Here is a 57,671-nt window from a genome sequence, read left to right on the forward strand (position 1 = left end):
CAAATTATACCCATATGTTTCACTTGGTTTGACCAAGCTTAGGGAATTATTTAAAGAGGTTGACGAGTGAAAACTCTTGTCTGTCTTTGGCTTCTTTGTAATGTAATTAATTATACCACCGGCGGCACCATTTCCATACATTGCAGAGGCACCGTTGATGACTTCAATATGGTCAATTGCGCTAGCGTCAATCGTCTTCATATCTCTTCCGCCATTTCTTAAAGGAGTAGATTGAGGAATCCCATCAATAAGTACCAAAAAATTCCGACCACGTATTTTAGCGATGAAGTTGTTTTGGCTTTCCTCACTTGGAGAGATACTTGGCACTTTCTGCATTAAGATATTAGGTAAGTTGTCATTTATCAGACGCTGATCTTCTAAGGTCTTACCTCCGATATAGGTAATTGACGATGGTACTTCGTCGATGCTTTCAGCCAATCTGCTCGCCGTCACGACAACTTCATTCAAATGATTACTTGTTTGTTCCATGACAAAGTCCGGAAGCTCCAGAATTTCCCCTTCCAGTGCGATCTGCGATCTGATTTCTTGAAAACCAATATGCTTTACGGTCATGGAGTGAATTCCTTTAGGAATCTTTGAAAAAATAAAATTCCCCTCATTATCAGTCTTGGTACTATTTATCCCGTCAATATTGATATACACATTGGACAAACCTTTCCCCACTGAATTTTTCACTTTGCCCTTAATTATCCCTGGTTCTTGACCATGACCATTTTTCTTAAGAGTCATCGGTTTTTCCATGGAAAAACTTATTGCTGGAATTATAGAAAAACTTAAAACCAATAGACTACTAGCCAATATTGTATTCTGGGTAATAAACCAAGATCTTGTTGTTTTTTTCACGTATTTAAGGTGTTAAAAAAATCATTTGCCCTGTCTGCATATTGATGTCTTTCTATTTCCAAACCTTGCTATCCTGGAAATACTGCTCTGCAAAAAGACATAATTACTATTTAGACTAATTATTATTAGCGGCAAATATAGTAAAGTTGGGAAATACTTAAAGCTAAAAATTTAGAATAATAAGCGATCGAATAACTCCATCGATTATTCCATTAGGATGCAGAATGATAATAGCAGCAATAAATCTTAATGTACATTATGTTTTATGCTTGTTGTACTCCATTTTTTGCTGCTTCAACAGTCCCTAACTTTATCAAACAAAAGAAAACAGGTTCCTCTAGGTCAGATTTCATGAATACCGGAACCATTGACATTATAAAAAATTAGTATTAACATTTTAAATCTTAAAGTCATGGCACTTACAACAAGAATCAACGCGGACGATGTAGCGTTTTTATTGATCGATCATCAAAGTGGTCTATTCCAGACAGTAAAAGATATTGAAGTACCTACATTGAGAAGTAATGTAGTCGCTCTTTCACAGGTCGCCGCTATTGAAAACATTCCTGTTATTACAACTGCTTCAGAACCAAAGGGTCCGAATGGTCCATTGATGACAGAAATCCACGAAAATGCCCCACATGCACAATATGTCGGACGTACTGGTGAAGTAAATGCATGGGACACTCCTGCATTTGTTGAAGCTGTTAAAGCTACTGGTAAGAAAAAATTGGTTATTGCAGGTGTATTAACAAGTGTTTGTGTGGCGTTTCCTGCCATTTCAGCAATTTCGGAAGGTTATGAAGTTTTTGCGGTCATTGATGCTTCAGGCGATATGAGTCCATTATCAACACAAGTAACAATTTCTCGATTACAGTTGGCAGGCGTTATTCCCATTACGACCACAGCTGTAATTAGTGAAATATTAAAAAGTTGGAAACATACGGACGCTGCGAAATATGCACATGCACTTTCCTTGGTGATGCCTAATTATCAAGCTTTAATAGAAAGCTATTATAAAGCACAGGAAGTCGCACTAGAAAGCAAATAAGTATTTTTATTTTGTTTAACCATCTGCGGGATCGCTTTTACATAAGCTTATTCCGTAGATTACCTTCCGTTTAAAAAAAGCGTATCATCCGTTTTCATCACTTTTACCCTTTTCCTAAAGGAATAAAGGTCTTTTCCGTTTGGCAGTCTGGATAAGAAAATAAAAAAGTCCCAATTTCTCAAAAAGGGACTTTCTTAGTATATAATCAAATTACTTTTTTGTTTTTGACACTTGAGTTATCAGTGTATATTGCTGAGATGAACCATCAGCAGGAGGATTTCTGACCTCTTCGACCTTTACTTTGATCACATATTCATATCCTGATTCGTAGTTAAATCCCTGGATATTTCCATAAAAATATTCCCAGTTATCTGATTCTTCCGCCTTGACCTGCATGCACTTCATTGGGCTTACACCTTCGCAATCAACCAACTGCGGTCCCACAATCATTATTTTCTCATTGCTTTCAGCAGAATTTTTGCTACACTGGATAAAAAAGAATAAAATGAAGACGGCAAGAAGCCCCTTGAGTAATTGGTTTATACGTTTCATAAAAGAAATTTTAATAATAACTAATATAACCATTATATATATTCTTTACTATACCTATTTTACGCGCATCAGTATTGCTTATAACAACAATATTCAATATCTTCAAACCTGATGATTCTTCTTAAAGCGTTTGAGTTCACTTAACACAGCTTCTTTTTAGTAGTTTTTCCTATCGCGTTATAAAATTACGAAACGATTCGCTGATAATATTGTTCTTCAATAAACAATCGTATTTAATATGGAAGATCTATTATATTTGGCAGGTATCGGTATGGTGATCATGTGGTCTGTCACTTTTTTAGGCGGATTCATAACTGAAGATTTTATTCATATACTTTTATTTTTTGCGATGATAGTGTTTATATTTCGTGCAATTAAGGGTTTTAACAACTCTAAGGTGCATCAACCTCAACAGTAAATCAAAGCTATTAATAAACCAATCGACCGGCAATAAAGATGACGATCCCAAGCCAATTAAATCAAAATCAATGGTACGATATGCATAAACAGAAGAGCGACTTCGACTCCTGTCAAAGAATTTTGGAGGCTTTATGTGGCCACACGAAAATGAGATATGGCATGATACGCAAGAAAGATGGCCGGAAATGGGGAAATTGGTGTGTTTACGATTATCATTCTCAGAAGATCGTCAATAAAAATAGTGAACACTACGTTAAAATATATCAGGAAATAAGGAAAGGTTTCTCCCCTATTTACATTGATGATACCGAGCAGTGTTCTGTCGACGAATGGACACAAGTTCTTCACGAATTCGGTTTAAAAAGCTATATCTCTTACCCAATTATTAACAAAAATAATTCTATTGTTGGGCACTTGAGTTTCATGAACGCTGAACCAGTACACTTCGACCCAATTAAATTAGAGACGCTGCTACCTGTTTGCAGTGATTTGATTGCAATAGATTTCAAAACCATTATTGAACGTAGAAATACGAGGAAAAAATTGGAGCAGGAACTTAATTATTCCAAAAACAGAGAACTTGTTTTATCGTCCTTGGCTCACGACTTAAATAATCCCGTCAGCATCGTAAAAGTGATATCACAATATCTTGGCGAAAACATTAAAGATGAAAGCCAAAAAAACTTAATAAAGAAAATACAAGAGGCTTCATCACGCGTCAAAGGAGTGATAGATGATATTTTAGATTTCAGTAGTATCCGTCTTCAAAACAAGCTAATTAGAATTAATGATCATTATCGCATGGATGCATTGATCAAGCAAATTTTATCTGAATTTGAAGTATTACATAACAGAGCACTAATTGCCAACATCAACCTTCCAGTTGATGTACCTTGTGATCATCAGAAAATGGGGCGTGCATTCACTAATTTAATTGGAAATGCGATAAAACATGGTAATCCTTTTCAAAATATCGAAATAAATGCATTCATTCAAAAAGAAAATTTCATTTTTAGTGTTACAAATGAGGTCTCCTATCCTCAATATTCGGATCTTAAAGATCTATTTAAACCTTTTGTAAAAGGAGTCAATAGTAATGGGCTCGGATTAGGATTGTTTATTGTGAGTGAAATAGTAAAAATTCATAAGGGAAAAATAGCCGTAAATTTAAAGGACAATAAAATAACTTTTAACCTGATGATCCCAATAGATTCAACTACAGTTGTTCAATAGTAAAGTATAAACCAAGATTTCGTATTAAATTTTCGGCTGTTACCATCGTATTTTCTTTTATTACTACCTATTATTTATGTTCGCCTGTCTCCCTTGCTGCAAGTTCATCATGTGCAGTAAGATCAAGACGTAAAGGCGTAATAGAAACCAAATTGTGTTCTACTGCCCAGCGATCAGTACCTTTTTCAGCCGGTTCTAATGGCACCACTGTGATCCAATAGTTTTTCCTTCCCATAGGATCCTCTCCGGGCACCACACGGCCATCATATAAACGTACTGATTGTCTTGTCCAGGAAAGCCCCTCCGGGTTGGCTGGAAAATTCACATTATAGAGAGCAGGGCCTTTATTTTTCAGTAAAATCTTCAGCACATCGGTTGTCCACGGATACAATCCTTCAAAATCCGGCTCGGTCTTTCCTACGGGTGTGCTCAATGCTATACCGGTAATACCGAGCAGTGTCGCCTGCTTTGCCGCAGCCAAAGTTCCGGAATGCCACATGGAATTGCCTAAATTTGGTCCCATGTTAATACCCGAAAGTACAACCTGCGTATCGGGAAACATATGTAGACCCAACGCCACACAGTCTGCTGGAGTGCCATTTACCCTAAACGCTTCAATATCCTCAAAAGTTATCGGTGCACGTCGGTAGCTTAAGGGCCGGGAATGCGTAATAGCATGTCCCATAGAAGATTGCTCCACATCGGGCGCAACAATCTTTACCGTCCCAAACTCCTTTGCTGCATTTGCCAGTGCCGCAATCCCCGGTGAATAAATGCCATCATCATTGGTAATAAGTATATTCATAACTGTCCTTTTCTATGAAAACCAATCTCAAGCAGGCTTTGTTCAGCTTTTATGAAAGAACATGGCAAAAACATAAGGTTAGTACATAATCCTGCTGCTGGGGATGACTCAAACGGAGACAAAGATGAACTATGCCAATTGATTGAAGATCTTGGCCACAATTGCATTGTAGTAACCAAAAAAGATGCTGTCAAAAAAATCGACCCGCAGACAGACATCATTGCCCTTGCTGGCGGTGATGGGACTATAAGAATGGTAATTATGGCGCTATTGGAAAAAAAACTACGATTTAAAAGGCCAATCGCCATACTCCCACAAGGCACTGCAAACAATATTGCTATTTCTCTTGGTATTCCTTTGAACATTGAAAAAGCTATCGATCTCTGGAAAAATTGCCAACTTAAAAAATTCGATGTAGGAATGGTTATGGGGCTAGAAAGAAAGCCGTTGTATTTTATTGAATCCATTGGCTTTGGTGTATTTCCTTTACTGATGAAGAAAATGGATAAAAAAAATACAGAAGAGCTGAGCGCAGAAGATGAAATCAAAACCGCACTAAGGCAGCTTCGCAAACTGGTAGAAACATTCCGAGCTACCACACTAAGACTCACAGTGGCTGGAAATAATTATGAAAAAGATTGCATACTTGTTGAGATCATGAATATATCAAGTATGGGACCGCGGCTAGTTCTTGCTGCTGACGCTGACCCTGGAGATGGACAATTTGATATCATCATTGTCACTGTCGATCAACGCCAGGAACTTATTAGCTATATCGATGGACTATTGAATGGAACCAACGTCGAATTTAAAATAAAACCTATCCGGGCTAGTCGATTGGCGATGGAATGGGAAGGCAACGAAATACACATCGATGATGAGCACAAGAGTTACTTCGGCCAACAATTGAAGCTTACCTCGCTCGAAGGTATAGTTGAAATTGTCACTGGCAATAAATAAAATATGATTTGAACCAACGATAATGGATCAAAAAATGTTCTTTTTTAAAAAACTCGTTAAAATGAACAGATCTAAAAACACCAAAGAAACGCATGTTGGCATGCTTGTTCTTATCATCGCAGCCATTCCAAACCCAGATCCACGGGAGCCAAGCCCAGACTTATCCGAAGCTCAACAAGAGGGCACTTCCAAAGAAGATAGAGATCCCAATACCAATCAATCGGGTATTAAAGATGATCGTACCCATGACAGGGAGGAAGCGCAAGCCGAGCAGAAAGAAAAAGATGATGAAGATAAACCTGATCTTTCGGGTGATATCAATGTCTAGATAGGGCCACATCTTCTGCTAGCTGTATAGGTGTTGCGCCGACCTTAAAATAGCAAGATTGCTCAGCTAACACTGGAAGAAGCTTCCCATTTTTAATTTTTTTGTGGTGGAAAGAAAAATAGTTTTGGATTTATTTTGAAATAGATCCAAACCGCCTTTCCCATTTTAATCAATTCTTTTGATGGAAGGTTCCTCGAGCGAAACGCTAACAGTAAGGAAAGGGAAAAGCTGACCATAAAATTAAAGAATCCTATGATACCAATCCCTAAAATGCCCCAAATCCATATATCAGTAGATAGCTCCATCCCATGACCAAATAGTCCCAATGCCAGATTCCCACTGGCGAATGTAATGTGCCTTATATCTAGATTTAAACCTAAAAAAAGTCCAACGGAAGCTGTCGTTCCCATAAAGATCCCAAACCAAATATTGGATACGATACCAGCCCATTTTTTTTCATAAAACGAAGCTAGTTTGTTTGTTTTTGCCTGGCCGAATATTTTTTTCAATAGGGGATGTTCTTGAATGCGGTAGTACACAGAGTTGTGTTTGTCTCGGTTTGAAATACTGCCGGCAATAATCCCGGAAAGAAATAGAAAAATACCGGCGATAGACGCATGCAAGATCAGCGGTGTTTTTATTGGATTAAGATCATTGACCAGATGTAACCACTTGGCGCTCGCAATATTGACCTGAAACAATTGTTGAATTACCCAGACAAGAAAAAGGCTCATCGGAAAAGCCATCACAACATTACCAATAAAGGCAATAAACTGAGACCGAAATAATCGGGCAAACAATTCAGCAAATTTCCAATAACGATGTTTGCTGTCCCCCTGTTCGGAAATCCCTTGCTCAATAGCGTTCACCAATGCAGAAGCTGTCATCGCAGGCTGTTTGGTTGCCAAAGTTGCACCAAGAAGATAAATAAACGTAAAGCCAATCGCATAATTCATGCTGTAAAGAAATGCATGACCAAATTCACTGCTGTGTATCTTACCTAACAATAATTTAACGATGCACATAACGCCGACAATGAGGCCTCCTCCACAGGCTGAACGGAACATTTTCCAATATTCCTGTTTACTTGAGGTAATATAATGCTCACCGGTCTGCGCAGTATGATGCGTAATTTCGTAGGCCAAGAGCTGTGTACTCTGTCCAACCAATTTGCGAATATTGCTTTTCCGGGAATTATAACCAATAAGTGTAGTGCCCAGCGCAATCGTCTTTTGCCTCTTTTCATCTGCATGATCGATGACTAAAAACGACAAGATTTCTCGGATCCTTTCCAGTTGTTGCCGCATACGTAAGAGCGATTGATTCACTTTGATGGAAATTCCAAAACGATGTGAATTATCGAAAGCCGTTTCAATATACGATTCGCATTGCTTATGAAGTACCAAGATTTGTTTATAAGAAAGATCATCCGAGGAAATAAACTTATATTCTGATTGTAAAATACGATCATTCAATTCGGTAAACTCCCGCATAATAGCAATAAATGGGCTATCAAAATTTTGAAACTCGGGTACCATCTTGTTTACGTCTGTTTCCATTGCACGCCCGGTAATACGTTGAACCAACAGTTCCAACCCATACAATATTTCGGTCATTCCAAAACCCGTTTTGTCATCGTAAATCGTTTCAAATTGACATACACGAAACAGCTCATCGAACTGATGTTGCGGAATCGCGGCAACCCAGTCCGCATCCCCAGGTTTGTAAAAAACCTGATTTAACAGATATTGTAAAGTAGACTTAGGTGGTTGAAAAGGCAAATACCGCTCGGTGATTCTTTTTTTTAGTTCATAAAAAAAATCTGCGTAACTAATTATACCGGTATCAGAAATCAATTGATCAAAATCTTTTTCAGCCAAGACTCTTTTGAGATAAAGTTGAAAACATTGGAGTTCTTCGGGTGCTGCTGTAAGAAAGCCCAATAAAAATTGAATATCAACCTGATAAAGTACATGAACATGCTTTGGCCGGATGATGTCCACGAGTAAAACCAAAAAATCAACGTTTACATAAGCAGGATCCCTTAATTCACCTTTAAATCGTCCAAACAAACTTTTTACCTGCTGCTCTTTATCCTGTTCTTTTCTCATAAATTATAAAATCCCTACTCTAGATACCAAATTTGCATACATTTTGTTTTCCTACTCACAAAGATTGGCTCGCTGAATTGTGTCAAATAGCCACTTGAATCAATGATTTTGGTCATTTAGCTTCCACTTGAAGTTTTATACTTTTACAGGTAAGAAATTATAAATCAACGATTAACTTGATATAAGAGACGAAAATGAAAAATAACAATAAAATGAAGCCTGCAAAATTATGTTACGAACATATCGGCGGAAAACTCGGCCAACTTTTACTAGAGGCTCTGATTATAAAAGGCTGGTTAGCAAAAGTAGATCCTAGTGATAAAAATTTCTATATTACTGAATTTGGAGCATCTCAATTGACGGCATTTGGTATTGACCTATCGCAAATTAAATCCTGAACAAAATGAGTTTAATATTGGATTACGACAATTTCTTTCTACCCGTAGAAAATCTCGAGAAGGCAAAGGAATTTTATGGAAATCTACTTGGCCTAGAAACTAAATTCGATTTTTCGGATAAGGGAATGACGGCTTTCAAGATAGGTGACAATGAACCTGCAATCATTCTTAGTACATTACAACATACCAAACCGACGATTTGGTTTACCGTTGCCGATGTCAGGACAACATATGAACGGCTTAAGGAAAAAGGGATCGTATTTTTAAGCGAGCCATTTGAGATCATGACAGGTTTAGCAGTTGAATTTAACGATCCATCCGGAAACAAACTTGGAATAACAGATTATTCCAAATCAAATAAAGTGTAAAGTTCGGAGGTACCCGCTGAAGCAATGTATAGTTTAGTGTAATATATCGTATCTTGCTATCCAATTTTAAACCAAACATCAATGTTATGCGAAGAATCCTTTACTCCATATTAGCTACCGGCCTTATTTTTGCAGGATGCGCAGGAATGAAAAGCCAGGGAGATAATACTGGCTGGAAATCATTATTTGACGGAAAAGACATCAATGATTGGTTTGTTAAAATTCATCATCATGATGTCGGTGTGAACTACGGAAATACGTTTAGAGTCGAAGATGGAATAATTAAGGTCAGATATGATCAGTATGATGATTTTAATGATCAATTTGGCCATTTATATTATAAAACACCCTTTTCTTATTATCATTTAAAGTTTGAATATCGATTTGTAGGCGCGCTCCATAAAGGTGCCCCCTCCTATACGCTTCGTAACAGCGGCGTGATGTTTCATTCGCAGGACCCCAGAACAATGTTGAAAGAACAGGACTGGCCTATTTCTGTCGAAATGCAACTTTTAGGAGGATTGAGCGATGGTCAACCCCGTCCTACAGGAAATATGTGTTCCCCTGGAACCAATGTGGTCTATCAGGGCAAAATAGCTTCCTCACATTGTTTAAATTCTACTTCGAAGACCTATGATGGTGATCAATGGGTTAAAGGGGAATTGATTGTATTGGGAGATTCGTTAATCAAACACATCATTAACGGAGATACCGTACTAGAATATTCAAAACCTCAGATTGGAGGTGGAACGGCCAATGGGTATGACCCCAAAATGAAGATCGATGGTAAGTTGCTCAGCAGTGGATTTATCGCTTTACAGAGTGAAGGTCAACCCGTAGATTTTAAGAATATATGGATTAAGGAGCTGCCTACACCAAATAAATAAGGAGCTAAAAGAAGGTGTAATTAATAATCTCAAATTGTCATAAGGAACTTAAACAGTTACTGTTCTCGTGGTGCATAGCGCGCAAAAAAGAAATTGTCTAATGGCGAAAGCTCAACAATGATTTAGTATTTTTAAAATAATAAACACTTAAAACAAAGATGGTAACATCAGATTTAACTATGGACAAAATAACAAAAGAAGATATTATCGAAGCTGAGAACCAGCTTTTTGCGGCTCAGCTAGCAAGTGATGTAGATGCTCTTGACCTCCTTCTGTACGATAGTCTGGTAGCAATTGCGCCAGACGGCCAAATGCTAACAAAAGAAATGGATCTAAATGCGCATAGGTCAAAGGCAATGGTTATTGAACAAGCCGCAACAGAAATCAATGCGATCAAGCTCGTGGGAGATACCGCACTTTCAGTCGTTACGATGACGGCCAAAGGTCAGGTTATGGGGGCACCACTCGAAGGAAAATTCCGGTATTTTAGAACCTGGAAACGCATTGACAACTCATTAAAGGTTATTGGGGCAAGTTTTATGCAATTACCCTCATAAATAATTGGTAATAACTAATTAAAAAAAGAATATGTTAGCACTTGTCTGCATTACAAAAATTAAAAAACGTGCTTTTTTTGTAGCTTGTATTTTTTCTTGTTTTCTTATCTCTTGTCGAAATATTGGCCAACCCGTCAATAAACAAAAATCGGGTTCCTATTTTATTGATTCGAAAGGGCAGATCGCTTATTGTCAGAATGGAAATTGGTTTAGCTTGGGTATTTCACAAATGCAGGCTGACGCCAAATCGTTTGAAGTCCTGTCAGAAGATATCGCCAAAGATAAAAATGCGGTCTATTTTCGTGGGATGCCCCAAAAACTTGTAGACAAAAGTTCCTTTTATGTTGACCAGCAGATTCCAAAAGATCGTTTTCACGTTTATTATATCGATCAGGTCCTGGGCTTCCATATTATCGAAGGCGCAGATCCGAAGACATATGAGCCGGTTGCGGGTCATATAAACTGGGCACGCGACAAGGATCATTACTTCTATTCGAATGATCCCATAAAAGTCGACAGGAACACCTTTTCGTTCATCAACGATTACTTTCTAAAGGATAAAGACTCCGTATATATTTCACCTAATATCGGTACTTTTAAGGCAATTTTAGCCAATACTGGAAACGTTGAAGCGATTAACAAATATTACATAAAAATTTATGACACGATTTATTATCCGCCATTTCAACAGGGGTTAGCTGTTGTAAAGAGGCCATTTAACACCATTCACAAAATTCGTGTGCTTGATCAGGACCATATCAATATCGACAATAAAACTATCCTATTCAGAGGAAAAGATTTTAAATATGCGCATGTTGATGCCCCCTCTTTTAAATTATATCCTATTGATGAAGAAATTGACTCTTACGGAAGCAACTCCTATTCAAAAGACAAAAGTCACGTGTTCTATAATCAGGAAATAATCCCAGGTGCCTATGTAAAAACATTTATACCCTTGGGCAATGATTTTGGAAAAGACACAAAAAATGTGTTTTATAAAAACCAGTTGCTTGAAGAAGTAGATGCAAGAAGCTTTAAGAAGGAAGGCGATTTTTATAAGGACAAACTTGGCAATAAGTTTAGTAGCCTTACAGGAAAAAAGGTATAAAATCCATCATGGAAGCAATTAGTCAGACGTTAAGCGCTATACATCAAACAACATTCTCTTCCTTCCTTGGGTTCGCCACAATCCGACCAATATAACAATTTCTTTTTCCATTACTTACAAATTTGTTAGTAACACACAAATAGCTGCTTGACACCCAGAAGCAAGTATTTGCCTTTACATTTGCTCGTATAATTAATCATACACAACAGTTTTTATTTATGAAAAAATACGCATATATAGGCGCTTTGGGTTTTCTCGCAGTAATCACAACAGAGTTTGGCATTATTGGCATCTTACCGCAACTAGCCGATCATTATCATATCAGTATCGATAAAGCAGGTTATTTATTGAGTGCTTTTGCTTTGATCATTGCGATAACTGGGCCATTTATGACATTACTGGCTTCGGGATTCGACCGCAAGAAAGTCATGTTAACTGCCATCGCTATTTTCTTAGTCACAGCGATTGTCTCTTCATTATCCCCTCCTTTTTGGTTACTGCTTATTGTAAGAATTCTTCCGGCCTTTCTCCAACCTGTCTATATTGCAACAGCATTGTCTGTCGCCATTTTAAAAGGGGGGAAACAAAATGAAAATGAACTTATGAGTATTGTTTTCAGTGGTGTTGCGATAGCCATGGTAACAACCGTCCCCTTCGCCACCTACATTGCCAGTCTTTCTTCTTGGACATATTCTTTCACAATACAGGCAGTTGTCAGTATAATCGCGCTATTAGCGATCTATCTTACCATTCCTCCGTTGCCCGTGAAAGAAAAAAAAACCTATGGAAGTCAAATGAAAATATTAACCAAGCCCATCTTTTTGGTCAGCACCGCCATGAATTTCTTTATGGTATCAGCTTGGTTTTCTACCTATAGTTACTTAGCCGAGTATTTAAACAAAGCAAAGAATATGGACAGTACCATGGTTAGTTATATGTTATTTGTATTTGGTATTATCGGAGTCATTGCTAACTGGGTTGCAGGGAAAATGCTCAACCGAAATATTACGTTTACCACGGCCTTTTTCTTATCGGGTACACTTATTATCCCCTTACTACTGTATTTTTCCGATGACAATCTATTCGCCACGTTCTGTACGATTGCCTTGTGGGGATTTCTTTATTCTCCTAGCTTCTTAAACGCATCTACCTATATGATTTCCTCTGCACCCGAGGCGCTAGAATTTGCCAATAGTCTAGCGACTTCATTTGGCAATCTTGGGGTAACCTTGGGAACTACCGTAGGTGGCTGGATTATCGTTTCGAAAGGTGTAGAATTTTCGCCATGGCTTACGATGGGCTTTGGTTTTCTTGCTTTTTTGATGATCGCCCTACGACAGTTTCTAGAAAAACGTAGCGCAATAAAGCAAATAACGGTCGCGCAGTGTACATCGCAATAATATATTTTGCCCGTATCGTAAATAGCGAATGCACGGTCAATTTAGATCTAGTTAGCGTGAATAATCATTCCAGCGCGAACTAGATCTAACGCTTTCTCCTTAAAGACCATCGATAAGATACCAGCTCAGAATAATACCTATGACAAAAATTAACACAGCCACAATCGTGATGCTATTTGAAGTTTGAGTAAAGTTTTCCGCTTCAATCTGTTTGTTCGTTTTACGATATTTAAAGAAAGCGACAATAACTGTCAATGCACCTATGACTACAATGGAAACGCCAACAGCGCCAGAATGTTCATGCTGTGAGCCTGCAACTACATCTTTTTTTAAAATGAGCTCAATCTGACGAATAAATAATGAAAATTTAACAACTACAAAACCGAATCCCATAATCCCTAGGCTCGTCCGGATCCAAGCAAGGAAAGTTCGTTCATTAGCAAGATGGTCATTTACCTTTTGGGGGGTATTTTTATTCATTCGAAATAAATTTTGATCAACAAATACGTTAAAAGAATTGTAAAATTTATACCTAGCCTTAAGCAACCTGTTATGGCTGTGACTATGCTTTAGCACATATCGTTCACAGGTTAGTCAATTTTTTAAGGTTCAGCAATCATTTTGTTTGTTTTTCAATAAAACGCTGCAGAACGTTGAAAAGTTTGATTAATATTTTAATGATATTTTTTATAGCTTTGTTTAGGATGAAAAAGCTGCTGGCTATATGCTTCTTGACGATTTACATCGCGTCGGCAACCGAAATTTCACAATTATTGAGATTTCCGTTGTTGATTGAGCATTATTTTGAGCACAAAGTAAAAAATCCAAGCCTCTCTGTCGTCGATTTTCTGAACGTACACTACAGTGGGTACCACCTAGAGAATCACCCACATGACGATGACTATGAGAAAGATCAAAAACTTCCTTTTATGATGCATACAACCTCATACAACGCTGTTTTTGTGTGCCCCCAAATTGCTGCTATCAAAATTAAAAATAGATCCTTACCCGAAAAAAATAACAATACCGCTGTTTGGAATGATCAGTTTATAGAGGATACATTCATAACTTCCATTTGGCAGCCGCCCAAATTCTGTTAATACATCATACTTCTTATTATTTCGGTTGAAGACTTCCACCCGACCATAACTTTCACGTCAGTAAAAGTTTAAGTTTTGTCATGTCACAATTGCATCCTTTTTTATCGCTGCGATTCTATGCTTGGCTGAAGTCTCCCGCTATTATTTTACGATTTAACAGAATCTATTTATTATGCTTACGAAAATCATTGAGTTCTCTGTAAAGAACAAACTCATTGTAGCACTACTGATGTTGGCATTAATCGGGATAGGCACATATCAGGTGACCAAACTTCCTATTGATGCTGTACCTGATATTACCAACAATCAGGTGCAGGTCATCACTATTGCCCCTTCTTTTGGTGCAACGGATATTGAACGATTAATCACCTTTCCAATCGAACAGGCCAACAGTAATATTTCTGGATTACAGGAAATCCGGAGTTTTTCGCGATTTGGGCTATCCCTTGTAACCATTGTCTTCGATGGCAACATTGATGTCTATTGGGCCCGGCAACAAGTCGCTGAACGTCTGCAACAGGTACAGCAAGAAATTCCTCCAGGCATAGGTTCTCCCCAGCTGGGCCCTATTTCTACAGGTCTTGGAGAAATTTATCAATATGTCGTTCGACCCCAGTCGGGATACGAGCACAAGTATAATGTAACCGAACTGCGTACTATCCAAGATTGGATTGTCAGAAGGCAGCTGCTAGGCGTCAAAGGCGTAGCTGAAGTCAGTAGTTTCGGAGGAAAGCTGAAACAATATGAGATCGCTGTCAGCCCTGACAGACTCAATGCCTATGGGATTACAATCAACGATGTCTTTGACGCACTAAATGCCAATAACCAAAACACCGGCGGCGCATACATTGAGAAAGGACCAACAGTCCTTTATATCCGAAGCGAAGGACTGGTCGGTAACATTGACGACATCCAAAATATTGCGATTGCGGGTAAGCAAAACGACCTGCCGATTTTCATTCGGGACATTGCTCAAGTACAACCTGGCTATGCAACCCGCTATGGCGCGATGACCTACAACGACAATGGTGAAGTTGCTGGAGCCGTCGTGATGATGTTAAAAGGCGCCAATAGCAGCCAAGTCATTGCAGATGTAAAGGCCAAGGTAGAGGAAATCCGAAAAACATTGCCTAAAGGTGTCCTTATTGAACCTTTTCTTGATCGTACCAAAATGGTCAATAATGCCATCAGTACGGTACAGACAAATCTCTTGGAAGGAGCATTAATTGTCGTCTTTGTACTAGTACTCTTCCTAGGCAATATACGGGCTGGATTGCTCGTAGCCTCCGTCATTCCCTTAGCCATGCTATTTGCAATCTGCATGATGAACCTCTTTGGAGTGAGTGGTAACCTGATGAGTCTCGGTGCACTCGATTTCGGATTAATCATTGATGGGGCTGTCATTATTGTCGAGTCTGTGATGCATCAGCTTATGCAGCAGCAACGATTCAAAGAATTGCTCAAGGTGCCCGCTTCTGAAATGGATGATATGGTGACAGCATCTGCCGGTCGTATGATGAACAGTGCTGTTTTTGGACAGATCATTATCCTGATCGTTTACCTCCCCATCTTAACATTGGAAGGAATCGAAGGCAAAATGTTCAAACCCATGGCCGAAACAGTCGCGTTTGCTTTATTAGGCGCGTTCCTGTTATCGCTCACCTATATACCGATGATGAGTTCAATATTACTCCGTGCGAGAAATAGCAAACCTTCGCTTTCGGATCGGCTGATGAAAAGACTTGAAAAATTTTATGTCCATGTATTACTCAAAGTACTCCGACTTCCAAAGACTATTCTTGCATTGGTTATCTCGCTTTTTATACTTGCCGTAGTTACACTAAGTCACCTCGGCGGGGAATTTATTCCTTCACTAGAGGAGGGAGATTTTGCGGTCGACACGCGGGTTCTTCCAGGCAGTAACCTGACTACGACTATTGAAAGCACTCAAAAGGCTGCCCATATTCTGAAAAGCAGATTTCCTGAGGTCGAAAAAGTAGTCACCAAAATTGGCAGCGGCGAGGTGCCAACCGATCCTATGCCAATGGAAGCATCAGACATGATGGTTATCCTAAAAGACAAAAAAGAATGGACTTCGGCCCATACATTTCCAGAACTTGCTTCAAAAATGAGTATGGCCTTGACGGATGTACCCGGTATTACGGCCGGCTTTCAGTACCCCGTCCAAATGCGGTTCAACGAACTGATGACGGGGGCGCGGCAAGATGTTGTCCTCAAAATATTTGGAGACAACCTCGATTCTCTGGCCTTACATGCTCAGCAAATAGGTAAAATCATTGAAACGGTCCAAGGAGCCCAAAATCTTTACGTCGAACCTATTGGCGGACTTCCACAAGTCGTCATAACCTATAACCGTCCAATGATCGCCCAGCATCGACTCTCCATTGCTGACGTAAATAGAACCATAAATGCTGCTTTTGCTGGACAGAGTACAGGTCTGGTATTCGAAGGAGAGAAACGCTTTGACATGGTCGTCCGCCTAGCCGCCAAGGACCGAAAGAATATTACCGATATCCGTAACCTTTTAATCCCCACGCCTACGGGCAACCAAATTCCACTTTCCCAATTGGCACGTGTGGCCATTGAGCAAGGGCCAAATCAGATCCAACGTGAAAACGCACAACGCCGGATTGTCGTCGGATTTAATATCAAAGACCGCGACGTACAAAGTATCGTCCATGAACTACAAGCTAAAATTGATAAGGAAATCAAACTTCCAACAGGATACTCCATCAAATATGGCGGTTCTTTTGAAAATCTCAATAATGCCAAACAACGCCTCCTGATTGCTGTCCCTATTGCTTTAGCCTTAATCTTTATACTTCTATTCCTTGCGTTTAAATCTGTTAAAGAAAGTTTATTGATCTATAGTGCTATCCCATTATCGATTATAGGTGGGGTTTTCCTGTTGGCACTAAGGGGAATGCCTTTTAGTATCAGTGCCGGGGTTGGATTTATAGCCTTATTTGGCGTGGCTGTCCTCAATGGTATCGTATTGATCTCCGAATTTAACAGGCTTCAAAAAAGTGGCATCCGCAATATTGTACGCATTGTTGTCGATGGCGGAGAAAATCGTTTGCGCCCCGTTTTGATGACCGCATCGGTTGCCTCACTGGGCTTTATCCCCATGGCACTGAGCAATGGCGCTGGAGCTGAGGTACAACGCCCATTGGCAACTGTTGTCATTGGTGGCCTGCTTATAGCAACGTTATTAACATTATTCGTTCTCCCTTTGCTTTATGTAACTATAGAACGGGGATTTAAACTCAATAAATTAAAAGGACGACATGTTGCACCTCTTTTGATTGCATTTATTTTTTTAACAACAAACAATTCAACAGCACAGACTGTTGTTACTTTGGATCAATCTATTGAACTCGCTCTCCAAAACAACCATAACATAAAAATTGAAAAACTAAGAGCTGCCTATGCCAAAGCGCTAATAGGGTCATCCACTGCCGATATTCCGCAGATGGATATCAGTTTGGATTATGGCCAGATCAATAGCGCCTATCAGGATACAAAGGTCAGTATCAGTCAACGTTTTGGTTTTCCTGCGGTCTACAAAAGGCAACGGGCCCGCTATACCGAAGAATGGAAAAGAAGTCAACTACAAGTCTCTCTCAAAGAGTTTGAGCTTAAAAAGGCTGTCAGTCTTACCTATTACAACATACTGTATTGGCAACAAAAGGAACAGCTTTTGACTAAAGCACTGTCATTGTATAGCAGCTTTCTCGACAAAACCATTCTACGTCAAAAAGCAGGTGAAAGTGATGCCCTTGAAAGTGTAACCGCGAAGAATCAAAAAGCAGCTATCACGATCCAATTAAGACAGGTACGTGATGAGATAAAGGTACTTCAATTGCAATTCCAGTGGCTGCTAAATACGGAAGAGACCTACACCCTAAGTTCTATGGAAAAGATCGAATTTCGTCAGTTATCAATAACCGATCATCCTTTGCTCAAGGTATTGGAACAAGAAAAAATAGTCTCGGAACAAGCAACAAGGGTTGAAAAATCTAAATTGCTCCCCGAGTTGCTATTAGGCTATAATCTAAATAGTTTTAAAGGTACCGGTCCAGATAACAGGACCTACGACGCAAGTCCGCGATTCCATTCTGTACAGTTAGGTGTTGCCGTACCGTTATTTTCCAAAGGACAGAGAGCTCGGATCGAGACTGCACGTCTAGCGGAAACCATCGCCAGCGACGAATTGCAAAATGCACAATTTGAGCTTAAAAAAAGAGTACAAGAGCTTTCTCAACGCTATCAGACCAGTCTTGATATTGTCGATCAATATGAAACCGAAGGACTCAAGAATGCTGAAATAGTCTTTGAAACCGTACAGAAAAAATTCTCAAACGGCGCCATAGATTATCTCGAATTTGTCACTTTGGTCAACCAAGCAATCTCACTGAAAAGTAATTATACGGATGCGTTGTGGCAGCTCAATGAAAATGCCATTCTGCTTCATTACATTATGATAAATCGATAAAAATGAAAACGAAAAATCTTTTATCCCACTATATGGTTTATGTGTTGGCTGTACTCTGTATTTCTTGTCATCGAAATACGGAAAGTGCAGCCTCCACGCCACCAGGCCCCAAAGACGAAAACCTGGTTTCCCTAACAGATGCCCAGTTGCGAAATGTGCATTTAGAAATAGTAACGCTTGCGGACGAACCGATAACCAACATCTTAAAAGTCAATGGAAAAATAGATGTTCCGCCTCAAAACTTCGTGTCGGTAAGCATTCCTTTAGGAGGATACTTAAAAAGTACCAAGCTGCTTCCTGGTATGAAGGTTTCAAAAGGAGATGTTATAGCAGTTGTGGAAAATCCACAGTTTGTGCAGCTTCAGCAAGATTATCTCTCGGCCCAATCAAAGTTACATTTTGCCCAGCTTGACTTCAGACGTCAAAAGGAACTCAACCAGAATCAGGCGAGTAGCGATAAAGTAATGCAGCAAGCTCAGGCCGAAATGAACAGTCAACAGATTATAATGAATGCCATTGCAAAACAGCTAGAGCTCATACATATTCAGCCCAGTACAGTTTCTGCTGAAAATATTCGAAAAAGTGCTCCCGTATACAGCACTATAGATGGCTATGTGAGCAAGGTTAATGTCAACATCGGGAAATATGTGAATCCTTCAGATATCCTCTTCGAATTGATCAATCCAACGGATATCCATCTGAACCTCAAAGTCTATGAAAAGGATCTTGAACAGCTTCGCCCTGGACAGCTTCTATTGGCGTACTCCAATGCTAACCCAAGTAAAAAGTACAATGGAAAAATCCATTTGATCGGCAAAGATGTCGATCCCTCCGGCATGACAGATGTGCATTGTCATTTGGACAAATATGATCAGAATATGATACCTGGTGTATACATGAATGCTGAAATACAAACAACGGCTACGTTGGGGCACGCTCTGCCTGAAGAAAGTATCGTAGACTTTGAAGGAAAAAATTATGTATTCATATCGGAAGGAAACAGCAATTATCGCCTGGCGGAAATAGCAGTTGAGGAGCCTCAAAAAGGGCTAGTGAAGGTATTGAATTACCGCGATTTTGAAGGGAAGAAAATCGTTAGCAAAAATGCCTACACGCTCCTAATGCAACTAAAGAACACATCAGAAGAATAAAACATACGTCATTGGAGAAAGACCTTTCCTGCATTTAGGAAAGGTCATAACCTCCCCCTCGGCTCCTACTCTATTTTTTATACTGGATCTTAAAGCAAAGGATCGAGAGATTCTTTTATAGTACGTTCTAGGTCCACCCCAGATCCTCCGGTATCCATGATAAAACCATTTCGATCAATGATATAAACCTTTGGTAATCCCTGCACCCGATAGTTAATTGCTGTTTTGCTATTCAGCGCTTGCTGATCGCCCACATTGGTCCAGGATATGCCGTCTTCGACCGCTGCTTTCTTCCAAATCTCCCTATTTGTGTCTAGGTTAAAAGATAGGATCTCTAGACCTCGTTTTTTATATTTAGCATACAACATCGGTAGCTTCTTATTACTTTTTCTACAAGGCACACACCAAGCAGCCCAAAAATCGAGAACAACAATCTTTCCCCGAAAATCAGTCAAATTCACATCATTATTATTAAGGTCTTTGACAATAAAAGCTGGAGCCAGATCCCCTCTTCTAAGTTCCTTTGCTTGGAGAAATTCCTTTAAGAACCGTCCTGTTCTACTTTTTTTCATATTCTGAGAGAACCTATCAAAAGCCAACTGCAAGGAATCTCTTGTCAATGATGTCCTTAAGAAATAGAGTTCCTGCATAAGTGGATAAGACGGTGTTTTATCAAAAATATTGTGGACTCTCAACTGTCTGATGGACCGATAATAATGGTCCGATGCTATTTTCAACTCCACCAGTTGGACCGAATCGGTTTCAATTTCAATTTTTCGGTCAAGCTCAGCTGCTCCTTTCCACATGGGATCCAGTTGCCTATTGATTGGGATGGCATCAGCCTGTGATCTGGAATTCAGCACCGCTATATCCGAAAAATGTAAACTATCGCCTAATATCTTCATGCGAGCCGGTTCAATCCAGATGACTGCCCTCAAATTGGGCTTTGCCGTTAGTACATATAAAGAAGGCTCCTCTAGAGTTCCTTTTATGGCACATTTTCCATCCTTAAGTATGACGTCATAGGACCGACCACCTTCCTGGAAGCTATTCAATTGAAGCTTTGCGCCATTGGAAAGTCCCGAGATATCAAATTGTATTTCGAAAGGCTTTCCTTTTTCTTGCTGAGCCAAGCAAGCTAGCGGTAAGAAAAATAAAAAAGGAAATATCTTTTTTAGTATCATCATATGCATAATTGGTTTACCTATCAAAAACTAATATCCTTCCTCTCCGACCCACTTAAACGGGTATTTCTAACAAAACCTGCCCCTTTAAAACGATATTGCAAACCAACTATTTCAGTTGGTGCATTTTTAATCATCGTAGTGTATGTAGGTTTATCATTGATCCAAAATTTAACCTGCTGATTTTTACAAACTATTTTAAGCTTGGTCCACTTGGAAAGATCGCAGCCAAATCCACTGAGGTCATCTTGTTTGCTATCCGTATAAAAGCCACCAGCTGTAAGAGCTATGTCACCGATACAGGCTGTATTTACTAAAGGTACAATGATGATATCGTTTTTAGCCTGTAAGAGTACTTCCACACGCTGGCAATTATTACCATTATTGCTCGCTCCTGTTTTGATGTCTGTTTCAAAACTAAAGTTGTCGGTCATAACTCCTGTCATATCCTTTTGATTGTAAAGTCTTACCAGTGGAGCATCAGGGAGGAGGTCGACGTTATAGCTATTCAACAATTCCTGAGTAATGGCAGTTTCATGGGGTAACACGATTTCAGTTTTTTTGAAATACAAAGGCTCCTTTCCCGAGGCTGCTTCTACTAATCCTAGCCAGCCATTGGTTTTAATCTGTATATCATGTTCTCGAACAATTTTATTCCCAATAATCAGTTTAGCTCTAAAGTAACCTGGATAATAATAAATCGCAGAATGGTGTTTGCCCTTTCTATCCACCTGTATCTTACGGCTGGTGTCCCAACTTTGTGCAATAAATACCGAATCGTTTTCATTTGCAGCAGAAGCATCGTAATTAAAAACGACCGAATTTGGCAAGCCTTCTGTCAGCATTGTCTTCGACGAGAAGTGGAAGGCACTATTATTAATAGGCTTCTTATTTGGAATAAACCTATTACCGAAAAGTCCGACCAAGACAAGGACGAAAACAGATGAAATAGCGATAATAAATATAGGACCGTGCTGTTTTCTTTTCTTCACCTTTGGTTCAAAAGCGGATTTATGCAATGCCTGCTCCTGCGGTATATATTTCTGTGCATAAGCATTCCGAAAAGCCCGCCAGTCCTCATGATCAACGTAGCGCGCCAATGTATTTAATGTCGTGAGGGCTGGTTTGCTCTGGTAATCAATCCTACCAAAAATCCGCTTCAACGTAGAAACACTAAGTATTACTCCCGTTTTCTCCTGTATCTTGTCCGAAAGTTTTTCAAAATCAGCTGTACTCCAATGAGCTGTTTCCCCCCATTCAAGTTGATTTTCAATGGAATTCTTAAGATGCAGAAACAATTCGGGATCACTCAACTTAACCATAATTTATTATATATCAACATTTTAAAAACAAACAATCTGCTTGAACAAACTTGAATAAACTTGCCGCAAGGTTGAGCGAGTTGAAATAAGGTCTATCCGTTAAATTTATCAAAAATTTAATTAACATGAAAAAGATATTTTTGACACTAGCCTTCATATGGGTCATTCTATTACAAAGTTATACTCAAGAAAAAAATAGCAAAGCATCAATAAGCAAGAGCATTCCATTAAACGCAGAACAATGGTCCTTCCAGCACGGAAAAGTTGATTTTCTAAACTTTAAAGGTCGTAAAGCAATGAAAATCGCTCCAGCATCTGGTCCAGTCGTGATTAAAGACTTAATTTTTAAAGACGGAACCATCGAGTATGATGTGATACCTTCAAAAACAGAGTTCGCCAGCGCCATTTATTTTCATCGAAAAAATGAAAAAGAACAGGAGATTGTCTATCTCCGAGTTCCTAAAATGGCTCATCCATTCGCTAATGAAGGCATTCAGTACTGTCCCATCTTAGACGGTGTCAACATGTGGGACATCTATCCCCAATATCAGGCACCTGCGGCTGCTAAAACAGAAGAATGGAATCATATTAAACTCGTCATATCAGGTGTGCAAATGCAGGTTTTTGTCAATAACAGCTTGAGATTGACCGTACCAAAACTCGAGGGACGAGAAAATACTGGAAGCATTGCCTTCGACGGCGATGCATACATCAGTAATATCGAGATTAAACCTAATGAAATTGAGAACCTACCGCAAGCCGAAGGTGTGGACCTGACCCGACATGAGGCCAATTATATCCGAAGTTGGTCGATAACCCAACCCACGACTTTGGAAGAAGGGCGAGAACCAACTACTTTTCGTGACCTGCCGAAAGACGAAGCCTTCACGGAAAAAATAGCAACCGAGCGGTATGGATTGGTAAACCTTACAAGACGCTTCGGTAGTGCCGAAAAGCGTCGGATAATATGGCTAAAAACTATTATTACAGCACAAGAACCTACATTAGCTAATCTCCAGCTTGGATTCTCAGATGAAATATGGCTTTACCTAAATGATCAGATTACCTACACAGACAAAAATATCTTTAGGCAGAATATGAAAAGGTATCCCGACGGAAGGATATCTGTACAGAACGGGAATAGCCGCTTAAAACTTAAAAAAGGTGAAAACCAATTGCTCATTGGAATATCCAATGATTTTTATGGCTGGGGATTGATGGCACGTTTAGAAAATATGGAAAATATTACCGCCATAGAACCTTATGAGGTAAAAAAACGGGCTATCGAACACATCGAGCGCTATTTGGGCACCTATGCTGCCGAGATATCGCCCGCATTTAAGCTCACCTTTGTACAGAAAGACAGTATGCTTATTTTAGAGGCCCCCAGTCAAGAAAATGTAGCGCTCGATTATCTTGGAAATGATCTCTTCAAAATGGGGCTTGGAATAGAACTTCAATTTACGCCTGACCTAAAACAAGTCGTAAGAAAAGAGAATGAGTTTGAGATGAAATTCATTAAAGAACAATAGTATAAAGTGTTAGAATATGGCCCTTAAAACTTTAATAATAACAGGGACCTTATAGGGACTTCATACGGACCTTATAGGGACCTCATTCGGATGAATAGCTATAAACTCCCTTTAAATTCCGTATCACTTTATGGTAAAATAAGCATTAATCGTGATGCCTTTGCTTATTAATATTATATCTTCCAGCAAGCTATTTCATCCTTCTCGAATTGCTTGATACATCTTAAGGATATGTTAAACTTTTAACATTAACACTTTTTAACCATGGAATATGATACCTTTAGCAAAAATTATAATTTACATCAACCACAAATGCCCTTTTTAGACCATGTCCTGCAAGTTCCAACCTACGGATGGAAAGACGCCGATGGAAATCTCGTAAAGCCAAGCAAAAAAGAAATTTTCACTGAATTCTTCAAACGCCTTAATATTTTTAAGGATAAACGAAATTGGTTACCCTTTTTTAGCTGGTTAAAAGTAGCTTGCCTCATCCCCTTTTTTATCCTCTTTTTGGTTTACCATTTCAGTTGGTGGACTGTGTTAGCCGCGTTCCTGTACAGTATGATCGTTATGGGGACCCATGGAACGATATGGCATCATCGATTTGCGACACACGGCGCATTTAAATTCCGCAACGGTTTCTGGCGTTTTTTCACGCAGAATTTGACCATCAATGTAATTCCCGAAGAAATATATGTTATTTCACATCATGTTCACCACGCAAAATCCGATAAACCGGGTGATCCCTATAATGCCCAAGCTGGCTTTCTATACTGTTTTTTAGCCGATGTAAATCACCAGCCTATTGCTAAGAACCTTACGGAAAATTCCTATAACCGCGTCAAATTGCTTATGCGACACACGGGTGTAACAGCTAATAGTTATGCGCAATATCAAAAGTGGGGGTCGTACGTCAATCCTTCACATGCAATAGGATCCTGGATATTAAACTGGGCTTTTTGGTATGCCGCCTTTTATTTAATCGGTGGTCACGCACTTGCCTGTACACTCTTTGGAGCCGCCGGCTTTTGGGCAGTCGGTGTGCGCACATTCAACTATGAAGGGCATGCAAAAGGTGAAGACAAACAACGTGAAGGTATCGATTTCAATGAGAGAGACAAATCCATAAACCAGTTATGGCCTGGCATTGTAGCAGGCGAATGGCACAACAACCACCATTTATATCCAAAGAGTGCGCGGAGTGGCTTTAAGCCTTATCAGATAGATCTCGCATGGTGCTATATTAAAATGATGCATAAATTTGGAGCCGTCAGCAGCTATCGGGATGATAAGAAAAGATTTGATGAACTATATCGTATCCCATACCTAAAATCAAAAGAATAGTCAATCGTTGCATTTCGAAGCGATCTTGGTCCTTTTCCATTTAATGTAATAAAGTTTCAAATTTTATTTGGATCCGAATTGTAAAATCGACTTTGGAGACAGCGTCTTCTTTGATCGTCAGCATACTGTTCGGCGCTACTCATAAACATCGATAGCGCCGAACAATAGTGAACATCTAATTTTCTTGATGATAGAGATCAGAAAATATTTTTGATAATTTCGCAGGCTCTTCTCGCCATGCGGCATACATACCTTGTCCCATTTCATCCGGGACTATATCGAGGTTTCCGGCTGCGACACTTTCTACTATCTTTATTGCGATACGATCTGGGTCTGGCATATCCCAATCACTTCCCTTGTTCATATCGGTATCAATTGCTCCCGGATTAACAGCATATACTGTCACATCCCTTTTAGCCAGTTCAATTCGAACAGATTGTGTAGCAGAATAAAGTGCTGCTTTGGAAGCAGCGTACCCAGCAATAGAAGGTAAAGGCGAATAGGCGGCAATCGAAACAATGTTGATCATGATAGATGGCCTATTCTTTATCAGAATTGGAGCAAATGCACGCATCATGTTTATTGTTCCAAAATAATTTACCTTCAGATCATTTTCCATAGCCAATACTTCTCCTTGTAGCATATTCCCTGGATTTAAGGTTCCTGCATTGTTAATCAGAATCTCAGTATCTGGGGCTGCTAGCGCACTCATTTCTACTTGTTTAACATCGGTAATGTCTAGTTGCAGCGGTACGATTCGATGATCGTTGAATGCTGGCATATTTTTTAAATCCCGGCAGGTTGCATATATCTTCCCTGCACCGTTATTGAGCAATGCACTTACCAGTGACTTTCCTATCCCCCTATTAGCCCCTGTAATCAGGATGACTTTATCTTTAAAAATTTGCATGGTGTTTTATTTATTATCCAACACAAAGCTATCCAGAAAGATAATGCTGTAAAATCCGAAACTTGCGATAATAAACATGCTCTTGATACGCTAGAAATCAAAAAAATCATATTCAAAGGAAATCAGACACTTCATCATCTCCCTATCAAGAGAACCTATTAACTGTGCATAATTGGATAACTTAGGTCGTAAATACGGCTCATGCAACTTTGAGAGCTTACTTCAAACTAAGAAACGTTCACCTTTACTAAAGCTGTATACAGCTCCTCCGGCGTAAAGGGTTTGACTAACCATCTACTTATGGCCACGGAATGACATAGCTGTTCTATATCCTGCTGATTCGAACTAAAAATAGGAATAATGGTCGGCTCAGTATTGTTATCGAAATTTTTTTCACGAATATTCTGTATCGTTTCAATACCGCTGATGATAGGCAATTGATGATCGATCAAAATTGCATCAAAATGATGTCCCTTTTTTAATATCTGTAATACCTCAAATCCAGTTTTTGCATGCACGGTATTAATCTTCTTTAACGATAACATCCGATCCAAATCATTTCGCTCCGACTCTTCCTCTGCAACAATTAGTACATCCTTTATTTTTTTTAATTCATCCCACGCATTAATTTCCCAAACGGCGGGAACATTAATAGTGAAAAAGAAACGACTACCGGCACCAAAGGTACTCTCCAATTTCAATTCACTGCCCATCATTTTAAGCAATTTATTCGATATTGTTAGTCCAAGGCCAGTTCCCCCATAACGTTTAGTCATCGAGTTATCTTCCTGTGTGAATGCATCAAATATCCGTTCCACATTGTCCTCTTTGATACCTATGCCTGTATCTTTGACGCTAAAGCACAGAACAGCCTGGGTGGCATCATGTGATTCTACTGTAATGCTGAGTTCAACGGTTCCCTTCTCGGTAAATTTTGTGGCGTTGCTCAATAAATTCATCAATACTTGCTTGATACGGAGGGCATCAACCCAAATATAATGTGGCACATCGGCCGCGATATTCAGATAAAACTCTAAATTTTTGGCTTTGATCTGCATATTGAGAAAGTTTGTCAGTTGAATAACCAAGTCCTGAAGATCCGTCTGTTCAACGTCCAGTTCTAGTTTGCCAGCCTCAATTTTGGAGAAATCTAGAATGTCGTTTACAATTCCAAGCAATAAATTGGCTGATTGATCAACGATACTCAGATATTCCCTTTGAGTATCTTCAAGTGCTGTCCCAAGCAACAAATCGGTAAAGCCAACAATCCCATTCAAAGGTGTACGAAGCTCATGGCTCATATTTGCCAAAAATTGTGATTTTGCTGCACTTGCCTGTTCAGCTACTAATTTCGCCTTTTCCAGCTCTTCCCGTTGATGAATAATCCGGCTAATATCAGTTGCAATCGCAAGATAACCGATAACATTTTCGTTAATATCCCGAATAAATGTAACGGCTAAGGAAACATACAATCTAGATCCATCTTTTCGACAATAGGTCCACTCTCGCTGTTCAGCACCATGCAGCTCTGCCATATCTACAAAGAAACGAAGTTTATCTACCGAACGTCCTAATTCAACTTCCAGTTCCTTAGCTCTCAACACGAGCTCCTCTTTCAAATGAAAATGTTCAAGCCCCAATTTCCCAATGACCTCTTCACTGCGGTATCCCAAAAGGTTTTCCGCTCCTGTATTAAACAATGTGACTACACCAGTCGTATCGGTCGCGATAATAGCTACAGCGGAGGTTGCATCCAATACTTCTGAAAGCAGTTTTTTTGAATTCGAAGACTCTGCTTCGATGCGTTTACGCTTATCAATATCCTGAAAGGTACCGTATAAACGAACGCAATGGCCATTTTCAAAATCAGCATTTCCCAATGCACGTATCCACATTTCATGACCAGCGAAGGTGACAATCTCAAGCTCCAAATCCCAAGCTTCTCCCGTAGCGAGTGCATGTTCAATGGCAGTCCGTATTTTATTCCTACTTGATCCCGCTTTATAGAACTGTAACGCAGTTGTTAGCTCTGGTTCATAGTCTTCGGGTACTTCATGAATTTCTCGCGTAATTTCGGACCAAACAATCTTCCCATCAGCAGGCGTATATTCCCAGCCTCCAATTCTAGCTACCCTTCCAGTCCGCATCAATGTTGCTTGGGCATGCTTCAGTTCCTTTTCTAGAAAATGCTGTTCCGTAATATCCACGGCATTGCCAATCACATAGGGTATTTTGTTCCCATTGGTCTGCAAAATATTATTAAACATCCAGGTACGCGTCTCACCCGAGCGTGTCAAGGTTCGCATTTCTCCTTTGATTGTTCCGCGTTGAACAATTGCGCCCAGATAGTCCTGTAAATTCTTGTGCCCCTCCGATGGGACAATATCAAAAAGTGATCGTAACTGAATCTCCTCCCGTGTATAGCCCAAAGTCTTGGCTCCAGCTTCATTGACGGCTATAAAATTGCCCTTCAGATCATGCGTACACATAAGTCCCTGAGAGTTATCGAAAAATGCTTTCAGTTTTTGTTCACTTTCTTTATACTTTTCTTTTTCTTTTCTGTTGACAATAAGCGCGACAACCTCATCCCGAAGAAGGGTTAGGATCTCTTTTTGATGCTGATCGAGCTGCCTTGGAACACGATCAATAACACATAAGGCCCCTAAGGCATATCCGTTGGGATCGATTAATGGTAATCCAGCATAATAGCGAATGTTTGGTTCTAAGGTAACGAGTTCATTCGATTTGAAGCGATCGTCTTTTTTGGCGTCCTCAACTTCCATCAGCTGATCTTCTTCCAGCGTATATTGGCAAAAAGAAACATCGCGCGTTGTTTCGTCTATCTCCAAGCCAACCCGCGATTTAAACCACTGCATATCCTTATCCACTAGTGAAATCAATGAGATGGGTGTACCGCAGACTAGTGATGCAATTTTCGTAATGCGGTCAAACTCTTCCTCGGCTGCTGTGTTTAAAATTTCGTATTCATGCAACACGCGTATCCGATCTGATTCATTCTTTGGCGATAATTTAGCGTTCATTCAAAAGCCTGTATTGTTAATAATTTTATCTTCGAAGTCTTTATAGGTCCAAATGTATAGCATGCGCTAACGTACAAATAATATTTCACTAATCTTTAACGATTGATTTGAATCATTCCAATGCCCAATTAATATCGATTTGGTTTTAACTTTTCTTAGTCTATCGTAAAAAGTAGAAAACCAGCGGTAATAGCATGATAAAATATAATCATGAACACCGCTGTATTAAAATAGTTTTAAATAAAAAACAAACTATTAGATTAAAAGATCACCGATAATAAGCGCCGTGCTGCCTTCGGTTCCCAAAAGGGAGAAGATTATATCGGTTTTTCAATGCCAAAAATATATTTTAAAAAAAAAGAATTTATGAAATCCAAGCTTTCCAAAAAGTCGTAAATGGGTATAAGTACAGAAAAAAATTATAAACTAAAAGACTTTTGTTATGGAAAAGATAACCTCCCACAACGAAACACTATTGAACTCCAATAGTGACATGGACAAAAGAGATCTCAGACGAAGAGATTTTTTAAAATATGCAGGAGCCAGTGCTGCTACATTAGCCATCCTGGGTATGTCGAGCTGCAAAAAAGACCACGATGATGGCATGGATAACGGTGGTAAGGGCATGTACTTTGGTAGCGGCGACATTGCCATCCTAAATTATGCCTATGCACTTGAACAACTTGAAGCTGCATTTTATATCCAGCTAGTCAACAACCCCTATAGTGGCATGACGGACATGGAAAAAACTTTTTTTACGGATATCCGTGATCATGAAATTGCTCATCGTGAGTTTTTCAAGGTAGCCCTAGGGGCCAAAGCCATTTCAAGTCTTGAATTTAATTTAGGCGGTATCAATTTCAGCAGCCGCGAAACGGTACTGGCAACAGCAAAAACATTTGAAGATCTTGGCGTTTCGGCCTACAATGGTGCTGGATGGTTAATAAAAGATGTCAATTATTTACTGTTGGCTGGCAAGATCGTGTCTGTTGAAGCTAGACATGCCGCCTGGGTCAGGGATATGATCGACAATGGTAGCTTTGCCAATCAGGAAGTAGTGGATTCAAATGGTCTTGATGTCGCAAAGAGTCCAAGCGTTGTCCTTAGTGCCGCAGCGCCATTTATTAAATCCAAGATTGATGTGAGCGATCTACCAACTTATTAATTCACCTAAAAACTGATTATCATGAATCTCTTAAACGTTTTTGAACAAATAAATGCTGTAGATCCTGAATTCAGCGATCGCATCAGCCCTCGTCGCGAAGCAATTAAAAGTTTGGCTTCAATGAGCAAAAAAATAACTTTGGCTGCCCTGCCCTTTATGATAGGTGAGCTCTTTAAAAAAGCTTATGGTGCTACGGCTCCCACAGATGTCAATGGAGTACTCAACTATGCGTTGACTTTGGAATATCTCGAAGCAGAATACTACACTATGGCTGTTGCCAAAGCAGGTCTTATCCCCACAGGTAAACCACTCGGTGCGATAACCACCATTCGTGACCATGAAATTGCACATGTGAATTTTCTTAAACAGGTATTAGGCAATAAAGCTGTTTCAAAGCCAATCTTTGATTTCACCGCTGGGGGGACTTTCGGCAATGTTTTCAGTGACTACGACACATTTTTAGCTATCGCACAAGCATTTGAAGACACCGGGGTAAGAGCTTATAAAGGGCAAGCGGGAATTTTACTCGGCAATCGTGTTGTACTGACTGCGGCGCTTCAGATCCATTCTGTTGAGGCACGACATGCCTCTCATATCCGCCAAATGCGTCGTGCTCGCGGAGGTGGAGCTGCCAATCAAAAACCTTGGATTACAGGAAGTAATGACAGTGGTATTGGCGCAGTTGTCGATCCGGTATATGCAGGCGAAAATAATATAACACAAGCGGGAGTGGATATTACAACATTGGCAGGTGCCATGGGGAAAATTTCGACCAATGCAGCAACCCAGTCTTTCGATGAACCTCTAACTGCAGAAGCTGTACTTAATATTGCAGGTCTTTTTATAAAATCCTAACAAAAGACGTAGTTTACCTGTTTTTAGCATGTCCTGATCGGTTTATCCCATCAGGGCATTGTTTTTTATATACTCCCCATTACACATAATGCTGTGAGTGTCGGTACATCTTTGCCGCCTTCATCTTCGAGGGTAATAGCAAAAGCCTGGGCCTTTGGAATATCCAGCATCTTACTTGCTGTATCTCCTTTTAAGTCAAGTGGAAAAACACCGGCATTAACAGGTTTACCATCGACCATTGCCCACAGTTGATATTGCTTACCTTTGGGTGCAACAGGCATGTGCTCAATACTCAGATAAACCGTCTTTGATACTTGATCCCAGAATACCAAAGCAAGGTAATCGGGTTTAGTTTCTACCCCCTTCAGAGGGATTGTTTTTATTGCTGGATTTTGAACGAGAGCCCATTTATCCTGTAGGGTAGCAAGTTTTGCCTGCTCAGCATCAAGTAAGGACGTCGTCTGATTTAGCTTATTCGCTGTATCTTGTTTACATTGATATAGGAAGATATTAGCACCAATACTAACGGCTAACAATAGGCTTGCAGCAATAGTCCACTTGTATGATCGAGCAACAAGCGTTTTCTTTTCGGTATCCATAACAATTACGTCGTTATGGTCCGTAGAAGAAGGTACTAATGTTTCATCAATTTTATGATCTTCGTTTGGTACTAGATTTTCTGCAATGAGTTTATTCCATATATCCTGTTTTAATTGCATAGGCATCTCTATCGCTTGGCTATCGGCCAAATCTTCGAGTGCAATCTCTGCTTCGATGATGGCTTGTTCCACTTCGCTATTATTTTTTCGGATACAATTCAAGATGCTCACTTCCTCTTCAGAAGCAAGTCCCAAAACGTACGATTCAATAATCCCCGACGATATGTATGCTCTAATATCCAAAACTAGCGGTACTCTTTTAGTAATTGTTGTAATTGTATAAAAGCTGCCCTGGTACGTGTTTTTACTGTTCCTAGCGGCACATCAAGCTGTTCAGCGATTTCTTGTTGTGTATATCCTTCATAGTAGGCCATCTCAATCAAGATTCGCCATTCCGGCTTCAATTTATCTAAAATATTTTTAAATCCAATAAAATCTGCTTTCGTGTGTTGTTCGCCCTGACTTAGATCTTGTTCTTCCTCCCTATTTACGATATTTGAGAGCGGTTGGTTTTTCTGCTCGTTTACGATAGCTTTTGATTTTCGATGATCGAGGGCTGTATTGCGGGCAATGTTAATCATCCAGGTATAAAGGCGGCCTTTTTCTGCATCGAAAACATCGATATATCGCCAAATTTTGACGAATACATCTTGGATGACTTCTTCCGCATGCTCCGTTGAGACCACGATACGACAAACCACACCAAAGAGTGCATCGGCATAGTGATCATAAAGATAACTAAAAGCCTGTTGATTTTTTTTTTTCAATAAAAGAATCAATGTTTCTTCAGAAAGGTTGTGTAATGGACTCAAATTTTACGTTTATAATACGCTAAAGATGAAAATTAAAAATTTAAAAAAAAAGCAGCAAAGACAAAACAAGTTAAAGTACCTATAAAACGGGTTAAAATACCTAATATAAGTTAGCCTATTTTCTGTTAATCCTCATTATTATTTATATTTTAATACGCAATGCATGATTTGCTTCCACCATATCGTACTAATTTACTCTTTTTTGTATTTCTAATTTTCAATGCTAGTTTTTCATGATTTGATTCCGCCTGGGAGGACGAATCACATTTAAATCTATTAAAATCTGTCTAAAGCTTTATTTTGTCGGACGAATTCCCCTTAGAAATTGGATTTATCGATAGCATATCACATGTCGCCAGATAAAATTCATCAATTAACTGGATAATCAAATCATCTCTTTGGTTATTAACAGCTAGTCCCACCCAATTTTTGGGGGGAAGATACTTACTCCGAGTCCATTGAACAGGCTGCAATATTTGTTTTTCTGAACGCAACCATTCTAATCCACTATCATTGAAATATATCTTTTCATTTGACAAATCCATCACGATGAAAGGTCTTTTCTTAAAATAGAAAATACTCATATCAAGATCTGCAATTACATTCATTCGAATATGTTTTTTGAGATGCATATATGCATTTATACGGGTTAGTGTTGACATCTATTTATCTTATTGGCTATAATAAAATCATCATAAATTTCCATGAACATCCAAAGCAGGCGAAGTGTTCATCAGACGAGAATCAAAGATATTCGAACCAGCGGTCTAAGTAGGGGTATATTTTGTTCTAATAGGTGGAAAAAAATGTTAATGTAAATTGAAAATACGACGGATAAAACCACTAATTTACCAAGCGCGTGAATATGTGTTAGTTTGCCCCATTACAGGTTTCGGCGAATCGTAAAATGCCTGCACGGATTGTAAATACCACCATTGAACCAGTGTTGCAATGGTTTAAATTTGATAAATAACAAAAGATATGCGGAAAGAAAGTAAAAGCACGTCATTCATTAAAAAAATTCTAGGCTTAATTAGTCTTATCCTTATGGTAACAAATAGTAAAGCACAGCAAGTCACTCACTATTTTCCAAACGGAAAAGATAAGGCAAAGACCATCAGTGGACAGTATGGTGGTAATAGCGGGATTTGTCTTTTTGAAGATGGCAGATTTCTGTTATATGGTTATGCTACATCTGTTTTCGGCTCCTATGTTTTTGAAAAAGACTACCTGCTTTTCTATCCAGATGAAGCCCCTTTATTTCAACTGTATGGGCGTCACAAGCCTAATTTCACAGACAGTACTTGTATCAATTTGGCAGGTTTTGAAGAAGGTAAAACCTATGTACAATTTGATAATGACAGTACACATCGGGTTTTCAATGACAAGGCAAACTGTTTCAGCCCCCCTTTTGTTCATCAGGAATCCAAACCGGTTCAATCGCTTAAATTTATTGTACAAAACCAGTTTATGGAACATGACAGTACTTATCAAGTCTTTCAGTATAGCAATGAAGAAAAATTCAATGATTTTATAGCTGTTTATAACAGACCCCAACGTGCACCTCAACATTTCAGCGCTTTCCTATATTTGGCTGAAGGGAATAAATTAGCCATCAGACTCTCCAATTACGGTGGAGAAAGAGGTTTTTTAAGAGAAAATCAAGACGGTTCAAATCAAGAACACTGGCACGAAATATTGACCATGAAGAAGGATTATGATCGGGCAAATTATATTGACCCCCTAGCAATATTTAGTAACGCATATTATACCCTATTTTATCCTGACCTCGAACAGTACGTCTTGGATACTGTCACCAATAGATATGTAAGTAAGTTTGCATCGGAAAATGAGGCCTATTTTGCTGGCAATCCTGAGCAAGACGATCGATACTTAAATAAATACATCCGTCAGAATCTGTTGCTTCTGAAAGACGAACAATTCGATCCATCAAAACTGTCAATTACCAGTCTATTTTTTTCGCGCTGTGAAGAATCTGAAAAGCCAGATCATGATGAAAATGGATCACAGCAATAATCGCAAAAGCCCAGCAATGATTCAAGTAGGAGCTTAGCGCTATTAAGAGTCGAAAGATTAGCACGTTTTCTTAAATATGGCTTAATTTTGGTAGTAATGACTAGATAACTGGATAACATTTATACTAGTTTTATTTCGGTGAAGATGATGAATTATAAAACGATTATTATTGGGCTAGGATTCTGTTCGCTAGCGGGTTGTGCAACGCAAAAGGAAAATATTGGAAATAGAACAGAGAGAGAAAGTGTATCCTTAGCTGAGGGACAAAGAAAATCATTGCGAGAATATCCGATCAAGATCAAATTTAATGGTATTTCAGAAGATAGCCGTTGCCCTGAAGGCGTCAACTGTATTTGGTCTGGAGTTGCAGTAGCAGAAATTGAGATCGCAGAAAAAGCAACTAAACCCACGACAATAAAGCTCGCAACAATAGACCTACAGGATAGAGGTTACCAAAGAACTGCCAACACCAACGGATATACCATTTCATTACAGGATATCGCCCCTTATCCGAACAAGGAACAAGGGACACAAACGCTACGGGGTAACTACAAAATCGCTGTTATTGTACAAAAAACTGTAAAATAAGCCCGCAGCGGTTCACTGTGCGCCAACAATCGTCCTATGGAAATAGTCATTGAAAAATGACCCAATTCTATTAAAGAATGACCCAATTCTATTAAAGAATGACCCAATTTTTAAAAACACCAATACATATATTTTAATTATATGCATGGATACTTATTGGTTCATTCCTTGAAAAATAATACCTTTGCCAAAACCTCATTTATGAAAAAGTTTTTTAAATTTATTAAGATTACATTTTTTTCTATACTGGCTATTATTGGGCTATTATTTCTCTATTTTTTCATTTCCAATCGGATATTTATAGGAAATACCAACGCGGAAAATATAGCGTACCTCAAGCTTCATAAAACGGAGATTAAGGATCGTATTGTAGATTCTCTATTCGATAATAGCTTCTATAATTCGGATATTTTCTTACTTGGGGAAATTCATGGCTACGCAGACAATCAAAAGTTGGACAAAGAGCTGTTATTTTATTTGAACAAAAAGCTTGGTGTTAAATATTACATTGCTGAGATGGATAGTACAAATGCCAACAAACTAAACAGCTTTTTATCCAAGCCGCTAAAAGATAACGCCCTACTGAAAGATGTGGTTCGCTCCATTCGCAAACGTATCCCGCAACAGTCTAGTTTAGAGCTATATCAAAAATGGGTCGAAATTTATGATTATAACCGCCACCTTGCCGATTCGGCAAAAATCACTGTTATTGGCATAGACAAAAGCTTTACAGCGGATAAATCTGACGTATCCAGGGATTCAGCTATGCTGTTAAATTTGGAAAATTATATTAAAAATCACCATATTGATGGTCAGAAACTATATGGACTATTTGGTTTTTTTCATGTTTTACAAAAAGGAAAGGATGCAACCAATGATCCTTTTGCTACACGCTTGAAAAATAGCGGCTATAAAGTATCTAGCTTTGTTAGTTATACCATTGCTAGTGAAATGTATCTTCCAAAGAATCCTCAATTTCCAACCCCTGAAGATGAAAAAGTAGATTGGGTAAATGCAGATGGCCCACTTATGCTCGTGAAAGGCATTCAGGATCTAAAAGAATTAAGTCGACCAAATAGTATATCGTTATTTAAACTCAATGCAGCACATTCACCTTATGCTACTTCTCAAGATTTAATAACTGTAAAATCACGGCTTTTTGGCGCAAATATCATACCTGCTGAAAAGAATCATACAACAGACTTCTTTCAATATGTATTTTTGTTACGAAATTCAAAGGCCTTAACAAAACTTGATTAGGACAGCAAGCATTTCATCAAAAAATTGGATAAACAAGCCGTCTGCTGATCACATGATTAAAGAAACAAGGATCCTATTGAAAAATATTCCATTCATAAACAGGATGATCCGTATTTAGGAGGAGGAATCTCGCTTATCGATTTGCAAGATATCACTTTGGTTTTTATATTTGCGACATCATAAGAAATCCTAATGCGGAAGTGGCGTAATTGGTAGCCGCACCAGACTTAGGATCTGGCGCCGCAAGGCGTGGGGGTTCGAGTCCCTTCTTCCGCACTTATCAATATCCCAAGCTTTCAGCTTGGGATTTTTTTTTGACCAGTACTTTTTGATGCTAAGTTATCACCATTGAGGGTATAATTTCTTGAAGCAAACAGAATAGATTAGCGATAATATGTCGCGTCAAGAATTTAAGCCGCCCAGTCAAATGGTTTTGTACAAGGGTCACACTCATATTTCAACACTTTTCCTAAGCTTTTCGCTTTTTTACCTTTTTTTACGAACACATAAGCCAAGTCTACATATTCCTCTACCTCGGCCCCACTTTCATCCCGTCCTTTTACAACCACAGAATAATATTTTCCATCCGGATATGCCTTGAAATATACTTCTTGAACAGTAATCTTTTTGGGTATTTGATTATCACAACAGCTACACCATAAAATAACGATGGGTTCTTTTTTAAGGTATGCAACGGCCGTTTCGGCTTGCTTTTGTGTCAAGGCCTGAAGTTGATCTGCTTTTGAGAATAAAGCTGTACACAGCAACAGAAGGAGAAAAATGGTCTTTTTCATTTGGAATAGTGTTAAGTTTAAAAGAACTTATTAGCAAAGACTATGCCTTTAGCTTCTCAAAAAAAGATAACAGTCGCTATAATAAATTAAATGGTCAGTTATTTCTCCATAAATCCCCGACAACAAGATCATATATATTCTGTGAAAGTGCCGTTGTATTTTAGCGATTTAACCAAGTTGTTCTCAAAACACAACAGTCCCGATAAGCGGTAATTCTGCCTTGAGAACAAACCAATATATTATTTTTCCCAGACCAATGCGCTTGCACCAAGAATAGCAGCATCAGCCTCTTCCAATTCACTAAAGACCAGTTTAACTTTGTTTCTAAACAAAGGAAAAAGGTTTCTTTCCATATGGAGTTTCGCGGGTTTTAAGATAAAATCACCGGCCTTAATTACTCCTCCAAAAAGTAGAATTGCTTCAGGAGAAGAAAACATCACAAAATTTGCTAATGCTTCACCCAGTTTCTGCCCAGTATACCTAAATACCTCAATGGCTATCGCATCCCCTTTGAGCGCACATTCATGAACTGTCTTCGAATTGATCGCGTCCTCAGGGAATTGATTCAACATCGATTCCGGAAATTCGGCCCGCATTTTCTTGGCTGTAATGGTGATCCCTGTAGCAGATGCATAAGCCTCTAAACTTCCTTCAGAACCCGTACTCCAATGTTTTCGTCCTCCTGGTTTGACAATGGTATGGCCCAATTCGCCAGCAAAGCCATCGTGTCCATAAATAAGCTTCCCTCCGGCCACTATGCCGCTTCCTACGCCCGTGCCTAAGGTAATCATAATAAAATCTTTCATGCCGCGTGCCGCACCAAAAAGCATTTCACCATAAGCAGCGGCATTTGCATCATTGGTAATGGTGCAGGGAATCTTAAATTTGGCCGTCATTAAATCGCTAAATCGAATCACACCTTTCCAAGGGAGATTGGGAGCGTGGTCTATTGTCCCAGTGTAATAATTAGCATCAGGCGCGCCGACACCAATTCCATCAAAGCTTTGTTCACCACCAAATGCTTCAATTAAGGGATAAGCTTTCTCGTACAACGCATCAATAAACTCTTCCACCGTTTGATAAGCATCTGTTTTTATGCTTCCTTTTTCAAGTACTTCACCCCGATGATTGACCACACCAAATTTTGTATTGGTTCCACCGATATCTATTCCCAACGCCACGCGTTTTGATAAATCTATTAATGACATTTCTCTTCCGTGTTTCTAAGTTCTAAAATTACTAAAAGATAATATTTTATAAGGAATCAACAAAATCTTCTTCACAATTATCCATAAATAGCATGCTAATCCCCTTTGAAAAGCCGATCTACCGACCACCAGATCAACCTAACTTAAAAAATTTAAATGTGCTAAATACCCGATAAATATGAGGTAAAATAAAGTATCAGCAACCTAAAGCAGACAACGATATCTGCCGGTCACCCGGGATTTCAGCCAAATGAAAAATGGATTTCACGTTATTAACGAGTGTTTTTGTCCGTAAAGACTTTGTATAGCAGAATTACGACAGAGGACTAAAATCGGCATAATTTTAGCGTCTTAATAATTGCTGAATAATTGCTGAGCCGCTATATTAATACGCTAATGAATAAAATATTGAGATTTTTCGATCTACATCAGGGAGAAGACCGAAAGGAGGCTGTTCTAGAAAATGTTGTGAGCAATATCTCTTTTCGCGGTGCTAATGCATGGATTCTAGCATGTGCAATTGTGGTTGCATCTGTAGGGCTAAATGTAAATTCTACAGCGGTAATTATCGGTGCTATGCTTATATCTCCATTAATGGGCCCGATTGTTGGAGCTGGATTTGCGTTGGGGACATTTGATTTCCCCCTCTTAAAAAAATCATTAAAAAATCTATTGATAGCAACTTTAATAAGCTTAGTTGTTTCTTTTATTTATTTTCTTTTAAGCCCCTTCAAGGAAGCGCAATCCGAATTATTAGCGCGTACATCGCCCAATATCTATGACGTAATGATTGCACTATTTGGTGGTTTAGTAGGGGTTATCGCTATTACTAGGGTAGACAAAGGTAATCCTATTCCTGGCGTTGCCATAGCAACAGCCTTGATGCCCCCACTTTGTACTGCAGGCTACGGATTAGCTATCGGTAATCTCAGTTATTTTGCGGGTGCTTTATTTCTATACATCATCAATTGTGTTTTTATCTGCATTGCTACATTTATCATTGTCAAATATTTGCGTTACCCCAAAACTCATTATATCGATAAAAAACGCGAAAAAAGAATTACTCAAAGTATTACCATCATCACGATTATTCTTGTATTGCCAAGTGTCTATTTTGCATACAATCTACTGCAAGAAAAAAAATACACCAGCAAGGTAAACCAATTTGTTCAACAGGAACTCAGCAACAAAGGTTACACTGTTATCTATGAAAAGCTGGAGATGAATAGTAATCCAAAGAAACTTGAACTTGCCTTTTTATCAAAAAAATTCAGTGACAAAGAGGTAGAATCTTTACAGCGTGTAATGGAATCATTTGGTATTACCAATACTAACCTTGTCATTCATCAGGATAGTTTAGATTTAAAATCTAGTATTCTAAGCGAAATAGACAGACGTACAGCAGCTGTAAGTGAAAAGGATCTCACGATACGCGCCCTAAACAATGAATTAGCGAAATACCAGTTGGCCAGTCCGCAACTTGATCGCGATATCGCTGTATTATTCCCCGAACTGAATTCCTATAGCATTGGTGTCCAACAACATTATGCAAAGGCCGATAGCGTCGCCAGGATCGTAGCATTTATATACGCTACCAAGACCCCACTTCCATTAGCGCAACACGAAAAATTACAACAATGGTTGCAAAATCATTTTCCTAAAGATAGTGTAGCGATTATTAGTCAATAGTAGGCAATCCATCGGAAAATATATTTTTAATAGCATCTGCTCAACAAGCAAGTAATGGAAAAATTAAAAGATCAGGACCAGCCATTCGTGTTTTTTAACGATTTAAGGAAAATATAACACAATACTGGAAAGCCTACATAGTAAATAACGACAATGAACAGCGGAAATATTCCTTCAGGTCTAACCGGATCGACGGCATGAGCTTTTACCAAAAGTTGCAATCCAATATTTTTTTCCTTTGAGAATACGACCATTGTTGTGAAATTATAAGCAAAATGCAAAGCAATTGGAAATATTATTTTACCTGTTTTTATACATATACGTGCTAGTAAATAACCAAATACACCCGTCGACATAAGAACTCTTGACATTTCAAACACATGTCCGATTACGCCATATGAAAACCAGTGATAAACTCCAAAAGCTATGGCTGTTATGAATGCAGCTTTTGTCTTCCCAAAGCGACTGACTAGCATATACAATAGAGCTCCTCTAAAGATCAATTCTTCAAATATAATTGCTTTTGATACATAATAAAGACTTCGAAAAAAATCTCCAAGTGTATACTCTGGGTTAAATTTATAAGGATTTTCTACCAAATAGGCTATTCCCAAATAGAGGATAACCAAATAAAACATTGGTACAACCAAACTTAAAAATAACAGTTTGCCTTTCGCATAAAAGCCCAACACCCTAAGATCCTGGTGACAGAAGTGTTTTAGTAAAAACCAAGAAACCAACAATTCAATAACAATAGCAATCATACTTTTTTTCTACAAAGCTATGGCCTTAAATCATTTAATTTTACGACATTTGAATACGTCGCAAAATGCCGTAAGATGACCAATAAATCAAGTAAAGAAAAAATTGCACTTCTGATCAAAAATGCACGTATAAACCGAGGCTACTCACAACAGCAACTTGCTGATCTGGTCAAGCTTAATCTGCGATCCGTACAGCGTATTGAAAATGCTGAAGTCCTTCCAAGGGCCTATAACCTAAATCTTATAGCAAGGGAACTTGAGCTGGATATAGCAGTACTGAAAGAGGAAAGCAATATTTCAGATACAGCAGAACCTGACCAAATCAATAATACATTTAATAAACCTCGAAAACTCATACTAAGTATCGGTATCGGATTGATTGGTATTTTATTAATAGCCGCCTTTCTATCACAATCAAGTGGTTTCCCGGAAACGAGCTTTGAACTGTTTTTGTTGCTTGCTTTGGTTGTTGTGGTTTATGGGATCATACTTTGGACCATTTGGCGTAGTTAACAATCTACTACTTTACGATAGATGCATCTTGTATAAAAATTTCAACCCGAGTCCTGTCTTTTTCGTTAAGCTTGACATATCCTTTTAAAGTAATAGGGTTCTCCTTCAACCAAATTTTATCGTTGTTAGCCAACGTAATCTCTACCATCGGTGGAATTCCATTTTGCCCACAAAACATGCATTGTAAAACAGGTAAAACGGACAATAGGAACCTGTTATGTCGGAGACCTGTCTTGAGCGGCACCATATACCCCTGAAGTTCCACCTTCATGCCATCCATTTTTGCAAGCTTACTGGGAAAAAATGGCGTGTATATCGTTTTCCCATTTTTCTTGTTCACTTTATACAACATGGTATCAAAGGTTTTCCAAACTTCATTCATGAGTGGCTTATGGTCTGCTAAATGCTGAGATTCCAACCCCGTTTGTGCCAAGACTGAATAACACTCTCCACCTAAAAAAATGAATAAAAAAACAAGAGTAAATTTCTTAAACATAGCCTATTAAAGATGTGACAATCAAATATAGTGAAAAAACATTACATGCAACTAAATTGCATTTACTACTTTTTCACTATATTTATAAAAATAAGTTAACAACTCCTAATTGCAGGAGCCTTCGTATATCTAATCAGCGTACACTAACAAAGGAATTATTTATGAACACATCATTAAAAAGAGACATCTCCTCCCCCATCGAAAATCTAGGCGATCTTCATATCATGACTTCGATTGATACACCTATGCGACATGATGCATTTACACGAACCGACAGCGAGAAAATTAAAAAGATCGCGCAGCTTTTTCAGGATATCATGCATGAACTAGGCCTTGACCTCCAGGATGATAGTCTCAGTGGAACCTCCTATCGTGTGGCTAAAATGTATATCAATGAATTGTTCTATGGCCTCAATCCAGCCAATAAGCCCCAACTTTCCACATTCGAAAATCGATATGGTTACAACAAACTATTGGTTGAGAAAAATATACGTGTAAATTCAGCCTGCGAGCATCATTTTCTGCCAATTGTGGGGCGAGCGCACATTGGTTATGTAGCAAAGAAAAAAGTAATCGGATTATCAAAGATAAATCGTGTAGTAGATTATTACGCACACCGCCCACAGGTACAGGAACGGCTTACGTTACAGATTTTTAATGAACTTAAATCGACCTTAGAAACGGATGATATTATTGTGCTCATTGACGCAGATCATCTCTGTGTATCAGCACGGGTAGTTAAAGATACGACCAGTAGTACAACTACCATGGAGTATAGTGGGATATTCGCATCGGAAAGTCAAAGAAATGACTTCTTTAATTTATTGAAATAAGATACCATATGGAATAATTTTCCATGTACTTCTGACAATTATAGATCGCATATTTAATCATAAAAAATGAATAAAAGTCATGCTCGCCCTGTCACGATACTGACAGGATTTTTAGGTGCCGGAAAGACTACTTATCTAAACGCCCTAATGAAATCATATCCGAACAAACGTTTTGCTATTATCGAAAATGAAATCGGCCAACTCAACGTTGACAGCATGTTACTGACTGAAAATTACGGACAACTTGTTCCACTTCAGGAAGGCTGTCTCTGTTGTACGCTAAATGACGAGCTCTATAGTTCGCTTGAATTACTTTATAAAAAACAAGATAGTTTTGACGAGTTGGTTATCGAATGTACTGGTTTAGCCATACCGACTGCAATTATAGAGCCCTTTACGACGCACCCGATATTCCATAACTACTTCCCTTTAAAAAAAATTATTTGTCTCGTAGATGCCGCTCTTGTCGAAGATCAGATCAAGGAAAGAGATGAAGTACTCAGACAAATTATGGCGGCTGACGCCATCATCATTAATAAAACCAACGATGTACACCCAACTTATCTAGATTCGCTGTACAATTATTTAGCGAACCTAAATCCACTTGCAAAAACTTTATATTCGAAAGGAACAATGGAATTTCCTTTTGAAATAATTGAAGATATAGTGTACACAAAGAAAATAGAAACGTTTTCTTTTCTCAAAAACCTGTCCCCCAATAAGACGACAATATTAGGTCAATCGAGTTTCGGAAAATCACATCTCAAAGATATTTCGACACGAATCTACACCTTTGCCGAAGAGTTTAATTTCGTCAATTTATTCCTTGGTTTGAGCAAGCTTGTCGGAAAATATACAAACAGAATCTACAGGGTAAAAGGAATCGCATTTAAAAAAAATAGCGACAAAAAAATCATTATTCAAGCTGTAGGTTCTCGTATCGAAATGAGTTATGGCAGCCAATGGAAACAGGAGGATAAAAAGTTGAATACGATGGTTTTTATCGGGAAAGAACTGGACAGTCTGTATATAGAGCGCCTTCTCACAAGGCTACTGGAAAATCATTCCAATTAATAAGAGGTAAATACCATCATCGATGTACGATGTCTTAGAATTGCTGCGCTCGATAGTGAATTCGCGCACGGCTTTTCTAAATTCCACTGTGGAAGCTTTAAGGTGATTAATTAATCTATCAATTTATGTAGATTTATATTTCAGCCGCGCTCCAAAGAAATGCAATCATTTCCTGACGAACCAGCATACGATACTTGCATTCGGAAAGAAATTTGGATTCTATTGAGGTAGCAGTTAACAGATCGCATTAAAAATCATAGGTCAATGTATAATAAAATTATAGATTATGCACAGATTTACTTGTTGCTGAATTAGAATTTTCCGTCATTTGTGTAAATGATTTTTTAGCTTTAAAAAAATCACAGCTAATTATTGACATGGCTGCTACAAATCGAATTACACGGAGCAAATAACATAACCTATTTTATCCGTAATTTGTGCGTACTCCCAGATTGAATTATTGAAAATCATACAACATTAAAACAACAATGAAAAAATTAACACTCGCCCTAATTTTCTTGGCTGGAGTCTACACACAGCATGCGGAAGCACAGACAGCAGGTACAGTACCCGACAAAGGACTTGATCTGAGCTTAATGGACAAATCTGTACGTCCACAGGATGACTTTTACAACTACGTAAGCGGAACCTGGATGAAAACGGCTAAAATTCCTTCCGACAAACCCACTTGGGGAAGCTTCAATAAATTGGCAGAAGATACGGACAACAATTCGATGAAAATTCTGAACTCACTTTTAAAAGATAAATTTCCTGAAGGAAGTGAGGGCAAAAAAATACAGGACTTGTACGCCTCCTATATGAACTTGCAGAAGAGAAATGCCGATGGGATTAAGCCCATCCAGGGAAATCTAAGCAAAATCGATGCGATAAAGAACCTAAAAGATCTTCAGAATTATTTAACTTCCGTAACCAAAGAAGGTGAGAATAATTTCTACGGCTGGGGGGTCGGTGCTGATTTAAAAGACTCTAAAATGAACGCGGTTTATTTAGGAGAAGCGTCCTTAGGTTTGGGAAGAGATTATTATCAAAAAGAAAATGAAAAAAATACCGAAGCAATTGCGGAATACCAAAAGTATGTAGCTTCCATGTTAAAGGAATTGGGGTATAAAAATGCTGAAACTGCTGCAAAAGGGATTGTTGACTACGAAAAAAGCATTGCAAAAACCTACCTGACCAATGAACAAAGCCGGGATAATACATTACAATACAACCCGCAGACTTTGGCTGAGCTATCTGCTCTAGTCAAAAATGTAAATCTACCTGAGTACCTCAAAAAAGTTGGCGTCAATACAGAAAAAGTAATCATCGGAGAATTAGGTTATTATAAGAACTTTGACAAATTGGTCAGCAACCAGAACCTTCCTGTCATTAAAGATTACCTTAAGTTTCATCTTATTAATGGAAGTGCCTCTTATTTGAGTGAAGAACTGGGAGATATGCGATTTGCTTTTTATGGGAAATATTTAAGAGGCCAGCAAGAGCAAAGAGCACTAAACAAAAGAGGATTTGAACTTATCAACTCCACTTTAGGGGAAGCTTTTGGGAAGTTATATGTTGAAAAATATTTTCCTGCAGAAGCCAAAACGCAAATGGTGGAATTAATTGACTATTTAAAGAAAAGTTTCGCACTTCATATCAATGATTTAACATGGATGTCCTCTGTCACCAAAGTTAAAGCGCTTGAAAAACTAAATAAATTTACCGTAAAAGTTGCCTATCCTGACAAATGGAAGGACTATTCTAAATTAAATATTCTATCGGAAAACAAAGGTGGAAACCTGTATGCTAACTTGCAAAGTATCACCACATGGCGATATGAAAGAGATTTGGCGAAAATCGGAAAAGCAGTAGACAAATCAGAATGGGGAATGACTCCACAAACAGTAAATGCCTATTACAATCCTGTAAACAATGAGATCGTGTTTCCAGCAGCAATTCTCCAACCTCCATTTTTCAATCCACAAGCTGACGCCGCGGTTAATTTCGGTGGTATAGGTGCTGTAATTGGCCACGAAATGAGCCATGGATTTGACGATTCCGGAGCGCAATTTGATGCGGATGGAAACTTGGTCGACTGGTGGACACCAGAAGATAAAGCCAATTTTGAAAAAGCAACAAAAACACTCGCAGCTCAATACGATAAATATGAACCTGTAAAAGGCACTTTCGTCAACGGAACATTTACAAACGGTGAAAATATCGCGGATTTAGGAGGTGTAAACATTGCTTATGATGCACTTCAACTATATTTAAAAGATAAGGGAAACCCAGGTGAAATAAGTGGATACACACAAGACCAACGTTTTTTCCTAAGCTGGGCAACGGTATGGAGAACCCTATCCAATGAAAAATATATGGTCAACCAAGTTAAAACTGATCCACACTCTCCAGGATATTTCAGAAGTTTTGGTCCATTGATCAATGTTGACGCTTTTTATAAAGCTTTCGATGTTAAACAAGGTGACAAACTTTACAAAAGTCCAGAAGAGAGAATTAAAATCTGGTAATAAGCATTATACAGGAGCTGTCTCAAAAAAGGCAGCTCCTGTAATTTTCTTTAATCCAATATCTATTTCTTTTGTGAACCAACCAACCCCAATATCGAAAGCCCCACTAGTAACATTTTGTTTATAATTCACTAAATCATTTTAGTATACTTATATTCATATTCTGAAAAACCAAGAAGTATACCATGATAAAAACCAAAACCTCAATTTTTGTGCTGGCACTATCGTTCTTCGGTTGGCTTAATGCTTTGGCACAACAGCCACAGCTTTCAACCCCATGGACAGCAATAGCCAAGCAAACAGAAATCCCACTTTCCGAATATCCACGTCCCCAAATGGAAAGGAATGAATGGCTATGTCTCAACGGTAAATGGGATTATATAGGTGGAAAGGATGCTCCGAACGCACTAAATCCTGCTGTCCCAATTTCCTTTGACCACAGCCGAGAAAGCATTCTTGTCCCCTATTGTCCAGAGTCCTATTTATCCGGAATACAACGCAAACAAGAAATTAATCTGTGGTATCGTAAAAATTTCGAGCTACCTAATCATTGGAAAGGGAAAGATATTATACTCCATTTTGGTGCAGTGGATCACGATGCAACTATATTTGTAAATGGTAGAAAAGCTGGTACTCATTCAGGTGGCTACGACTCCTTCTGGATCAACATCACTGAGTTTTTAAAGGCCGGTCCAAATAACATTGTCGTCGCAGTGCATGACAAGAACGACGGTAAGTATCCTTCGGGCAAAAATGGACCTCGAGGCGACTATACATTTTCTTCTGGCATATGGCAAACTGTGTGGATGGAACCAGTAAGCAAAAACCATATACAGGGAATCAAATTGTTGCCTCAAGTAGCAGAAAAACAACTAAAAATACAGGTCACTAGCACAGCGAAGGCAAAAGTTACGGCCATCGTTTCTTCAGAGGGAAAAGAAATTTCAAAAACGGTAATTCAGTCGGGCATGGAATTTAATATCCCGGTAGAAAATCCAAAACTTTGGTCTCCTGACTCCCCCTTTTTATACGATTTAAAATTAAGTATACATGGGAAGAATGGAGAAATCATTGACGAGGTTAAGAGCTATTTTGGTATGCGTGATATTAAACTTGGTAAGGTAAACGGAATTGTAAGGCCGCTCTTGAATGACAAATTTGTGATGCAGCTCGGTCTCCTGGATCAGGGGTATTGGCCCGATGGTATTCTAACAGCACCTACGGAAGAAGCTCTCAAATATGATATCGAGTTTACCAAAAATGCTGGTTATAACCTTATTCGTAAGCATATGAAAACCGAACCCCAACGGTTCTATTATTGGGCAGATAAAATGGGACTGCTTGTGTGGCAAGATATGCCCTGCCTTTGGTATCCCGAAGAAGATACTACGATTTATCGAAAAGCATTTCGTGATGAATACAAGGCCATCGTTGACGACCACTACAACTCGCCATCCATTATCGCCTGGGTTCCTTTTAACGAAAATTGGGGCGCTTTCGATGTACGCAATATTACCGACTGGACCAAACAATATGACCCTTCACGTTTAGTGAACGGTAATTCGGGATTTAACAACAATCCATCTTACCAAAAAGCTTATGGTGACCCCGGAAATGGAGATTTTGTTGACACCCATATCTATGTTGGCCCAAAGGGTGCCTCAGAACCTGATTCGAAAAGGGCAGCTTCCCTCGGAGAGTTTGGTGGCGTAGGCTTATTTGTCCGCGGTCACATGTGGCCTGTCGAAAACAATGCCTATGCCTACGAACCCACTATAGAGGCACTCACAGACCGTTATATATTCCTAATGGATAATGTCGAACAATTGCTCCGATACAAAGGATTGAGTGTTGCTATTTATACGCAAACTACCGATGTGGAACATGAAGTCAATGGCCTATTGACTTACGACCGTAAAATACAAAAAATGGATCTTGAAAGAATAAAAGCAGTCAACCAAGCCGTGATTAAAGCTGGAAATGAATTGAATTAGCGGATACAGATGTTCGCTATTTCGCTCTCAAAGAATTTTCAAACGATTCAACTGAAACAGCTGTTCTTTTTGCAGAAGTGTTTAATAACAGATCAACGGGTAACACTATTATGGCAAAATATTCAGAAAAAGCATCTGAGAAAGTTGAAAAGACGATGCACGAAATGAAAGAAGGAAAATTAAAATCTGGTAGCGGGAAAAAGGTAACATCACGAAAACAGGCGATTGCTATCGGCCTCTCCGAAGCAAAAAAAGAAGGTGCCAAAGTACCCAAAAAAAAATCCTAGCAAGTAAACTTGCTAGGATTTTCTCTTTAGCCCAAATTATGCTTTTTCATGCGGCAATCTACAGTAGGGATTTTTTCTTGTCTGTACCATCATAAGGATCTGACAAAACATTTTGACTATCCTCGACATCTATAAAATTTTGATTTACATCTACGGGTGTATAAATATGAACACTGCTTCCATTTCTTTTTTTGAGATAATATTGAATCTTTGTTGTATCAATATTGGTCACATCTGAAGCTGTCCATATCATTTTATGACCTGCACCATCAATCGTTATTACTGTATCATTGCCACGAGCGATGATACGCTGCAGTCCCAATTCTCCTTTTCGATCACCTTCTCTTGTCAACAAATGTGTGTTACCATCTTTATCAATCATCCTGATCTGTTGATTATTGTTGCATCCAACTAAAAGGATGAAACTAAACAGAAGAAATGGAAGGGTCGTTCGTATTATTTTCATATCGTTCGTGGTATAACTCAATATAGTTTAACGACGAGACACAAAGATGCTGCCAAAATACAGCTGGCATGAAAGATACCTTCCAAAAGTTGGTGGATTTACCCCGAGTAGTGATCGCCTCCAGCAAACAACCTGCTGCTAATTCACATACAAAAACTATCTGTCTCTATTTTATATTCGTTTTTTTTATCAGACGGCTGGCACTTTCTGCTGCAATGATCAATGCTGCTGCAAGCATAATTACATCTTTCAGGACTAATCTACCGGCCGCGGATAAATAAGGAAAACCATAATTAGGTGACGGGAAATCTCCATCTAGCTTTGGCACAAACGCCTCTGGAGTTGTTATCAGGAAAGAAAGTGTAACCAATGACATAAGCACGGTACACAATGCCCCAAAAATTCCGATTTTAGGATACCAGATACCTAAAAATATCATCAGACCAATTGAAACAATTACAAAGCCAAGTATATAAGAAAAAATATAAGTTCCATTTTCTTGGTGCCATGCAATATTTTTCTTTACGACACGACCCTCCGGATTTTTAAACAACTGGTATTCCGGTATTAGCTCTCCGTTTTTATCCAACACCCGTTTTTCCATATTATGATAAAAAAAACGCATTGCCGGACTATTAATAACAAAAGGAACTATACCATCAGCTTCATATTGAAATGCTTTTAATCCTCCAATCCATGCCATCACAATAAAAATTGAAATTCTAGCAAAGTTTGTAAAGATATATTGTGACTTTGCCAATAGCTTTATTATTTTCTCCATAACGTAGTTTGTTTAATACCATGCAAAACTAAACAATGGCTTAAATCCACAACATGGACAAATAGATCTATAACATAGACTTTTCGGCAACAATTGATAAACCGACCCGCTTCCGAAATACCTTAGGAGATACGCCTACCATCTTCTTAAAAAATCTACTGAAATAAAACTCGTCTTTGTACTGCAAATTGGCTGCTATTTCTTTAATACTTTTGGCCGTCAAATGGAGCTGTCTTTTACTTTCCAATACGAGGCGTTCCTGGATCAACTTTGAAGGGGATTTTCCCCATTTCAATTTTATTTTTTTCGTAAAAACGGCTGGACTTAAACCATAGTTCGCTGCATAAAAGGTAACTTCTTTATGCGCTTTATAATTCTTTTCCAAAAACTGCTCAAAGTCATCAATAATATCTCTATGAGCCCAATACGGTTTTTGTAGGTCGTTAAAAAGTAGCTTTTGTCTACTCGCCAGCGCTAAAATCAGCTGTAAATAGGTTCTGCTCAATGACTGATCATAGGATTCCGACGACATTTTGAGCTGATCTATTTTTTCCATGATAGTTGATATCTCATGATAAATAGCTGTTGAGAGCAACACATGAGGTTGCTGGTAGATGTTGTTGAATAGAATTCCATTACAGGCAACTTCATCTTTATGATATTCTATACAATAGAAATCGCCGTGAAATTTTAGCACACTAAAGGTACTTTTCTGCACCACATCCATCGTAAACAACTGATAGGAAGACAAAAACAAAACACTTTTAGGATCCGCATGGTATGTCACCAAATCAACCGAAAAACTCGTCGCTTTCTCAAATAAAAGAATGCAGTACAATGGTTCACTAATGTTGAATCTACCGGCAGATAATACTAATTTTTCAAACAGGATATGGGAATAGTTCATGTTATTAAGCTAAAATATGAATTTAATCGAACCTATTCATCCGGTCTTAAGCTTCGCTTCAAATGATAAAACTTAAGTAGAATATGGTCATACCATAAGGCAAATAAAAGCATACTAGCCGGTAACAATAATGTTTTCAGTTTAAAATATTGAAACATAAAGCCGCCTACAACTCCCCCAATAAAAAAGCCTCCAATAATCATCAACTTAAGAAAAATACTTTTGTGTAATTTCACTTTTTCAGCAATTTCTCTATAAAAAAGTAACTGCGAGATTTCAATACCAAGATCAGTAAACAATCCCGTCAAATGCGTCGTTCTGACAACTGATTGTGACACCTTCGTTACCAGGGCATTCTGAAGTCCCATAGCAAAAAGCAGGGCAAATGAAATTATGGTTGGTAACGTTGGCCCTGCTTTAAATAAAGCTGGGAGCAGTCCTACATTAATTAAGATAATAGACTCCATACAAATTGGAATGATATAAGCGTTATGTGATTTCTTTTTTGAAGCTAATTCTACAATAAAACCTGAAACGGTAGCTCCCATTAAAAAAAAAGCAATGTATAACAGATAAATCAAAGCCATCTTATAATTCATTAAAATCAACTGTTCTGAAAAAAATGCGAAGTGACCTGTGACATTCGTTGTTAAAGTGCTAACGGCAAGAACACCTGTAATATTGACCAAACCCGCCACACAAGATAAAATAGAGGCTAACTTTAAATTATGAATATAATTCCTTCCTCTCCCTTGATGCCTAAACATTTGAATTAATCTTTATAAATTAGAGAAAATAGATGAAAACAAGATTCATTTAAGGTTTCAGTAAATCATATACCCTGACATAATCCACCTCCATCTCTGCAGGAAATGCGCTGCTATCGACGCCTTGCACACCGCCCCAATCTCCACCAACGGCCAGATTCAATAGTAAATGAAATCTTTTATCAAATGGCCACACGCCATTGCCTTTTCCTTCATTTGGAAAACTGTAGATCTGTAAATCATCCACGAAACCACGAATATACTCGGGGGTCCAGTCTATCCGATAATTATGAAACTCCGATGTTGCCTGATCAATTCGTTTCATCACTCCTTTTTGAGTTCCGATAGAATGATTATAATCCTTTGTATGAACGGTAATATGTATTGCATTCTCGTCATAACCGACATGCTCCATGATATCTATTTCTCCCGAATGTGGCCATCCTCCGTAAACCCAATCTGTCGGTAACATCCAAGCGGCTGCCCACGTACCTTTCCCTTTCGGCACCTTGGCTCGGACTACAAATCGACCATATAGAAAATCGCCCTTGTTTTTACTCACCAGCCTAGCAGAAGTATAGTTCAACCCTTCATATTGTTCTTTTATTGCAGTAATACGTAAAACACCATTTGCAACACTTGCATTTTTCCTGTTTGCATCTGTATAGTATTGAAGTTCATGATTTCCCCAACCATTATGCAAGGAGCCTACATCATATCCCCATTTTTTTGCGTCCGGAAGACCATCGTAATCGAACTCATCACTCCAACTGGGCATTTCAGCAAACTTATATTCTCCTACATGTGTACTATCGGGACTTACGGAAAGTATTGCGATCAAAGGAAGTATCCAAAAGCTCATTATGTTTATATTTTATACAATTATTGATAAAGCTAATGAAAAATATGAATAGATTACCTCACATCGGAGACGCAATTTAAAGCTCCGTTAGTAATTATAAAATCGCGACTACTAACTTTAGTTTAATCATTTTCCCTTTACTAAAACGTGTACTATCAACCAATGGAAAGTGATAAGCAGGAGGAGATTACCCGCAATTAATATAAATTACGCTTAAAAAAGGTAGGTACAGTCAGGTTGCGATAAATTGCTTTCGTAAGATTTCGGGAAAATATACTTTTGAAAAAACTTTTAGGACTGTACGACACAAGTAAAAGATCAATAGCTTCGATTTCCACCATGTAGTCGATACAACGTGGTATAGGCATATTGTAATCTAAACGATTGACCGCATTTTTTTCCACATAATCAATTTTATTAAACGAAAATTGGGCGGATAACTTTTGTTTCCAGTCTTCAATATCTTCTTGTTTTGGAGAGATATACTTTTGTGTTACGTGCAACAGGCTGAGATTAAATTTCTCCGGTACACGTAAGGTGAAACTGTCGAGTAGATCATATTCGGACGCTTTAAAATTGCTCAGTAATGCGATATTTTGCAACCCAAATTTTTGGAAAGTGATGGGTACTGCCAAGACACCGATTGGACTCTTTTTTATCAGGGCGAAGGTATTGCTTCCCAAGACAGCTTTCTGTATCATACCTTTACCTTTAGCTCCCATGACGATAAAATGATATTCCTTTTCTTGTAGTAAGTTTAGTACCGTTTTTTCCAAGTTGCCGGCCAAACTTACGGTTTTACAGCGGAGATCAGGAAATTCATCGTCGATACGTATCTGCCAGTCCTTGAGCATGCTTTCAGCCTCTTCCTTCTGAGGCTTCAAAAACATATTCTCCATTTTCGCATGGACACTGTCTTTTATTGGGATGGTATAAGTATGCAGAAGTTCTACTGTCCAATTAAATTTTTTAGCCAGATTCGCCGCATATCGAATAGCAGTCCATGAGTTTTCAGAAAAATCGGTGAGTACGAGAATTGTTTTGTCCATAAATATTTTGCAGATAAATCAGCGCGGATTATTAGTATTACAACAGTAAAGAAGGCAGAAGGTTTTTAATAATCAATCAAAAGAGAAACTTAAAAAAAAGGTTTTCAAACGGGGAGAATGAAAACCTTAAATAACCAATTATAAACCTAAATTATGATACAACAAAGATAAGCATCAAAAAAATAAAATCCAAAATAAACTACCAAAAAGATAGACTTTTTTTTCACTAAGGAATCAGTACAGCCCTTCCTTTGATCTTACCGTTGCGCATTCGATCATAAACTTCGTTAGCCTGATCAAGCTTAAACTGCTCAATTTCAATATGAATCTTCCTTTGCCTAGCCAAACCTACAACTTCCATAAGCTCAACCCGAGAGCCCCAATACGGGTTTGTCATACTCACACCAAAAGGAAGCCCCGACATATTGTACTGGTAGTGTCCCCCGCCTAATCCAACAATTGTCAGGTCACCATCCAAACCAACAACCTTTGTTCCTAGATCTATAGTCGATGTTGCGCCGACAAAATCAATCACTACTTTAGCTTTTTTTATGCCAGTAATCTTATTGATTTGTTCGGCTGCATTTGCATCTTTCGAATTAACCACATAGGCTGCGCCGAGTTCTTTAGCAAAGGCTAGTTTTTCTTCGGTGACATCACAGGCGATAATTGAACTCGCGCTTACTTCATTTAGTATTTGTAAGGCAACATGGCCCAAACCTCCAACTCCGATCACAACCACATACTCATCTGCTGTCAATTTGCCTATCGAACGTTTTATCGCCGAATAAGGAGTAAGTGCCGCATCCGTTAATGGCGCAGCAATAACTGGATCTAAGTCATAAATTGGGACCAGTAAACGCGAAGAAGGGACAAGCATATATTCCGCCATCCCTCCATCAAGGCCTAGCCCACCACCATAAGCCATTTCCGACTGGTGATCACAATAATTTTCCTTTGATTGCTGACAGGGTTTACAGTGCCCACAGCCCCAAGGGCCATAGACCAGTACCGCGTCTCCTTTTTTATAGTCTTTTACATCCGATCCAACTTCTTCAATCCAGCCCGCATTTTCGTGTCCCAAGGTAAATACCGTACCTACAACGGTCCCCTCATCTATAATGTGGAGATCAGAATGACAAACACCTGCACCACCAATTTTTAGTAATACTTCATCGCCCTTAGGAACGGGCTTCACAAGATCATTCACAACGCGGACATCTTTATGCCCAAAAAAACGTACTGCTTTCATATTGAAAATTTTTTGTTGACTAATAGAACTACAAATAAGAACGATATATGTTTCAACGCATATGAAGACAGCGGCAACATGTAAGTCTTATTCCAAGAAAAAGTATTGCAGTCCCCTGATCGTATTACCTAACGGGCAAGTCAAAAGTATTCATGCAATAAAGGCCGGCAACTCGAAGATATTTATGTATTTTTATCGGGAATCAAAGGATAAAAATACATGCTAAAAAAAGGTGAACATATTGAAGGCGTTACTATGGAACTCCAACAATTGTTGGATACGGACGAAAAAGCCAATGCTTTTTTTGAAACACTTTCCAAATCATACAAACAAGGCTATTGTGATTGGGTTGGATCAGCAAAACAGGAACAAACCCGAAAAACAAGAGCTGAAAAAGCAATACAAATGCTACGAAATAATCAGAAAACGTTAAAAACCGTTTAGAATAGCCCAATTGGATATTAAGGTGGTCACTTATCAAAAAATACTGCAAGCCATTCTTACTCAATTGAAAGAATAGATTAAGCCAAACTAAAAAAACAACGAAAATCACCCCGAAAAACACCTAAAAACACAACCAATTAAAGAAAACTAAAGCTATTTAGGTCATATTTTTTAAAAATATATCCTAAACGCAATTTCAAAAACGGAATTTAAGTAATTTTTACACAATTAACCACTAAAACACCGTCAGTTTAAACACTTTGTAACAATATTACATAAACTTTAAAATTTCCATACCTAAATCACTTGTATCATTTTTAAAGTTTAATTACATTTGCTTTCAAGGATGCAAGGAAAATTCCATCAATATCTGTTCGGCGTAGTTTGCGCAATACTTATCAGTTTTGGCTGGTATCATGTGCCAACACCAAATAATATTCCCTCCTGCAATCTTCACGCTGTCAATCACTTCAACAAGCAAGTAAAAAGCGAAGATTATGACACCAAAGTTATTCGCAAAACTAAACGTCCTCGACATGAAAAATTAAGGGCTTATTTTTCAGAAAATGATAATGAAAACGACGACACGGGAAGCGATTCCAATAGCCCTAACTTATTCGCACTTAAAGGAGATGGTTTTGGAAATCTAGTCTCTTATATCCATCCCGAATTTCACAATACACGCACAGCAGTTTCGCTTGCAAATTCCAACCAGCTTACTTCACGAAAAAACGCCCTATATATCCATTACAGTGTATTCAGGCTGTGATTTTTTAATAATTTCTTAAAAAAACCTCAAAATAGCTTTCAAAACCATTTGGAAGCAGGTCACACTATTGTTCAATTTTTCGAAAATAATTAGAAAACTATTATCATGGTCATGAGAAGCTTTATGTATATAAGCCTGTGCCTTATTATTCTATCGACAAGCTGTCAGTCAGAAAAAAAAGACAAAAAAGAAGCTGCAGTTTTCAATGTCACTACTCCTTTGGTCAAAGATACAATTGTCAATAAAGATTATGTAGCCCAAATCCGTTCGATCAACCATATTGAATTGCGCGCACAGGAAAAAGGCTACATTCAATCGATATTTGTCGATGAAGGTCAATTTGTACAAAAAGGACAACCCCTCTTTAAAATCATGCCCAACCTCTATGAGTCCGATGTTAATCGTGCTAAAGCAGAGGTAAAATATGCTGAAATCGAATATCAGAACACCAAAAATCTGTCCGAAAAAGATATTGTCGCTCCGCAGGAAACTGAAATGGCAAAAGCAAAATATGAAAAAGCCAAAGCTGAGTTAGCCGCTATGAATACCCATCTCAAATTTACTGATATCGTAGCACCGTTTTCCGGAATCGTTGGTAAGCTTCATGTCCGTAAAGGAAGTCTTGTCGATGAAGGTGAGTTGATCACAGAGCTGTCCGATAACAGTAAAATGTGGGTTTACTTCAATGTACCCGAAGTCGAATACCTCAATCAAATGGACGCAAAACAAGACAACAGCCCGCTGCATGTACGGTTAAACATGGCCAATGGAAAAGAATTCGGTCATGAGGGTATTGTTGAAACAATTGAATCAGACTTCAATAATGAAACTGGAAATATTGCCTATAGAGCGACTTTTCCAAATCCAAAGGGATTATTGCGTTATGGCGAGACAGGTAATATCGTCATTACATCGCCCTATAATAACGCGCTTATGATACCGCAGAAAGCTACATTCGAGGAGCTTGAAAAAAAATATGTTTACGTTATTACAAAAGATAATAAAGTAAAAGCAAGAGAAATAAAAGTTGCTGCCGAACTGCCGCATATCTATGTTGTTTCTTCCGGATTGGGCAAGGACGAAAAGATTCTGCTGAATGGACTTCGCATGGTACAGGAAAACCAGACTATTGAATCCAAATATCAGACTCCGGAGAAAGTCATGTCAAACTTAGATTTATATGCAGAGTAATTAAAAAAGCAGCATTATGTTTAAAAAAGTAATACATCGACCGGTATTTGCTATTGTCATATCGGTTGTAATCCTATTTATCGGAGGTTTGGCCATAAAGCAACTTCCTACTGAGCAATTTCCAAAAATCGCACCGACTACAGTGGCGGTCTCCATTGCCTATCCTGGTGCAAGTGCCGATGTACTCGTAAAATCCTCACTGATTACACTGGAGAATGCAATCAATGGTGTACAGGGAATGCGCTATATCGCAACCGATGCGACCAGTGCCGGTGAAGCAACCGTAAACGTCGTATTTGATCCAGGAACAGATCCCAACGATGCCGTCGTACTGGTCAAAACCCGGGTGGATCAAGTTATGCCACTACTGCCTGAACTTGTTCAAAAGGAAGGAGTCGTCGTCAATCCAATTCAGCCCAGTATGCTGATGTACGTGAATCTTTACAGTACAAACAAAAGCATGGATGAAAAATTCTTGTACAACT

At 38.6% G+C, this 57,671-nt stretch carries 55 protein-coding genes and 1 tRNA gene (2 of these 56 running past the window's edge); 33 read left to right on the top strand and 23 right to left on the bottom strand.

The genetic code is table 11. The annotated features are described in order from the left end of the window. Positions 1-750: the beginning of a TonB-dependent receptor gene (locus B3H30_RS04935; RefSeq protein WP_286833528.1), read on the bottom strand. Its footprint begins 1,485 nt before the window's first position; only the first 750 of its 2,235 coding nucleotides appear in the window; it begins with the start codon at positions 748-750; the stop codon falls past the left edge of the window. Positions 751-1,276: 526 nt separating this feature from the next. On the opposite strand from B3H30_RS04935, the gene B3H30_RS04940 reads away from it, so the two are divergent. Then, positions 1,277-1,915: an isochorismatase family protein gene (locus tag B3H30_RS04940; RefSeq protein ID WP_070566830.1), complete on the top strand. Its 639-nt coding sequence runs from the start codon at positions 1,277-1,279 to the stop codon at positions 1,913-1,915. A gap of 210 nt (positions 1,916-2,125) precedes the next feature. Here the strand turns inward: B3H30_RS04940 and B3H30_RS04945 are convergent, their stop codons facing one another. Continuing rightward, positions 2,126-2,467 carry a DUF4377 domain-containing protein gene (locus tag B3H30_RS04945; protein ID WP_070566833.1) on the bottom strand — a complete coding sequence of 114 codons (342 nt, stop codon included), beginning with the start codon at positions 2,465-2,467 and terminating at the stop codon, positions 2,126-2,128. A 238-nt stretch (positions 2,468-2,705) separates the two neighbouring features. Between B3H30_RS04945 and B3H30_RS24845 the strand changes: the two genes are divergently transcribed. Continuing rightward, positions 2,706-2,885, top strand: coding sequence for a lmo0937 family membrane protein (locus tag B3H30_RS24845; protein WP_070566836.1), 180 nt, complete (start codon positions 2,706-2,708; stop codon positions 2,883-2,885). An 80-nt stretch (positions 2,886-2,965) separates the two neighbouring features. Beyond that, entirely contained in the window at positions 2,966-4,120 is a 1,155-nt protein-coding gene (locus tag B3H30_RS04950; protein WP_175442011.1) for a GAF domain-containing sensor histidine kinase, read from the top strand. Positions 4,121-4,190: 70 nt separating this feature from the next. Here B3H30_RS04950 and surE read toward each other — a convergent pair whose 3' ends face one another. Then, the gene (surE, locus tag B3H30_RS04955) at positions 4,191-4,925 is read right to left on the bottom strand and encodes a 5'/3'-nucleotidase SurE (protein ID WP_070566840.1); all 735 of its coding nucleotides are present in this window, start codon (positions 4,923-4,925) and stop codon (positions 4,191-4,193) included. Between the two features lie 51 nt (positions 4,926-4,976). Here surE and B3H30_RS04960 point away from each other — a divergent pair, with 51 nt between their 5' ends. Next, the gene (locus B3H30_RS04960; protein ID WP_070566842.1) at positions 4,977-5,885 is read left to right on the top strand and encodes a diacylglycerol/lipid kinase family protein; all 909 of its coding nucleotides are present in this window, start codon (positions 4,977-4,979) and stop codon (positions 5,883-5,885) included. 61 nt (positions 5,886-5,946) lie between these two features. Continuing rightward, positions 5,947-6,213, top strand: coding sequence for a hypothetical protein (locus B3H30_RS04965; protein ID WP_139145015.1), 267 nt, complete (start codon positions 5,947-5,949; stop codon positions 6,211-6,213). 92 nt (positions 6,214-6,305) lie between these two features. Here B3H30_RS04965 and B3H30_RS04970 read toward each other — a convergent pair whose 3' ends face one another. After that, entirely contained in the window at positions 6,306-8,324 is a 2,019-nt protein-coding gene (locus tag B3H30_RS04970; protein WP_070566846.1) for a recombinase, read from the bottom strand. A 194-nt stretch (positions 8,325-8,518) separates the two neighbouring features. Between B3H30_RS04970 and B3H30_RS04975 the strand changes: the two genes are divergently transcribed. From B3H30_RS04975 to B3H30_RS05000, 6 genes are all read left to right on the top strand, one after another. Next, positions 8,519-8,722 carry an ArsR family transcriptional regulator gene (locus B3H30_RS04975; protein WP_070566847.1) on the top strand — a complete coding sequence of 68 codons (204 nt, stop codon included), beginning with the start codon at positions 8,519-8,521 and terminating at the stop codon, positions 8,720-8,722. A gap of 5 nt (positions 8,723-8,727) precedes the next feature. Beyond that, positions 8,728-9,090: a VOC family protein gene (locus B3H30_RS04980; RefSeq protein ID WP_175442012.1), complete on the top strand. Its 363-nt coding sequence runs from the start codon at positions 8,728-8,730 to the stop codon at positions 9,088-9,090. Positions 9,091-9,176: 86 nt separating this feature from the next. Next, positions 9,177-9,977: a 3-keto-disaccharide hydrolase gene (locus tag B3H30_RS04985; RefSeq protein ID WP_070566848.1), complete on the top strand. Its 801-nt coding sequence runs from the start codon at positions 9,177-9,179 to the stop codon at positions 9,975-9,977. 179 nt (positions 9,978-10,156) lie between these two features. Then, on the top strand, positions 10,157-10,534 hold the full coding sequence (locus B3H30_RS04990; protein WP_083296000.1) for a nuclear transport factor 2 family protein: 378 nt from the start codon (positions 10,157-10,159) through the stop codon (positions 10,532-10,534). Between the two features lie 31 nt (positions 10,535-10,565). Next, entirely contained in the window at positions 10,566-11,642 is a 1,077-nt protein-coding gene (locus B3H30_RS04995; protein ID WP_217493543.1) for a DKNYY domain-containing protein, read from the top strand. A 218-nt stretch (positions 11,643-11,860) separates the two neighbouring features. After that, entirely contained in the window at positions 11,861-13,042 is a 1,182-nt protein-coding gene (locus B3H30_RS05000; protein ID WP_070566850.1) for an MFS transporter, read from the top strand. A gap of 99 nt (positions 13,043-13,141) precedes the next feature. Here B3H30_RS05000 and B3H30_RS05005 read toward each other — a convergent pair whose 3' ends face one another. Further along, the gene (locus tag B3H30_RS05005; RefSeq protein WP_070566851.1) at positions 13,142-13,522 is read right to left on the bottom strand and encodes a YidH family protein; all 381 of its coding nucleotides are present in this window, start codon (positions 13,520-13,522) and stop codon (positions 13,142-13,144) included. Positions 13,523-13,746: 224 nt separating this feature from the next. Between B3H30_RS05005 and B3H30_RS05010 the strand changes: the two genes are divergently transcribed. The 3 genes from B3H30_RS05010 (at position 13,747) to B3H30_RS05020 (ending at position 19,809) form a co-directional block, all read left to right on the top strand. After that, positions 13,747-14,142, top strand: a complete 396-nt coding sequence (locus B3H30_RS05010; protein WP_046675112.1) for a hypothetical protein — start codon at positions 13,747-13,749, stop codon at positions 14,140-14,142. Positions 14,143-14,314: 172 nt separating this feature from the next. Next, entirely contained in the window at positions 14,315-18,658 is a 4,344-nt protein-coding gene (locus B3H30_RS05015) for a CusA/CzcA family heavy metal efflux RND transporter (RefSeq protein WP_070566855.1), read from the top strand. 2 nt (positions 18,659-18,660) lie between these two features. Continuing rightward, positions 18,661-19,809: an efflux RND transporter periplasmic adaptor subunit gene (locus tag B3H30_RS05020; RefSeq protein ID WP_070566857.1), complete on the top strand. Its 1,149-nt coding sequence runs from the start codon at positions 18,661-18,663 to the stop codon at positions 19,807-19,809. A gap of 89 nt (positions 19,810-19,898) precedes the next feature. Here the strand turns inward: B3H30_RS05020 and B3H30_RS05025 are convergent, their stop codons facing one another. Together B3H30_RS05025 and B3H30_RS05030 are read right to left on the bottom strand one after the other, a co-directional pair. Next, the gene (locus B3H30_RS05025; RefSeq protein WP_286775145.1) at positions 19,899-20,996 is read right to left on the bottom strand and encodes a TlpA disulfide reductase family protein; all 1,098 of its coding nucleotides are present in this window, start codon (positions 20,994-20,996) and stop codon (positions 19,899-19,901) included. 20 nt (positions 20,997-21,016) lie between these two features. After that, the gene (locus B3H30_RS05030) at positions 21,017-22,315 is read right to left on the bottom strand and encodes a hypothetical protein (RefSeq protein ID WP_070566861.1); all 1,299 of its coding nucleotides are present in this window, start codon (positions 22,313-22,315) and stop codon (positions 21,017-21,019) included. 125 nt (positions 22,316-22,440) lie between these two features. Between B3H30_RS05030 and B3H30_RS05035 the strand changes: the two genes are divergently transcribed. Beyond that, positions 22,441-23,847 carry a hypothetical protein gene (locus tag B3H30_RS05035; RefSeq protein WP_070566864.1) on the top strand — a complete coding sequence of 469 codons (1,407 nt, stop codon included), beginning with the start codon at positions 22,441-22,443 and terminating at the stop codon, positions 23,845-23,847. Between the two features lie 264 nt (positions 23,848-24,111). Further along, positions 24,112-25,191, top strand: coding sequence for a fatty acid desaturase (locus B3H30_RS05040; RefSeq protein ID WP_239468819.1), 1,080 nt, complete (start codon positions 24,112-24,114; stop codon positions 25,189-25,191). A gap of 175 nt (positions 25,192-25,366) precedes the next feature. Here the strand turns inward: B3H30_RS05040 and B3H30_RS05045 are convergent, their stop codons facing one another. Beyond that, entirely contained in the window at positions 25,367-26,101 is a 735-nt protein-coding gene (locus B3H30_RS05045; RefSeq protein WP_070566866.1) for an SDR family NAD(P)-dependent oxidoreductase, read from the bottom strand. A 227-nt stretch (positions 26,102-26,328) separates the two neighbouring features. After that, the gene (locus B3H30_RS05050) at positions 26,329-29,142 is read right to left on the bottom strand and encodes a PAS domain S-box protein (RefSeq protein WP_286710237.1); all 2,814 of its coding nucleotides are present in this window, start codon (positions 29,140-29,142) and stop codon (positions 26,329-26,331) included. A gap of 442 nt (positions 29,143-29,584) precedes the next feature. Between B3H30_RS05050 and B3H30_RS05055 the strand changes: the two genes are divergently transcribed. Next, positions 29,585-30,307: a ferritin-like domain-containing protein gene (locus tag B3H30_RS05055; protein ID WP_046675105.1), complete on the top strand. Its 723-nt coding sequence runs from the start codon at positions 29,585-29,587 to the stop codon at positions 30,305-30,307. A 21-nt stretch (positions 30,308-30,328) separates the two neighbouring features. Next, complete coding sequence (locus B3H30_RS05060) at positions 30,329-31,162, top strand: ferritin-like domain-containing protein (RefSeq protein ID WP_070566870.1); 834 nt, start codon at positions 30,329-30,331, stop codon at positions 31,160-31,162. Positions 31,163-31,227: 65 nt separating this feature from the next. Here the strand turns inward: B3H30_RS05060 and B3H30_RS05065 are convergent, their stop codons facing one another. The 3 genes from B3H30_RS05065 to B3H30_RS05075 all read right to left on the bottom strand — a co-directional run bounded on the left by B3H30_RS05065 (position 31,228) and on the right by B3H30_RS05075 (position 33,241). Beyond that, positions 31,228-32,064 carry an anti-sigma factor gene (locus tag B3H30_RS05065; protein WP_070566873.1) on the bottom strand — a complete coding sequence of 279 codons (837 nt, stop codon included), beginning with the start codon at positions 32,062-32,064 and terminating at the stop codon, positions 31,228-31,230. A 2-nt stretch (positions 32,065-32,066) separates the two neighbouring features. Further along, positions 32,067-32,633 (bottom strand): RNA polymerase sigma factor, encoded by a 567-nt coding sequence (locus B3H30_RS05070; RefSeq protein ID WP_112375870.1) that lies wholly within the window; start codon positions 32,631-32,633, stop codon positions 32,067-32,069. Positions 32,634-32,920: 287 nt separating this feature from the next. Beyond that, positions 32,921-33,241: a hypothetical protein gene (locus B3H30_RS05075; RefSeq protein WP_139145016.1), complete on the bottom strand. Its 321-nt coding sequence runs from the start codon at positions 33,239-33,241 to the stop codon at positions 32,921-32,923. Between the two features lie 439 nt (positions 33,242-33,680). Between B3H30_RS05075 and B3H30_RS05080 the strand changes: the two genes are divergently transcribed. From B3H30_RS05080 to B3H30_RS05095, 4 genes are all read left to right on the top strand, one after another. Further along, a complete protein-coding gene (locus B3H30_RS05080; protein WP_139145017.1) occupies positions 33,681-34,670 on the top strand; it encodes a preprotein translocase subunit SecD in 990 nt (329 codons plus the stop codon). 144 nt (positions 34,671-34,814) lie between these two features. Further along, positions 34,815-35,258, top strand: a complete 444-nt coding sequence (locus B3H30_RS05085; protein ID WP_083295990.1) for a hypothetical protein — start codon at positions 34,815-34,817, stop codon at positions 35,256-35,258. Between the two features lie 201 nt (positions 35,259-35,459). After that, positions 35,460-36,518 (top strand): hypothetical protein, encoded by a 1,059-nt coding sequence (locus tag B3H30_RS05090; RefSeq protein WP_070567155.1) that lies wholly within the window; start codon positions 35,460-35,462, stop codon positions 36,516-36,518. A gap of 194 nt (positions 36,519-36,712) precedes the next feature. Further along, positions 36,713-36,794: transfer RNA gene (locus B3H30_RS05095), tRNA-Leu, on the top strand. Positions 36,795-36,928: 134 nt separating this feature from the next. Here the strand turns inward: B3H30_RS05095 and B3H30_RS05100 are convergent. Together B3H30_RS05100 and B3H30_RS05105 are read right to left on the bottom strand one after the other, a co-directional pair. Next, positions 36,929-37,312: a hypothetical protein gene (locus B3H30_RS05100; RefSeq protein WP_046675100.1), complete on the bottom strand. Its 384-nt coding sequence runs from the start codon at positions 37,310-37,312 to the stop codon at positions 36,929-36,931. Between the two features lie 239 nt (positions 37,313-37,551). Beyond that, positions 37,552-38,520 carry an ROK family protein gene (locus tag B3H30_RS05105; protein ID WP_046675099.1) on the bottom strand — a complete coding sequence of 323 codons (969 nt, stop codon included), beginning with the start codon at positions 38,518-38,520 and terminating at the stop codon, positions 37,552-37,554. A 396-nt stretch (positions 38,521-38,916) separates the two neighbouring features. Between B3H30_RS05105 and B3H30_RS05110 the strand changes: the two genes are divergently transcribed. Beyond that, positions 38,917-40,209, top strand: a complete 1,293-nt coding sequence (locus B3H30_RS05110) for a DUF389 domain-containing protein (RefSeq protein WP_070566881.1) — start codon at positions 38,917-38,919, stop codon at positions 40,207-40,209. Between the two features lie 71 nt (positions 40,210-40,280). On the opposite strand, the gene B3H30_RS05115 is transcribed toward B3H30_RS05110, so the two are convergent. Continuing rightward, entirely contained in the window at positions 40,281-40,973 is a 693-nt protein-coding gene (locus tag B3H30_RS05115; protein WP_070566883.1) for a CPBP family intramembrane glutamic endopeptidase, read from the bottom strand. A 75-nt stretch (positions 40,974-41,048) separates the two neighbouring features. On the opposite strand from B3H30_RS05115, the gene B3H30_RS05120 reads away from it, so the two are divergent. Then, a complete protein-coding gene (locus B3H30_RS05120) occupies positions 41,049-41,486 on the top strand; it encodes a helix-turn-helix domain-containing protein (RefSeq protein WP_070566885.1) in 438 nt (145 codons plus the stop codon). Between the two features lie 7 nt (positions 41,487-41,493). On the opposite strand, the gene B3H30_RS05125 is transcribed toward B3H30_RS05120, so the two are convergent. Then, complete coding sequence (locus B3H30_RS05125) at positions 41,494-41,982, bottom strand: hypothetical protein (RefSeq protein WP_070566887.1); 489 nt, start codon at positions 41,980-41,982, stop codon at positions 41,494-41,496. Between the two features lie 161 nt (positions 41,983-42,143). On the opposite strand from B3H30_RS05125, the gene folE reads away from it, so the two are divergent. From folE to B3H30_RS05150, 5 genes are all read left to right on the top strand, one after another. Continuing rightward, positions 42,144-42,815: a GTP cyclohydrolase I FolE gene (folE, locus tag B3H30_RS05130; RefSeq protein ID WP_070566888.1), complete on the top strand. Its 672-nt coding sequence runs from the start codon at positions 42,144-42,146 to the stop codon at positions 42,813-42,815. 66 nt (positions 42,816-42,881) lie between these two features. Continuing rightward, on the top strand, positions 42,882-43,889 hold the full coding sequence (locus B3H30_RS05135) for a CobW family GTP-binding protein (protein ID WP_070566891.1): 1,008 nt from the start codon (positions 42,882-42,884) through the stop codon (positions 43,887-43,889). Positions 43,890-44,377: 488 nt separating this feature from the next. After that, positions 44,378-46,417 carry a M13 family metallopeptidase gene (locus B3H30_RS05140; protein WP_070566893.1) on the top strand — a complete coding sequence of 680 codons (2,040 nt, stop codon included), beginning with the start codon at positions 44,378-44,380 and terminating at the stop codon, positions 46,415-46,417. A gap of 185 nt (positions 46,418-46,602) precedes the next feature. Further along, complete coding sequence (locus B3H30_RS05145; RefSeq protein WP_083295991.1) at positions 46,603-48,411, top strand: glycoside hydrolase family 2 protein; 1,809 nt, start codon at positions 46,603-46,605, stop codon at positions 48,409-48,411. A 110-nt stretch (positions 48,412-48,521) separates the two neighbouring features. Then, positions 48,522-48,698: a DUF6496 domain-containing protein gene (locus tag B3H30_RS05150; RefSeq protein ID WP_167450483.1), complete on the top strand. Its 177-nt coding sequence runs from the start codon at positions 48,522-48,524 to the stop codon at positions 48,696-48,698. 58 nt (positions 48,699-48,756) lie between these two features. Here B3H30_RS05150 and B3H30_RS05155 read toward each other — a convergent pair whose 3' ends face one another. From B3H30_RS05155 to B3H30_RS05185, 7 genes are all read right to left on the bottom strand, one after another. Continuing rightward, positions 48,757-49,164 carry a hypothetical protein gene (locus B3H30_RS05155; protein ID WP_139145018.1) on the bottom strand — a complete coding sequence of 136 codons (408 nt, stop codon included), beginning with the start codon at positions 49,162-49,164 and terminating at the stop codon, positions 48,757-48,759. 166 nt (positions 49,165-49,330) lie between these two features. After that, positions 49,331-49,945 carry a DUF417 family protein gene (locus B3H30_RS05160; RefSeq protein ID WP_286833549.1) on the bottom strand — a complete coding sequence of 205 codons (615 nt, stop codon included), beginning with the start codon at positions 49,943-49,945 and terminating at the stop codon, positions 49,331-49,333. A gap of 67 nt (positions 49,946-50,012) precedes the next feature. Further along, positions 50,013-50,852: a helix-turn-helix domain-containing protein gene (locus B3H30_RS05165; RefSeq protein WP_070566895.1), complete on the bottom strand. Its 840-nt coding sequence runs from the start codon at positions 50,850-50,852 to the stop codon at positions 50,013-50,015. A gap of 32 nt (positions 50,853-50,884) precedes the next feature. Beyond that, on the bottom strand, positions 50,885-51,619 hold the full coding sequence (locus B3H30_RS05170; protein ID WP_070566898.1) for a YoaK family protein: 735 nt from the start codon (positions 51,617-51,619) through the stop codon (positions 50,885-50,887). Between the two features lie 49 nt (positions 51,620-51,668). Then, the gene (locus B3H30_RS05175) at positions 51,669-52,481 is read right to left on the bottom strand and encodes a glycoside hydrolase family 16 protein (protein ID WP_070566900.1); all 813 of its coding nucleotides are present in this window, start codon (positions 52,479-52,481) and stop codon (positions 51,669-51,671) included. A gap of 197 nt (positions 52,482-52,678) precedes the next feature. Beyond that, entirely contained in the window at positions 52,679-53,530 is an 852-nt protein-coding gene (locus B3H30_RS05180; RefSeq protein WP_070566902.1) for a universal stress protein, read from the bottom strand. Between the two features lie 226 nt (positions 53,531-53,756). Further along, positions 53,757-54,782, bottom strand: coding sequence for an NAD(P)-dependent alcohol dehydrogenase (locus B3H30_RS05185; protein ID WP_070566904.1), 1,026 nt, complete (start codon positions 54,780-54,782; stop codon positions 53,757-53,759). Between the two features lie 219 nt (positions 54,783-55,001). Between B3H30_RS05185 and B3H30_RS05190 the strand changes: the two genes are divergently transcribed. The 4 genes from B3H30_RS05190 to B3H30_RS05205 form a co-directional block, all read left to right on the top strand. Then, a complete protein-coding gene (locus B3H30_RS05190) occupies positions 55,002-55,226 on the top strand; it encodes a YdeI/OmpD-associated family protein (protein ID WP_070566906.1) in 225 nt (74 codons plus the stop codon). 346 nt (positions 55,227-55,572) lie between these two features. Beyond that, positions 55,573-55,995, top strand: coding sequence for a hypothetical protein (locus B3H30_RS05195; protein ID WP_070566908.1), 423 nt, complete (start codon positions 55,573-55,575; stop codon positions 55,993-55,995). 105 nt (positions 55,996-56,100) lie between these two features. Beyond that, on the top strand, positions 56,101-57,186 hold the full coding sequence (locus B3H30_RS05200) for an efflux RND transporter periplasmic adaptor subunit (RefSeq protein WP_070566911.1): 1,086 nt from the start codon (positions 56,101-56,103) through the stop codon (positions 57,184-57,186). A gap of 16 nt (positions 57,187-57,202) precedes the next feature. Then, positions 57,203-57,671, top strand: partial view of an efflux RND transporter permease subunit gene (locus tag B3H30_RS05205; protein ID WP_286775143.1) — the 5' end (the start) only. The gene runs 2,693 nt beyond the window's last position; 469 of the gene's 3,162 nt are visible here — the first part of the coding sequence; the start codon lies at positions 57,203-57,205; its stop codon lies beyond the right edge, outside the window.

The organism is Sphingobacterium sp. UBA7038 (assembly GCF_002494055.1).
Taxonomy (GTDB): Bacteria; Bacteroidota; Bacteroidia; order Sphingobacteriales; family Sphingobacteriaceae; genus Sphingobacterium; species Sphingobacterium multivorum.

Excerpts from the sequence above, each read along its gene's own strand:
- B3H30_RS05025 (WP_286775145.1), bottom strand. The coding sequence starts at position 20,996 with ATGATGATACTAAAAAAGATATTTCCTTTTTTATTTTTCTTACCGCTA.
- B3H30_RS05020 (WP_070566857.1), top strand. The coding sequence starts at position 18,661 with ATGAAAACGAAAAATCTTTTATCCCACTATATGGTTTATGTGTTGGCT.
- B3H30_RS04965 (WP_139145015.1), top strand. The coding sequence starts at position 5,947 with ATGAACAGATCTAAAAACACCAAAGAAACGCATGTTGGCATGCTTGTT.
- B3H30_RS05080 (WP_139145017.1), top strand. The coding sequence starts at position 33,681 with ATGGTAACAAATAGTAAAGCACAGCAAGTCACTCACTATTTTCCAAAC.
- surE (WP_070566840.1), bottom strand. The coding sequence starts at position 4,925 with ATGAATATACTTATTACCAATGATGATGGCATTTATTCACCGGGGATT.
- B3H30_RS05165 (WP_070566895.1), bottom strand. The coding sequence starts at position 50,852 with ATGAACTATTCCCATATCCTGTTTGAAAAATTAGTATTATCTGCCGGT.
- B3H30_RS05145 (WP_083295991.1), top strand. The coding sequence starts at position 46,603 with ATGATAAAAACCAAAACCTCAATTTTTGTGCTGGCACTATCGTTCTTC.
- B3H30_RS04960 (WP_070566842.1), top strand. The coding sequence starts at position 4,977 with ATGAAAGAACATGGCAAAAACATAAGGTTAGTACATAATCCTGCTGCT.
- B3H30_RS05135 (WP_070566891.1), top strand. The coding sequence starts at position 42,882 with ATGAATAAAAGTCATGCTCGCCCTGTCACGATACTGACAGGATTTTTA.
- B3H30_RS04995 (WP_217493543.1), top strand. The coding sequence starts at position 10,566 with ATGTTAGCACTTGTCTGCATTACAAAAATTAAAAAACGTGCTTTTTTT.
- B3H30_RS05175 (WP_070566900.1), bottom strand. The coding sequence starts at position 52,481 with ATGAGCTTTTGGATACTTCCTTTGATCGCAATACTTTCCGTAAGTCCC.
- B3H30_RS05110 (WP_070566881.1), top strand. The coding sequence starts at position 38,917 with ATGAATAAAATATTGAGATTTTTCGATCTACATCAGGGAGAAGACCGA.
- B3H30_RS05045 (WP_070566866.1), bottom strand. The coding sequence starts at position 26,101 with ATGCAAATTTTTAAAGATAAAGTCATCCTGATTACAGGGGCTAATAGG.
- B3H30_RS05170 (WP_070566898.1), bottom strand. The coding sequence starts at position 51,619 with ATGTTTAGGCATCAAGGGAGAGGAAGGAATTATATTCATAATTTAAAG.
- B3H30_RS05195 (WP_070566908.1), top strand. The coding sequence starts at position 55,573 with ATGCAAGGAAAATTCCATCAATATCTGTTCGGCGTAGTTTGCGCAATA.
- B3H30_RS05120 (WP_070566885.1), top strand. The coding sequence starts at position 41,049 with ATGACCAATAAATCAAGTAAAGAAAAAATTGCACTTCTGATCAAAAAT.
- B3H30_RS05050 (WP_286710237.1), bottom strand. The coding sequence starts at position 29,142 with ATGAACGCTAAATTATCGCCAAAGAATGAATCAGATCGGATACGCGTG.
- B3H30_RS05105 (WP_046675099.1), bottom strand. The coding sequence starts at position 38,520 with ATGTCATTAATAGATTTATCAAAACGCGTGGCGTTGGGAATAGATATC.
- B3H30_RS05010 (WP_046675112.1), top strand. The coding sequence starts at position 13,747 with ATGAAAAAGCTGCTGGCTATATGCTTCTTGACGATTTACATCGCGTCG.
- B3H30_RS05115 (WP_070566883.1), bottom strand. The coding sequence starts at position 40,973 with ATGATTGCTATTGTTATTGAATTGTTGGTTTCTTGGTTTTTACTAAAA.
- B3H30_RS05155 (WP_139145018.1), bottom strand. The coding sequence starts at position 49,164 with ATGAAAATAATACGAACGACCCTTCCATTTCTTCTGTTTAGTTTCATC.
- B3H30_RS04990 (WP_083296000.1), top strand. The coding sequence starts at position 10,157 with ATGGACAAAATAACAAAAGAAGATATTATCGAAGCTGAGAACCAGCTT.
- B3H30_RS05125 (WP_070566887.1), bottom strand. The coding sequence starts at position 41,982 with ATGTTTAAGAAATTTACTCTTGTTTTTTTATTCATTTTTTTAGGTGGA.
- B3H30_RS05055 (WP_046675105.1), top strand. The coding sequence starts at position 29,585 with ATGGAAAAGATAACCTCCCACAACGAAACACTATTGAACTCCAATAGT.
- B3H30_RS04985 (WP_070566848.1), top strand. The coding sequence starts at position 9,177 with ATGCGAAGAATCCTTTACTCCATATTAGCTACCGGCCTTATTTTTGCA.
- B3H30_RS24845 (WP_070566836.1), top strand. The coding sequence starts at position 2,706 with ATGGAAGATCTATTATATTTGGCAGGTATCGGTATGGTGATCATGTGG.
- B3H30_RS05075 (WP_139145016.1), bottom strand. The coding sequence starts at position 33,241 with ATGAATGTAATTGCAGATCTTGATATGAGTATTTTCTATTTTAAGAAA.
- B3H30_RS05140 (WP_070566893.1), top strand. The coding sequence starts at position 44,378 with ATGAAAAAATTAACACTCGCCCTAATTTTCTTGGCTGGAGTCTACACA.
- B3H30_RS04940 (WP_070566830.1), top strand. The coding sequence starts at position 1,277 with ATGGCACTTACAACAAGAATCAACGCGGACGATGTAGCGTTTTTATTG.
- B3H30_RS05000 (WP_070566850.1), top strand. The coding sequence starts at position 11,861 with ATGAAAAAATACGCATATATAGGCGCTTTGGGTTTTCTCGCAGTAATC.
- B3H30_RS05200 (WP_070566911.1), top strand. The coding sequence starts at position 56,101 with ATGGTCATGAGAAGCTTTATGTATATAAGCCTGTGCCTTATTATTCTA.
- B3H30_RS05180 (WP_070566902.1), bottom strand. The coding sequence starts at position 53,530 with ATGGACAAAACAATTCTCGTACTCACCGATTTTTCTGAAAACTCATGG.
- B3H30_RS05185 (WP_070566904.1), bottom strand. The coding sequence starts at position 54,782 with ATGAAAGCAGTACGTTTTTTTGGGCATAAAGATGTCCGCGTTGTGAAT.
- B3H30_RS05190 (WP_070566906.1), top strand. The coding sequence starts at position 55,002 with ATGCTAAAAAAAGGTGAACATATTGAAGGCGTTACTATGGAACTCCAA.
- B3H30_RS04980 (WP_175442012.1), top strand. The coding sequence starts at position 8,728 with ATGAGTTTAATATTGGATTACGACAATTTCTTTCTACCCGTAGAAAAT.
- B3H30_RS05100 (WP_046675100.1), bottom strand. The coding sequence starts at position 37,312 with ATGAAAAAGACCATTTTTCTCCTTCTGTTGCTGTGTACAGCTTTATTC.
- B3H30_RS04975 (WP_070566847.1), top strand. The coding sequence starts at position 8,519 with ATGAAAAATAACAATAAAATGAAGCCTGCAAAATTATGTTACGAACAT.
- folE (WP_070566888.1), top strand. The coding sequence starts at position 42,144 with ATGAACACATCATTAAAAAGAGACATCTCCTCCCCCATCGAAAATCTA.
- B3H30_RS05150 (WP_167450483.1), top strand. The coding sequence starts at position 48,522 with ATGGCAAAATATTCAGAAAAAGCATCTGAGAAAGTTGAAAAGACGATG.
- B3H30_RS05035 (WP_070566864.1), top strand. The coding sequence starts at position 22,441 with ATGAAAAAGATATTTTTGACACTAGCCTTCATATGGGTCATTCTATTA.
- B3H30_RS05090 (WP_070567155.1), top strand. The coding sequence starts at position 35,460 with ATGAAAAAGTTTTTTAAATTTATTAAGATTACATTTTTTTCTATACTG.
- B3H30_RS05030 (WP_070566861.1), bottom strand. The coding sequence starts at position 22,315 with ATGGTTAAGTTGAGTGATCCCGAATTGTTTCTGCATCTTAAGAATTCC.
- B3H30_RS04970 (WP_070566846.1), bottom strand. The coding sequence starts at position 8,324 with ATGAGAAAAGAACAGGATAAAGAGCAGCAGGTAAAAAGTTTGTTTGGA.
- B3H30_RS05085 (WP_083295990.1), top strand. The coding sequence starts at position 34,815 with ATGATGAATTATAAAACGATTATTATTGGGCTAGGATTCTGTTCGCTA.
- B3H30_RS05160 (WP_286833549.1), bottom strand. The coding sequence starts at position 49,945 with ATGGAGAAAATAATAAAGCTATTGGCAAAGTCACAATATATCTTTACA.
- B3H30_RS05015 (WP_070566855.1), top strand. The coding sequence starts at position 14,315 with ATGCTTACGAAAATCATTGAGTTCTCTGTAAAGAACAAACTCATTGTA.
- B3H30_RS04945 (WP_070566833.1), bottom strand. The coding sequence starts at position 2,467 with ATGAAACGTATAAACCAATTACTCAAGGGGCTTCTTGCCGTCTTCATT.
- B3H30_RS04950 (WP_175442011.1), top strand. The coding sequence starts at position 2,966 with ATGCATAAACAGAAGAGCGACTTCGACTCCTGTCAAAGAATTTTGGAG.
- B3H30_RS05005 (WP_070566851.1), bottom strand. The coding sequence starts at position 13,522 with ATGAATAAAAATACCCCCCAAAAGGTAAATGACCATCTTGCTAATGAA.
- B3H30_RS05060 (WP_070566870.1), top strand. The coding sequence starts at position 30,329 with ATGAATCTCTTAAACGTTTTTGAACAAATAAATGCTGTAGATCCTGAA.
- B3H30_RS05040 (WP_239468819.1), top strand. The coding sequence starts at position 24,112 with ATGGAATATGATACCTTTAGCAAAAATTATAATTTACATCAACCACAA.